Annotated in this window: 52 protein-coding genes and 1 riboswitch (1 of these 53 running past the window's edge); of the genes, 26 read left to right on the top strand and 26 right to left on the bottom strand. The window is 39.6% G+C overall.

The window, feature by feature from the left end:
* Positions 1-122, bottom strand: the beginning of a protein-coding gene (locus tag JWQ54_RS28200) for a carboxylesterase family protein (RefSeq protein ID WP_299591287.1). The gene continues 1,465 nt to the left of window position 1, outside the view; 122 of the gene's 1,587 nt are visible here — the first part of the coding sequence; its start codon is at positions 120-122; the stop codon falls past the left edge of the window.
* A gap of 127 nt (positions 123-249) precedes the next feature.
* On the opposite strand from JWQ54_RS28200, the gene JWQ54_RS28195 reads away from it, so the two are divergent.
* Positions 250-993 (top strand): NUDIX domain-containing protein, encoded by a 744-nt coding sequence (locus JWQ54_RS28195; protein ID WP_299591285.1) that lies wholly within the window; start codon positions 250-252, stop codon positions 991-993.
* A 62-nt stretch (positions 994-1,055) separates the two neighbouring features.
* On the opposite strand, the gene JWQ54_RS28190 is transcribed toward JWQ54_RS28195, so the two are convergent.
* The 3 genes from JWQ54_RS28190 to JWQ54_RS28180 are packed head-to-tail and all read right to left on the bottom strand — an operon-like array spanning position 1,056 to position 4,327.
* Positions 1,056-2,243, bottom strand: coding sequence for an Ig domain-containing protein (locus tag JWQ54_RS28190; RefSeq protein WP_299591283.1), 1,188 nt, complete (start codon positions 2,241-2,243; stop codon positions 1,056-1,058).
* A gap of 12 nt (positions 2,244-2,255) precedes the next feature.
* Entirely contained in the window at positions 2,256-3,290 is a 1,035-nt protein-coding gene (locus JWQ54_RS28185) for a right-handed parallel beta-helix repeat-containing protein (RefSeq protein WP_299591281.1), read from the bottom strand.
* A gap of 5 nt (positions 3,291-3,295) precedes the next feature.
* Positions 3,296-4,327, bottom strand: coding sequence for a right-handed parallel beta-helix repeat-containing protein (locus JWQ54_RS28180; RefSeq protein ID WP_299591279.1), 1,032 nt, complete (start codon positions 4,325-4,327; stop codon positions 3,296-3,298).
* A 133-nt stretch (positions 4,328-4,460) separates the two neighbouring features.
* Here JWQ54_RS28180 and JWQ54_RS28175 point away from each other — a divergent pair, with 133 nt between their 5' ends.
* The gene (locus JWQ54_RS28175) at positions 4,461-5,270 is read left to right on the top strand and encodes a hypothetical protein (RefSeq protein WP_299591277.1); all 810 of its coding nucleotides are present in this window, start codon (positions 4,461-4,463) and stop codon (positions 5,268-5,270) included.
* Complete coding sequence (locus JWQ54_RS28170) at positions 5,267-5,716, top strand: hypothetical protein (RefSeq protein WP_299591275.1); 450 nt, start codon at positions 5,267-5,269, stop codon at positions 5,714-5,716. The genes JWQ54_RS28175 and JWQ54_RS28170 overlap by 4 nt, the downstream gene beginning before the upstream one ends.
* 206 nt (positions 5,717-5,922) lie before the next feature.
* On the opposite strand, the gene JWQ54_RS28165 is transcribed toward JWQ54_RS28170, so the two are convergent.
* Positions 5,923-6,837 carry a c-type cytochrome gene (locus tag JWQ54_RS28165; RefSeq protein WP_299591273.1) on the bottom strand — a complete coding sequence of 305 codons (915 nt, stop codon included), beginning with the start codon at positions 6,835-6,837 and terminating at the stop codon, positions 5,923-5,925.
* Between the two features lie 118 nt (positions 6,838-6,955).
* On the opposite strand from JWQ54_RS28165, the gene JWQ54_RS28160 reads away from it, so the two are divergent.
* The 6 genes from JWQ54_RS28160 to rplT all read left to right on the top strand — a co-directional run bounded on the left by JWQ54_RS28160 (position 6,956) and on the right by rplT (position 12,447).
* Positions 6,956-8,275, top strand: a complete 1,320-nt coding sequence (locus tag JWQ54_RS28160) for an MFS transporter (protein WP_299591271.1) — start codon at positions 6,956-6,958, stop codon at positions 8,273-8,275.
* An 11-nt stretch (positions 8,276-8,286) separates the two neighbouring features.
* Positions 8,287-9,015 (top strand): (Fe-S)-binding protein, encoded by a 729-nt coding sequence (locus tag JWQ54_RS28155; protein WP_299591269.1) that lies wholly within the window; start codon positions 8,287-8,289, stop codon positions 9,013-9,015.
* A 212-nt stretch (positions 9,016-9,227) separates the two neighbouring features.
* Positions 9,228-11,153: a threonine--tRNA ligase gene (thrS, locus tag JWQ54_RS28150; RefSeq protein ID WP_299591267.1), complete on the top strand. Its 1,926-nt coding sequence runs from the start codon at positions 9,228-9,230 to the stop codon at positions 11,151-11,153.
* Between the two features lies 1 nt (position 11,154).
* Positions 11,155-11,721: a translation initiation factor IF-3 gene (gene infC, locus JWQ54_RS28145; RefSeq protein ID WP_299591265.1), complete on the top strand. Its 567-nt coding sequence runs from the start codon at positions 11,155-11,157 to the stop codon at positions 11,719-11,721.
* Positions 11,722-11,828: 107 nt separating this feature from the next.
* Positions 11,829-12,029: a 50S ribosomal protein L35 gene (gene rpmI / locus JWQ54_RS28140; protein ID WP_094570984.1), complete on the top strand. Its 201-nt coding sequence runs from the start codon at positions 11,829-11,831 to the stop codon at positions 12,027-12,029.
* 73 nt (positions 12,030-12,102) lie between these two features.
* Complete coding sequence (gene rplT / locus JWQ54_RS28135) at positions 12,103-12,447, top strand: 50S ribosomal protein L20 (protein WP_073400153.1); 345 nt, start codon at positions 12,103-12,105, stop codon at positions 12,445-12,447.
* A gap of 245 nt (positions 12,448-12,692) precedes the next feature.
* On the opposite strand, the gene JWQ54_RS28130 is transcribed toward rplT, so the two are convergent.
* Both JWQ54_RS28130 and JWQ54_RS28125 read right to left on the bottom strand, forming a co-directional pair.
* A complete protein-coding gene (locus tag JWQ54_RS28130; RefSeq protein WP_299591263.1) occupies positions 12,693-13,403 on the bottom strand; it encodes an SRPBCC family protein in 711 nt (236 codons plus the stop codon).
* Positions 13,404-13,614: 211 nt separating this feature from the next.
* Complete coding sequence (locus tag JWQ54_RS28125) at positions 13,615-14,859, bottom strand: serine hydrolase (protein WP_299591262.1); 1,245 nt, start codon at positions 14,857-14,859, stop codon at positions 13,615-13,617.
* Between the two features lie 46 nt (positions 14,860-14,905).
* Positions 14,906-15,109: riboswitch (cobalamin riboswitch) on the top strand.
* Between the two features lie 96 nt (positions 15,110-15,205).
* On the opposite strand from JWQ54_RS28125, the gene JWQ54_RS28120 reads away from it, so the two are divergent.
* From JWQ54_RS28120 to JWQ54_RS28090, 7 genes are all read left to right on the top strand, one after another.
* A complete protein-coding gene (locus JWQ54_RS28120) occupies positions 15,206-17,233 on the top strand; it encodes a TonB-dependent receptor (protein WP_299591261.1) in 2,028 nt (675 codons plus the stop codon).
* A gap of 6 nt (positions 17,234-17,239) precedes the next feature.
* Positions 17,240-18,301, top strand: coding sequence for a YncE family protein (locus JWQ54_RS28115; protein WP_299591260.1), 1,062 nt, complete (start codon positions 17,240-17,242; stop codon positions 18,299-18,301).
* Positions 18,302-18,363: 62 nt separating this feature from the next.
* Positions 18,364-18,936, top strand: a complete 573-nt coding sequence (locus tag JWQ54_RS28110; protein WP_299591259.1) for a DUF6580 family putative transport protein — start codon at positions 18,364-18,366, stop codon at positions 18,934-18,936.
* 185 nt (positions 18,937-19,121) lie between these two features.
* The gene (locus tag JWQ54_RS28105; protein WP_299591257.1) at positions 19,122-19,805 is read left to right on the top strand and encodes an NAD-dependent deacylase; all 684 of its coding nucleotides are present in this window, start codon (positions 19,122-19,124) and stop codon (positions 19,803-19,805) included.
* Positions 19,806-20,414: 609 nt separating this feature from the next.
* Positions 20,415-23,648, top strand: coding sequence for a SusC/RagA family TonB-linked outer membrane protein (locus JWQ54_RS28100; RefSeq protein WP_299591255.1), 3,234 nt, complete (start codon positions 20,415-20,417; stop codon positions 23,646-23,648).
* 21 nt (positions 23,649-23,669) lie between these two features.
* Entirely contained in the window at positions 23,670-25,307 is a 1,638-nt protein-coding gene (locus JWQ54_RS28095) for a RagB/SusD family nutrient uptake outer membrane protein (protein ID WP_299591253.1), read from the top strand.
* 157 nt (positions 25,308-25,464) lie between these two features.
* Entirely contained in the window at positions 25,465-26,181 is a 717-nt protein-coding gene (locus JWQ54_RS28090; RefSeq protein WP_299591251.1) for a diphthine--ammonia ligase, read from the top strand.
* A 231-nt stretch (positions 26,182-26,412) separates the two neighbouring features.
* Here the strand turns inward: JWQ54_RS28090 and JWQ54_RS28085 are convergent, their stop codons facing one another.
* Positions 26,413-26,661: a hypothetical protein gene (locus JWQ54_RS28085; protein WP_299591250.1), complete on the bottom strand. Its 249-nt coding sequence runs from the start codon at positions 26,659-26,661 to the stop codon at positions 26,413-26,415.
* A gap of 120 nt (positions 26,662-26,781) precedes the next feature.
* On the opposite strand from JWQ54_RS28085, the gene JWQ54_RS28080 reads away from it, so the two are divergent.
* The 5 genes from JWQ54_RS28080 to JWQ54_RS28060 all read left to right on the top strand — a co-directional run bounded on the left by JWQ54_RS28080 (position 26,782) and on the right by JWQ54_RS28060 (position 30,893).
* The gene (locus JWQ54_RS28080; RefSeq protein ID WP_299591249.1) at positions 26,782-27,261 is read left to right on the top strand and encodes a GAF domain-containing protein; all 480 of its coding nucleotides are present in this window, start codon (positions 26,782-26,784) and stop codon (positions 27,259-27,261) included.
* Entirely contained in the window at positions 27,258-27,905 is a 648-nt protein-coding gene (locus JWQ54_RS28075; protein WP_299591248.1) for an alpha/beta hydrolase, read from the top strand. The genes JWQ54_RS28080 and JWQ54_RS28075 overlap by 4 nt, the downstream gene beginning before the upstream one ends.
* A complete protein-coding gene (locus JWQ54_RS28070) occupies positions 27,902-28,504 on the top strand; it encodes a DNA-3-methyladenine glycosylase (protein WP_299591247.1) in 603 nt (200 codons plus the stop codon). Before JWQ54_RS28075 ends, JWQ54_RS28070 begins: the two co-directional genes overlap by 4 nt.
* Before the next feature lie 87 nt (positions 28,505-28,591).
* Entirely contained in the window at positions 28,592-29,869 is a 1,278-nt protein-coding gene (kynU, locus tag JWQ54_RS28065) for a kynureninase (RefSeq protein WP_299591246.1), read from the top strand.
* Positions 29,870-29,984: 115 nt separating this feature from the next.
* Positions 29,985-30,893 carry a histone deacetylase gene (locus tag JWQ54_RS28060; RefSeq protein WP_299591244.1) on the top strand — a complete coding sequence of 303 codons (909 nt, stop codon included), beginning with the start codon at positions 29,985-29,987 and terminating at the stop codon, positions 30,891-30,893.
* A 117-nt stretch (positions 30,894-31,010) separates the two neighbouring features.
* Here JWQ54_RS28060 and JWQ54_RS28055 read toward each other — a convergent pair whose 3' ends face one another.
* The 3 genes from JWQ54_RS28055 to JWQ54_RS28045 all read right to left on the bottom strand — a co-directional run bounded on the left by JWQ54_RS28055 (position 31,011) and on the right by JWQ54_RS28045 (position 33,614).
* Positions 31,011-32,387, bottom strand: coding sequence for an MATE family efflux transporter (locus JWQ54_RS28055; protein WP_299591242.1), 1,377 nt, complete (start codon positions 32,385-32,387; stop codon positions 31,011-31,013).
* 130 nt (positions 32,388-32,517) lie between these two features.
* The gene (locus tag JWQ54_RS28050; protein ID WP_299591240.1) at positions 32,518-33,141 is read right to left on the bottom strand and encodes an RNA-binding domain-containing protein; all 624 of its coding nucleotides are present in this window, start codon (positions 33,139-33,141) and stop codon (positions 32,518-32,520) included.
* The gene (locus JWQ54_RS28045; protein WP_299591238.1) at positions 33,138-33,614 is read right to left on the bottom strand and encodes a GNAT family N-acetyltransferase; all 477 of its coding nucleotides are present in this window, start codon (positions 33,612-33,614) and stop codon (positions 33,138-33,140) included. Before JWQ54_RS28045 ends, JWQ54_RS28050 begins: the two co-directional genes overlap by 4 nt.
* 270 nt (positions 33,615-33,884) lie before the next feature.
* Here JWQ54_RS28045 and JWQ54_RS28040 point away from each other — a divergent pair, with 270 nt between their 5' ends.
* On the top strand, positions 33,885-34,082 hold the full coding sequence (locus tag JWQ54_RS28040) for a hypothetical protein (RefSeq protein ID WP_299591236.1): 198 nt from the start codon (positions 33,885-33,887) through the stop codon (positions 34,080-34,082).
* A gap of 58 nt (positions 34,083-34,140) precedes the next feature.
* On the opposite strand, the gene JWQ54_RS28035 is transcribed toward JWQ54_RS28040, so the two are convergent.
* From JWQ54_RS28035 to JWQ54_RS27995, 9 genes are all read right to left on the bottom strand, one after another.
* Positions 34,141-34,935, bottom strand: coding sequence for an SDR family NAD(P)-dependent oxidoreductase (locus JWQ54_RS28035; RefSeq protein ID WP_299591234.1), 795 nt, complete (start codon positions 34,933-34,935; stop codon positions 34,141-34,143).
* A 197-nt stretch (positions 34,936-35,132) separates the two neighbouring features.
* Positions 35,133-36,446: a lipopolysaccharide assembly protein LapB gene (locus JWQ54_RS28030; protein ID WP_299591232.1), complete on the bottom strand. Its 1,314-nt coding sequence runs from the start codon at positions 36,444-36,446 to the stop codon at positions 35,133-35,135.
* Positions 36,447-36,450: 4 nt separating this feature from the next.
* A complete protein-coding gene (locus tag JWQ54_RS28025) occupies positions 36,451-37,569 on the bottom strand; it encodes a hypothetical protein (RefSeq protein ID WP_299591230.1) in 1,119 nt (372 codons plus the stop codon).
* A gap of 3 nt (positions 37,570-37,572) precedes the next feature.
* Positions 37,573-40,116: a DNA gyrase subunit A gene (gene gyrA / locus JWQ54_RS28020; protein WP_299591228.1), complete on the bottom strand. Its 2,544-nt coding sequence runs from the start codon at positions 40,114-40,116 to the stop codon at positions 37,573-37,575.
* A 171-nt stretch (positions 40,117-40,287) separates the two neighbouring features.
* Positions 40,288-40,698 (bottom strand): hypothetical protein, encoded by a 411-nt coding sequence (locus tag JWQ54_RS28015; protein ID WP_299591226.1) that lies wholly within the window; start codon positions 40,696-40,698, stop codon positions 40,288-40,290.
* 51 nt (positions 40,699-40,749) lie between these two features.
* Positions 40,750-41,664, bottom strand: coding sequence for an oxygen-dependent coproporphyrinogen oxidase (gene hemF, locus JWQ54_RS28010; RefSeq protein ID WP_299591224.1), 915 nt, complete (start codon positions 41,662-41,664; stop codon positions 40,750-40,752).
* Between the two features lie 98 nt (positions 41,665-41,762).
* Complete coding sequence (locus JWQ54_RS28005) at positions 41,763-42,995, bottom strand: MFS transporter (RefSeq protein WP_299591222.1); 1,233 nt, start codon at positions 42,993-42,995, stop codon at positions 41,763-41,765.
* 110 nt (positions 42,996-43,105) lie between these two features.
* Positions 43,106-43,303: a cold-shock protein gene (locus tag JWQ54_RS28000; protein WP_091142652.1), complete on the bottom strand. Its 198-nt coding sequence runs from the start codon at positions 43,301-43,303 to the stop codon at positions 43,106-43,108.
* A gap of 143 nt (positions 43,304-43,446) precedes the next feature.
* Entirely contained in the window at positions 43,447-44,082 is a 636-nt protein-coding gene (locus tag JWQ54_RS27995; RefSeq protein WP_299591220.1) for a peroxiredoxin, read from the bottom strand.
* 296 nt (positions 44,083-44,378) lie between these two features.
* Here JWQ54_RS27995 and JWQ54_RS27990 point away from each other — a divergent pair, with 296 nt between their 5' ends.
* Complete coding sequence (locus tag JWQ54_RS27990; RefSeq protein WP_299591219.1) at positions 44,379-46,163, top strand: glycoside hydrolase family 15 protein; 1,785 nt, start codon at positions 44,379-44,381, stop codon at positions 46,161-46,163.
* Between the two features lie 56 nt (positions 46,164-46,219).
* On the opposite strand, the gene JWQ54_RS27985 is transcribed toward JWQ54_RS27990, so the two are convergent.
* From JWQ54_RS27985 to JWQ54_RS27975, 3 genes are all read right to left on the bottom strand, one after another.
* Positions 46,220-48,412: a bifunctional alpha,alpha-trehalose-phosphate synthase (UDP-forming)/trehalose-phosphatase gene (locus JWQ54_RS27985; protein WP_299591217.1), complete on the bottom strand. Its 2,193-nt coding sequence runs from the start codon at positions 48,410-48,412 to the stop codon at positions 46,220-46,222.
* Between the two features lie 375 nt (positions 48,413-48,787).
* Positions 48,788-49,264 (bottom strand): hypothetical protein, encoded by a 477-nt coding sequence (locus tag JWQ54_RS27980; RefSeq protein ID WP_299591215.1) that lies wholly within the window; start codon positions 49,262-49,264, stop codon positions 48,788-48,790.
* A gap of 349 nt (positions 49,265-49,613) precedes the next feature.
* On the bottom strand, positions 49,614-50,423 hold the full coding sequence (locus JWQ54_RS27975) for an SDR family oxidoreductase (RefSeq protein ID WP_299591213.1): 810 nt from the start codon (positions 50,421-50,423) through the stop codon (positions 49,614-49,616).
* Positions 50,424-50,549: 126 nt separating this feature from the next.
* On the opposite strand from JWQ54_RS27975, the gene JWQ54_RS27970 reads away from it, so the two are divergent.
* A complete protein-coding gene (locus JWQ54_RS27970; protein ID WP_299591211.1) occupies positions 50,550-51,683 on the top strand; it encodes a glycosyltransferase family 2 protein in 1,134 nt (377 codons plus the stop codon).
* A 12-nt stretch (positions 51,684-51,695) separates the two neighbouring features.
* Here the strand turns inward: JWQ54_RS27970 and JWQ54_RS27965 are convergent, their stop codons facing one another.
* From JWQ54_RS27965 to mqnE, 3 genes are all read right to left on the bottom strand, one after another.
* Positions 51,696-52,442, bottom strand: a complete 747-nt coding sequence (locus JWQ54_RS27965) for a menaquinone biosynthetic enzyme MqnA/MqnD family protein (RefSeq protein WP_299591209.1) — start codon at positions 52,440-52,442, stop codon at positions 51,696-51,698.
* 7 nt (positions 52,443-52,449) lie between these two features.
* Positions 52,450-53,067, bottom strand: coding sequence for a histidine phosphatase family protein (locus JWQ54_RS27960; RefSeq protein ID WP_299591207.1), 618 nt, complete (start codon positions 53,065-53,067; stop codon positions 52,450-52,452).
* A 128-nt stretch (positions 53,068-53,195) separates the two neighbouring features.
* Positions 53,196-54,389, bottom strand: a complete 1,194-nt coding sequence (mqnE, locus tag JWQ54_RS27955; protein WP_299591205.1) for an aminofutalosine synthase MqnE — start codon at positions 54,387-54,389, stop codon at positions 53,196-53,198.
* A gap of 120 nt (positions 54,390-54,509) precedes the next feature.
* Here mqnE and JWQ54_RS27950 point away from each other — a divergent pair, with 120 nt between their 5' ends.
* Together JWQ54_RS27950 and JWQ54_RS27945 are read left to right on the top strand one after the other, a co-directional pair.
* Positions 54,510-55,979, top strand: a complete 1,470-nt coding sequence (locus tag JWQ54_RS27950; protein ID WP_299591203.1) for a S41 family peptidase — start codon at positions 54,510-54,512, stop codon at positions 55,977-55,979.
* A gap of 287 nt (positions 55,980-56,266) precedes the next feature.
* Positions 56,267-57,379, top strand: coding sequence for an aminotransferase class V-fold PLP-dependent enzyme (locus JWQ54_RS27945; RefSeq protein ID WP_299591201.1), 1,113 nt, complete (start codon positions 56,267-56,269; stop codon positions 57,377-57,379).
* Positions 57,380-57,671: the final 292 nt, after the last annotated feature.

Raw genomic sequence — 57,671 nt, 5'->3', positions numbered from 1 at the left:
GTTGTCTGGTTAAAGGTGCCTTCGAGCGTACCATTGCTTATTTTAAGCTGGTTAACAACAGGCTGTGAAAAAGCTGATGTGAAAAATAACAGCGCACAGAACAGTGAAAAAGGAGTTTTCATAGTAAATGGATTAATTTAATTTAGGAATTGAAAAATAAATTTTCTATTGTATCATTATGTTACAATAATAATTGCTTATTTTGAGATTATCAATACATTTTTATTTTTTAGATAAATTCTTTTGTAAATGACCAAACTTCATTCAGCCGGGGAGACCAATGAAAAAGGGGAGGGCTTTTTAAAAAGCATCGCTATTGATGCGGTAATATTTGGTTTTCATGATGATCAGCTAAAAGTTTTGCTGATTGAGTATAAAGGAACCGGGCTGTTTGCCCTGCCCGGAGGGTTTATTAGAACCGAAGAAGACTTAAATAGTGCTGCCTTAAGAGTTGTTAGCGAGCGGATTGGGCTGGAAGACATTTTCCTTGACCAATTTTATGTATTTGGTGACTATTCCCGGTATAACCCAACGCAATTTAAAATCATCATGGGCGCTAACGGGAGTGTGCCTACCGATGATCACTGGCTGTTAAAAAGATTTATTTCGATAGGTTATTATGCCCTGGTTGATTTTACCAAAGCGAACCCTGCACCTGCGGCAATATTTGACAGCTGCAATTGGTACGACCTTACCGCTATGCCCCAACTAATCCAGGATCATACCCGGATAGTTGAAAAGGCGCTGGATACGCTGCGCTCAAACTTAGACCATAAACTTATTGGCTTTAACCTGCTGCCACAGGATTTTACGATGGGCGATCTGCAAAAGCTTTATGAAACCATATTAGGTAAAAAGCTGTTGCGCCCTGCTTTTCAACGTAAAGTACTTGCTTTGGGCATCCTGGAAAGGGTAGCAAAAAAATGGACAGGCGGTGCACATAAAGCGCCTTATTTATACCGGTTTAGATCAGGTAAGCCTGTTTCAGAATAAAACGCAGATTAGATTTGACAACTTTTTAAAAGTTGTCAAATCTTTACGGGCAAATCAATTGTTTATATCACCTTCAGTAAAAATTTATTAGTAATACCTGCTTTAGCTGCATCGGTTGCTGTAATACTTATTTCATAGTTTCCGGCAGTGAGTTTACCAGTTATTGTTTTAGCTGGGGCATCAAACTTTAACCCCGCAGGTAATTGGTCGGCCGAAAAGGTTAACGTATTATTGCCGTCATCATCAAAAAAAGTATCACCAGGGATTTGAAACGAAAAAGTGCTGCCTGCCTTCGCAACCTGATCCTTGACCGGATTTTTAACGTACGGTTCAAAATTGGTATGCTTCAATTTTTCAAACAGGGTATCAAATCTCACCCAAAAAATAAAACAATCTTTTTCGCTGTGGCCATGGGTATAAAACAGGTATTTGCCATCGGGACTGACATATTCGCCCCAGCGGTGGGCCAGGCCGTTATTGATGAGCGGCCCAAGGCTTTTGGGGTTTGTCCAGGTGTCATCCGGTTTATGATAGCTAATGTGCAGTTCGCATTCAAAATCAGGGTGTTCTTTTGCGCTGATGATCATGTACGATTCATCTTTTGCTACAAAGAAATCACCATTAAAGCCTGGCGAGTTTAATGGCACCCCCAGGCTTTTAATGGCAGTGTCGCCTTTTGAAGCATCAATTCGCGAAAATTTACAGTTTTGCCAATCCCTGGTACCCCAGTTGCCATTGCTGCCTGCATAAATATTACCGCTTATGGTCGGCATAAAATCGTAAAGCCTGTAAGGTTTATGCATGTACTCAATCGGTGCTGTCCAGCCGGTATCTGTTCTGTGTGCCTGCCAAACAAACTCTTTCCCCGGTATTTTATTAGGTCCGCCAATAAAATACATTGTTTTTCCATCCGGCGAAAAGGTAGGGGCATAGTATTTTTCAGTTAGCACATATGGGCCGTTCCATTTGCCATTGGCGTATTTAAAATATTTTACCTTCAGATTTTTGCCATCAAACCATGTAGTATTGTGGCTGTAGTAAAATTCCTTCCCATCGTCCGAGAAAGCAACCCTGTCGCCTGCCCATGCGCCTTTTTCGGCCAGCATGCCCGGAGCGAATACCTTCGGCGTATCAGATGGGGGAGTTTGTCCCAAATATGCATCGGGGTTACCCCAAAGTTTAGCGGGTTCCTGTTTGCAGGCGCAAAACACTGATAATATGATAAGCAGTATAAAAGTTAATTTATTCATGATCGTAAAAGTTTATTTATTTTTGAAGATGCCGGCATTCAATTCACTGCCGGCTGATCCGGGCGAAAGATTTAAATAGTTGTGAGGAGTACCTTTGGCAGTGACCTCATTTAACATCACCTGCCCGGTTTTATGGATGTTTAACTCGACCGGTGTGTTCTTTACATCCGGACCTTCAACCTCCATCCCATTAAGGCCCATGTAATATTTATTATTGGTTATAAGGGAGTTGCTGAAGGTATAATGATGGGGGTGGTTTTTTTCGCTGACCCAGAAATAGTTACCATTCGCAATTATGTTATTACTGAAGGTAAACGGCGCATTTGAACTTTCGCCATAACCGTACCATATGGCGGCTTCATAAGCGTTATAAATAATGGAATAGGTAAGCGAAAAGTTCTTTAAGCCGAGGAAAACTAAAACCGCATTTTTACAGCCATAAAATATGCAATGGTCTATATTTATATCAGCACCCTGCCCGAAAAGGGCGCCCTGGATAGCTGCTGAATTTCTTTCGCCTATAAAATAACATTGAGAAATTTCGAGGCCTTTTAATTTTTCATTTTGACGCTCGATACAATAATAATATTCAACGCTAGGATTTGGATTACCTAAAAATTTCAGCCCTTTAACACTCACATTATTCCTGGCGATTTGAATACCTACACAATACCTGAACTTTTTACCGCTGTTGGTATCCGCTACAGATTGGATCACCGGCATTTTATCCGGCTGCCAGGCTGCATCATCGGGCATTATGGTTGCTTCAATTGTGAATTTTGAAGTGTCTGCCATTCCGTTAGACGATTCAATGCGTAATTTATTACTAAGCCGGTACAAACCCGGCGAAAGCTTTATAATAACGGGCTGATTGCCTGTAAATCCGTTTGCAATGTTTATCGCTTTTTGCAGGCTCGCCAGCGGACCTGCAATGGTTCCCCTGCTATCATCATGACCCTTAATCACATCAACATACAGGGTTTGAGCCTTTAACTGCAGGTTTAATATCACCAGTAAAACAAGCGGTAGGTATTTAATCAACTTCATTTTTGTTATTTCTTTTCTTTTTTAAAGACTCCTGCATGAAGATCATTTCCGGCTGATCCAGATGCAAGGTTCAGATAATTATGCGGTTGTGATCTTTCGGTTTTTATTTCAACCAGGATCACTTTGCCCGTTTTGCTGATGTTATTTTCAGTGAGGTTGCTTTTTGAGGCCGGGATAAGGTCGTTAGCTATGTATCCCATATAATTACCGTTTTCGGTGATGAGTGAATTGCTGAAAGTATAAGCCGGCTGGATGTTATTTGGCCTAACCCAAAAGAAATTGCAATGGGTTACTATGTTATTTTTAAACACAAATGGCACAGTGGAGTCTCCAAACCATATGGCTGATTCATAAGCGCCATAAATAATAGAATTGGTAATAGAGAGGTCTTTTATCCCTTTGATCAACACCATAGCATTCCTGCAATTGTAAAATATACAATGATCAACATGAATTCCGGCGCCGTGTGTCCAGAGCCCGCTTTGCAGGCGGTTTGAATTCTTTTCACCAATAAAATAACATTGGGAAACCTCCAGTCCGTTTAAATTTTCATTTTCACGGGTTATAGGGTAATAGTAAGGCACATCGGGGTGGGCATTGCCAACAAATTTTAGCCCCTTAAAGCTCACATTGTTTTTAGCCACCAAAAAGCTTACGCAATGTGTAAATTGTACCTTTGAATTGTTGGGAGAAACGGATTGGATCACCGGCATTTTTTCCGGCTGCCAACCGGTATCATCCGGCATATGAATGGCCTCAATGGTGAATTTTGATGCATCATTTCCCTGTTTTGCGGTTTTTACTACCATTTCATGCCCAATTACATATAAGCCGGGCGCCAGTTTAATGGTAACCGGTTCGTTGCCGCTATAGGTGTTGGCTATGATAACGGCCTTTTCAATACTTAATAATGGATCGGTCTGGCTTCCTTTTGCAACGTCTTTGCCTTTTAAAGCGTCAACGTACAGGGTTTGGGCATTAAGGTGCAGGCATGCCGCCAGCAGGATGATTATCGATAAAAATTTTAGCTTGTTCATTTCTTTAGTTTTAAATTGCCGTAATTAATCGTGTGCGATTTTTTGCTTTGTGATATAAACTTACATGAGCTGATTATCTATACCAATTCATTTAAAGTTCAAGTTTTTTCAAGTTTTTTCATTTTGATATTCAATGACTTCTGATATTCAAAAACTCATTTCAATTATTGGGCAGCAGCTTGACTGGGGAAATTCATCCGCCTGGCAAAGCCGGGATTTTGAAATTTTGAGCCAGCTGATCTACGATAAGACCAAAGTTTCATTAAGCGAGAGCACGCTCAGGCGAATCTGGGGGAGGGTTGAATATAAACACCTGCCAAGCGCTACCACATTAGATACCTTAGCGCAGTTTGCCGGTTTTGAAAGCTGGCGTACATTTATTAAGCAAAACACTAAGCAAATAACCGAAATAAATGCACCAACAACGCACGTTGAGCCGAGTGAAAAAGCGGGCATCAGCCTAACGTATATCTTATTGATCATTATCCTGGTAGCACTGGGAGCAGTATCTTTTTTTATTATAAAAAAAGCTAATCCGGGTATTAATGTTGCGGATTATAAGTTTAGCAGCCAGCGGCTTACCAATGCTATCCCTAACTCTGTAATATTTAACTACGATGCTATAAGTGCGCCGATTGATTCTGTTTATGTTCAGCAATCATGGGATCCGCATACAAAAACGCTGGTGGATAAGAAAAAGCACCAGCATACTTCTGTTTATTATGAGCCGGGCTTTTACCAGGCAAAATTGCTTATCGGCAAAAAAGTTGTAAAAGAGCATAAGCTGATGATCCCAACCGAGGGCTGGCTGGGCCTTATTGAGGACAACCCAGTGCCGGTGTATCTTAATCCGCAGGATTTTATACAAAAAGACATGCTAAACCTGCCGGTTGCTGTAATACAGCAAAAAAATATGAGTATGCAGCCAGGCCAACACTTGTGAAATATTTTAATGTTGGCAATTTTAAGCCTGTGCCGGTAAATGATTTTAACTACAGCGCCGAAATAAAAAACGGGTATAAGGAGGGAGAGGCGGCCTGCCAGTTTGCCGCTGTATCGCTCATTACTGATAGCGGCCCTATCATTATTCCGCTTTCTATAAAAGGCTGCGTATCTGAGCTTACCTTATTTAGTGTTGATTGGATCATATCGGGCAAAATAGCTAATTTATCCGGCTTTGGCATTGATCTATCCAATTGGGTTAAGATTTCCTGTAAAAGCACAGCTAAAACCATCAGGTATTATGTTGATGATAAACAGGTATTTGAGTTTCAGTTGCCGGCAGCAAATGTAAAAATCGTGGGTGTCTGGTTTAGCTTCCAGGGAACAGGGGCAGTGAGGAATATTGAACTGAAGGGGCATGATAAAACGGTGTTTAAGGCGTTTTGAACAGATCTGGACAGTTTTAACCGCGGAGTTCACGAAGAGGAGCACGGAGTAGCACAGAGATTATAGTATTTGGAATGATTTATTCAGGTAGATTATGTATGAGACGCGATGCTTCGCGTCTAACTGCGGTTAGATCGCCAATATGGAGATACTTGGGCGGAGATATGCAAAAAGGGAGACGCGAAGCATCGCGTTTTACAATATTATTACAAATGTTTCACCACATGGTATCTGGCAGGCACTGTCATTAAATAGGCATAAATAGCATCCACTTCTTTATCGCTTAAATATTCAAATTTTTCCATTGGCGGTTTAAGTTTCCGGGTTGGGCTTTGGCCATCTTTAACGGCTTTACGGAAATCCTCTTTGGTATAATTACCTATCCCGCTATTTTTATCGGGGGTGATGTTTGATGCAGCTATTTCCACACCTTCTGCGCCTTTAAATGTTGCGCCACCGGCAAGGTATCCTTTTGTTTGTTCAGGGTTGATGGAGTTTAACGATTTAAGGCTTTTTGAGTGGCAATGATAACAGCCCACATTATCAACCAGATAACTGCCCAATGCTACCGGATCGTTTTCTGACGGCCTTTTTATCCCGTCTTTATAGGGAGCAGGATCAGCTTTAAAACCCAGGTAGGTTTTACCGATCAGGCTATAATGCGTAAGTCCGACAGTAGTATCAGCAGCGCTAACAGCCGGATCATCCGATCTCAGGTAAACTATAATATCATTTAGATCCTCATCAGCCATGTTTGGGCGCAGCATATATGCCATAAAGCGGCCATCCTTTGAAATGCCTGTTTTAAGCAAATATTTTAGCTGAGCATCGGTGTATTTAGGAGCTATTCCGTTTGTTTTTGAATGCGTAAGATTTGCTGAATATACTTTACCTGCAATGCCTGGCACATCATGAATGGGATTACCGATAAACTTTTTAACATCCCGGTTATAATGGCAGCCTGCGCAAATGCTGAATACAAGGTTTTTACCGTGCTCAAAATTTGCGGCGGATGCAACTGCTTTATAATCGCTTTTGGTGGTTTCAAAATGGGTTTTACAGCTGATGATAATTATAATAGCAAGTATTAAACTTGTTACTGTGAGGCCTTTGTATTTCATAGCAATACAGTTATACTTATTACTACATAATTGCAGGGACAATGTTTTCAATCGGTTTAGATTGGGCAAATTTAAAAAGTTAATAAATCTTTATAATTTTCCATACTTTTAGCACACCATGCAACCTAAAAACAATAAAAAAACCATTCGGGCCTGGGCCTTTTTTGATTGGGCTAATTCGGCTTATAACCTGGTTATTACTTCAACTATTTTCCCGGCCTATTACGTGGCTATAACAGCAGATCCCAAAAATGGTGACGTTGTTACCTTTTTTGGTCACCGGTTTATAAATACGGCGTTATCCAATTATGCATTGGCGGTTGCTTACCTTATTATGGTTTTGCTGTTGCCTATATTATCCTCAATTGCTGATTACAGGGGGAATAAGCGAATATTTATGAAGTTTTTTACCTGGCTTGGCGCGCTTGCCTGCTGTGCATTGTTTATTTTCACTAAAGGCAACCTGGAATTTGGCATAATTTGTTTTGCGCTGGCAGCAATTGGTTACAGCGGCGGCTTTGTTTTTTATAACTCATACCTGCCCGAAATTGCCACGCTTGATATGCAGGATAATGTAAGTGCCAAAGGGTTTACTTATGGATACATTGGCAGTGTTATTTTGCAGGTGATATGTTTGGCATTTGTGCTGTCACCTAAAACATTTCATTTAACCTCAAGCGGTGCAGCACAACTTTCATTTTTACTGGTCGGTTTATGGTGGATAGGTTTTGCCCAGATCCCTTTCAGTGTACTGCCAAAGGGCAGCCCAAATGCCGAGCCCCGTCATAATAATATTATAAAAGGCGGCTTTATTGAATTAGGGCATGTTTGGAACAAGATAAAAGTCATGCCATTACTGAAACGTTTTTTGCCCGCATTTTTCTTTTACTCTATGGGGGTGCAAACCATTATGCTGGTAGCTGCAGGGTTTGGGGCCAAAGTACTGCACATGGAAACCAGCGGACTGATAGAGATAATTTTGATTATCCAACTGGTAGCCATTGGCGGAGCAACGTTGATGTCGCGGCTATCGGGCATTTATGGTAACATAAGGGTTTTAGCCGGTGTGGTAGTAATATGGATAGGGGCGTGCATTGCTGCTTATTTTACCACCACTGTAACACAATTTTATGGGCTGGCCGTTGTTGTGGGCTTAATTATGGGAGGGATTCAATCGCTTTCACGGTCTACTTATTCAAAATACCTGCCGCAGGATATTCCGGATACGGCATCATTCTTTAGTTTTTATGACGTTACCGAAAAACTGGCAATAGTAGGAGGGATGGCCAGCTTTGCATTTATTGAGGAATTTACCGGGAGCATGCGCAATTCGGCACTGGCATTATGCGTTTTCTTTTTAATTGGATTATTTTTATTGCTTTCTTTGCTAATGGCCGAAAAAAAATTCAGGAAAAGTCCGGAATTTAGCGGCGTTTAATTTTTGTGCAGATGAAGGTTGAGTTATTTATTCCTTGTTTTATCGATCAGTTATTTCCCGAAACCGCTTTTAACACCATTAAGGTGCTTGAAAAAGCGGGATGCGCAGTTAGTTATAACCCGGCACAAACCTGTTGCGGTCAGCCAGCTTTTAACGCTGGTTTTTGGGATGATGCCAAAACAGTAGGCAGCAAGTTTTTAAACGATTTTTCTGCAGATAGTGTAATTGTATCTCCATCGGCATCCTGTACCGGAATGGTGAAAAATTACTATAATGATCTTTTTACCAATACAACATCGCACAATAAATGCCGTAATATCCAAGCCAATATTTATGAGCTGTCGGATTTCCTGGTAAATATCCTGCAATTTGATTACTTCGGCGCTGAACTGGAGGGTCGTGCTGTATATCACGACAGCTGTAGCGGACTGCGCGAGTGTAAAATTAAGGCTGAACCCCGTCAGCTGTTATCAAAAGTGCTGGGCCTCGACCTGGTAGAACTTGTAGACGGTGAAACCTGCTGTGGTTTCGGCGGTACTTTTGCGGTTAAATTTGATGCCATATCTACGGCTATGGCCCAGCAAAAGGTTGACCATGCCTTGGCTGCCGAAGCGGAATACATCATATCAACCGATGCTTCGTGCCTGATGCACCTGCAAAGCTATATCGACAAAAATAATCTGCCTTTAAAAACCTATCACATAGCTGATGTTCTGGCAATGGGGTGGGGGAATGTGTGATAGATTTCGGAATTCGGATTTTCGATTTCGGATTTTCGACCACTGATTTCGAGCGCCAGCGTTAAATTGACCGGCAAAAAAATCAGTATAATCATTCCCTTCAATCGGTGAAATCCTCATAAATAATTTTAAATTTGCAGCAACTAACAGATCACTTTGTAGGTGATTTACTAAAATACATTTTTTTATAAACTTTTAAATCATAGTTGTAGATGATTGACATTACTCTCCCTGACGGGTCCGTTCGTCAGTATGACAAGGGAACTTCGTCCATGCAGATCGCACAGTCGATCTCCGAAGGATTAGCACGAAACGTATTAGCAGCAGAAGTTGACGGCCAGGTTTGGGACGCAAGTCGCCCGATTGAACAGGATGCGCATGTTAAGCTGTTAACCTGGAATGATGCCCAGGCAAAAGCCACTTTTTGGCACTCTTCGGCCCACTTAATGGCCGAAGCTTTAGAAGCACTTTACCCGGGCACCAAGTTCGGAATAGGCCCTGCAATCGAGACTGGCTTTTATTACGATGTTGATTTTGGCGACCGCGAGTTTTCATCCGATGAGTTTAAGCTGATAGAGGATAAAATAATCGAGCTGGCTAAAACCAAGGAAGAATATATCCGTAAACCCATTAGCAAGGCAGATGCTATTGAATATTTTACTGAAAAAGGAGACGAGTACAAGCTTGACCTGTTAAAGGATCTCTCTGATGGTTCTATCACTTTTTATACACAAGGTAACTTTACCGACCTGTGCCGCGGGCCGCATATTCCTAATACAGGTTTTATAAAGGCTGTAAAGCTGATGAGCGTTGCCGGTGCATACTGGCGCGGCGATGAAAGCCGAAAGCAGCTAACCCGGATTTACGGGGTAACTTTTCCTAAAGCAAGTGAGCTCACTGACTATCTGCATCTATTGGAAGAAGCCAAAAAACGCGATCACCGCAAGCTGGGTAAAGAAATGGAGCTGTTTGCTTTTTCTGAAAAGGTGGGTATGGGTTTACCATTATGGTTACCTAAAGGCGCTGCTTTACGCGAACGTTTAACTAATTTTTTACAAAAAGCACAGGTAAAGGCAGGTTACGAGCAGGTGATCACACCGCATATAGGCCATAAAAACCTGTATGTAACATCGGGCCATTATGAGAAATATGGAGCCGATTCATTTCAGCCAATAAAAACACCACAGGAAGGGGAGGAGTTCTTTTTAAAACCGATGAATTGTCCGCACCATTGCGAGATCTATAAAACAAAACCCCGTTCATATAAGGACCTCCCGGTGCGTTATGCAGAATTTGGCACTGTTTACCGTTATGAGCAAAGCGGCGAGCTGCACGGCTTAACCAGGGTACGCGGCTTTACACAGGATGACGCGCATTTATTTTGCCGCCCCGACCAGGTAAAGGACGAATTTAAAAAGGTTATCGACCTGGTATTATACGTATTTGGCGCATTAGGTTTTGAAGATTATACTGCACAGGTATCCCTTCGCGATCCTAATAACAAAGCTAAATATATTGGTAGTGATGAAAATTGGGCTTTAGCTGAATCGGCAATTATTGAGGCTGCTGCTGAGAAAGGACTGCGCACAATTGTTGAGTTGGGCGAGGCTGCCTTTTATGGTCCCAAGCTTGATTTTATGGTGAAAGATGCCCTGGGCAGAAAGTGGCAGCTTGGAACAATTCAGGTTGACTATAATTTGCCGGAGCGTTTTGAGCTGGAATACACCGGCAGTGACAATCAGAAACACCGGCCGGTAATGATCCATAGGGCGCCTTTTGGCTCACTGGAAAGGTTTGTGGCTGTGTTAATTGAGCATTGTGCGGGCAATTTTCCGTTATGGCTTTCGCCGGAGCAATTTATTATATTGCCGATTTCTGAAAAATATGAAGATTATGCAAAAAAACTTTCAGAATCGTTAAAAGATTCCGATATTTGCGGGCTTATTGATTTCAGGGATGAGAAGATCGGGCGTAAAATCCGTGATGCTGAAGTCAAAAAAATCCCTTATATGCTGATTGTGGGAGAAAAAGAAACTGCCGAAGGCTTGGTTTCTGTTCGTAAACATGGTCAGGGAGATTTAGGAAGCATGAGCATAGAAGAATTTAAACAACAAATAATTAAAGAAATAACAGTATAACTTGGCATTAAACAAACCTTTCAACAGAGGACCCAGGCTACCATTTAAGAAAAAGGAAGCCGAACACAACATTAATCAATTTATCAGGGCCACTGAGGTCCGTCTTGTAGGCGACAACATCGAACAGGGTATATATTCCCTTCGCGACGCGCTTGCATTAGCTGAAGAGCAGGAGTTGGATCTTGTTGAAATTTCTCCAAACGCAGTACCTCCCGTTTGTAAAATTACAGACTATAATAAGTTTATTTACGAGCAGAAGAAAAAGCTTAAAGAGATAAAGAGCAATGCCAAGCAAACCGTTATTAAAGAAATAAGGTTTGGACCGAATACTGATGACCATGACTTTGAGTTTAAACTAAAGCATGCCATTAAGTTTTTAGAGTCGGGCGAAAAGGTTAGGGCTTACGTACACTTTAAAGGCCGTGCGATTGTTTACAAGGAACAGGGTGAAATTTTGCTTCTACGCTTTGCACAGGCATTAGAAGAAGTAGGTAAGGTTGAACAATTGCCAAAGCTGGAAGGAAAACGGATGTTTTTAACCGTTACACCGAAGGCAGCTAAAAAATAGATTCAAGATTGTTAGAATCAAGAGTCAAGAAATCTTGATTCCTGACTCTTGACTTCTTGCTTCTTTTACAACGTAATTAATTAATAAATATATATACACAGACGGTTATGCCAAAAATGAAAACCAATTCCAGTGCCAAAAAGCGCTTTAAGCTTACTGGAACAGGTAAAATCACCAGGAAGAACGCCTACAAAAGCCACATCTTAACCAAGATGTCGACAAAACGTAAGCGTAACCTTACCCACACCAGTTTAGTATCTGATGCGGATATGGGTAACGTAAAACGTATGCTTTGCATAGGTAAGTAATTAACAAATTTTTAACTAGGTATTAGAGTCTTTAAGTTCATTAAATTGACACTCACTACCAAAAAACAACAACATGCCACGTTCAGTTAACGCAGTAGCGTCGAGAAGACGCCGGAAAAGAATCATGAACCTTGCAAAAGGTTATTGGGGTTCACGCAGCAAGGTTTATACCGTTGCAAAAAATACAGTAGAAAAAGGCTTACAGTACGCTTATCGTGACCGTAAGACCAAAAAAAGAGAATTCAGAGCTTTATGGATCCAGCGTATTAACGCAGGTGCCCGTCAGCACGGAATTTCTTACTCACAATTAATGGGTAAATTAACAGCAAGTGAAATTGGTTTAAACCGTAAGGTATTAGCTGATCTAGCTATGAATCACCCTGATGCTTTTAAAGCAGTTATTGATGCAGTAAAATAAACTAAGATTTTTAGGATTTAAAGATTCTTAGGATAAATATTAAAAACCCGCTTAACGCGGGTTTTTTTGTGGGGTTACCTATCGTCTTTGCGAGGAACGAAGCAATCTATTCAAAGGACAATCAGAGACCTAAATATTCATGATGACCAAAGAACTCGCCTGCTGTTATGTTACCATTTAGCCTATGGGTAGCGAGTGCAAGGTTTGCTTCGTTCCTCGCAGCAATGACGCAATAGATAAGAGGGTTACAATGTTATAATGCCTTCTTCTTCAGGGATATCCATGTATTGTTTAAAGTTCTGCACATCATCGTCAACCAGCTTTTTAAATACTGGGTTTAAAACATGAGCAACGCTTGCGCCAAATCCGCCAGCAGGGGGTTGATAGCTTATAACAACATCAATTTGGGTGCCGCCATTTTCCGAATCGCGGAAACGAATCTTACCCGCATTATCAATAATTGAATCGGGGAGAGAGCTCCAGCCGATCATATAACCCGGATCATCATGAACAATTTCAGCATCCCAGCTTACATTAGCTACTCCTGTAGGTAGTTTTAAAACCCAATGTGAGCGCTTTTCATTAATTACATTCACACTTTCCAGGTGTTTCATAAACAAAGGAAGGTTATCCAGCTTTCGCCAAAAATCATAAACCTCGGTTCGGGATCTGTTAACAGTCAAAGAAGACCTGATATTAATATTTACCGGGGAAGTGTTGATTTTACCGGCCTGCGAGTAAAGTTCACAATGCCCGCTGATGCCCCGGTTTACCAGGTAGCCACCGGCACCAAGCTTTAGAATACTGGTGAAAGGACTTTTAAATATATTCCTGATGCCCGAAAAGCTCAGCTTTACACCTGCAGCTATTGATATATAACGTTCGGGCCAATTCAAATTTATGTTCGCAGAGCCGTTATTATCATCCGGAATCCGCTGTAATAATGCAGTTGACATATAGTATTGTTTAAATAGATACTCCAATTCAACAAACCATACCCCTGATTAGTTTTGATTATTATGATTTCACCGATTAGAAGATGATTACACCGATTTTGGACCGCTGGTTCTAGGCTGATTTGGTGATTGCGCTAATTTAGTAAACCTATTTCAGTACAAGACAATCTTCAACTTAATCAACCTAATCCAACTTAGTCATCTCAATCAACTAATAGCTAAACTTAAACGCGGACAAATCAGGCAAATGTTTTTTGGGTCTATTTAATTCATATTGATAGATCACCTGGCCCAGATTTTTCATGAAAGGGAGGCATACAGTGGTATACTCATATTTGTTATCATTATAGATCTCATCTTCGTTTGATTGCACTACGGCGGTTAAAATGAATTCCACATTGTGCTTGAAATCAACTATGTAGGCATTGTCAATATTATAGCCGTATGAGTCGCCTACCTTGTTAAAGATCCTGATATCCGGGTTAATAACTGCTGTACTATCGCCGCCATAAAAAAGAAATTTACAATAGGCAGGGTAATAGTCGGGACGATTATAGGTTGGCTTTACACTTTCGCCGGGAAACATGCTCATGTAATGGTAGATGAATTTGTATTCCTCCGGTTTCAAATTGAATTGTTGTTCTTTTGGAAAGGAATCGGGGAATAGTAACCGTTTTAATACCGATTGCATATCAGCAATGGTATAAACATTCTTTTCGCTGAAATCAAAAGGCTTCATTATCAGTTTATCATTTTTGTCGAGGTAGCCTTTGCCTTGTACCATGTTATCCAGGTGCATTGGGTAGTCTTTTATGTCATATTGTGCAGGCTGGTGATAGATGAGCTTATCATCATTATAAAAATCGATGGCATTGGTATGTTTAGCGTTTTCGCCGCCATCATAAACAGACAAACGGCCAATAATGCGGGTGTTATTTAAGCCATACTTTTTTAATTTGTTGTTGATCTCCGCCCGGCCAACAAATTCATATAGCCTGTTATAGGCATAGTTATCACTTACTAAAAGGATATTCTTTATATAATTCTCAATACTTGGCAAGCCATCGGCTGATGAGGTATCTTCAGCCATTTTTGTTTCACCGTCAAATGAGCTGTCAGTTTTCATAACCGATCTCATGGTTAAACCAGGAATATTCAATTCATGCAATTTTTCCAGTGCAAATATGGCCGTAGGTAGTTTAACCGTGCTTGCCGGGTAAAAATAATGATTGGCATTAAGCTGGTAACTGTAAGAGGTAAAGTGAGGCACATTGTTTTTATCCCTATTAATCTGCGTATAGAGGATCTGCACCTCATTATGTGTGGGATGATTCATAACACCGCTAAATAGTTCCGGGTGCACTTTCAATATGGTTTTCAGAAAAATAGTATCCGGTTGTTGGGCTGAAGCAGTTAATAGCATGAATGATAGCAGGAATGTGTAATAAAGTTTCATCAGCATAAATATACAAATGAAAGTTGTTGTTTATAAATTCTTATCATACTTTTACACCGCTTTAGGTTTTCTTAAGGGTAATGCCATAAGAAATTAAAAGGGAATACGGTGTAATTCCGTAACTGTCCCGCAGCTGTAAGCTCCATAACCGTTGTTCAATCAATTGGTCACTGTCCAGGTAAAATATGGACGGGAAGACCGGGCAATAGGGGAGTAAGTCAGAAGACCTGCCAAGGCATAAATATTATTCACGGCTTTCGGGGATTGAAGCTTGAATGTGAAACTCTTCTTCTGTGGTTTCTATTTCAAATTTGTATTCTGTAGCCGTGGGTTTAACCCGCAATACATGCAAGGAATTGAGCACTACTTAAAAAGTATTTTATCTTTTTTACCAGGATTATTCCTATGCTTTGTTTTGCCTTTTTCTGTAAATGCTCAGACCGATACTGCTAAAAAGTTAAATGAGGTTAAGATAAAGACCGCGCCAATACCCCAGGTACAAAGTATGACGCCGATGCAACAAATTTCAGCAAATGCTTTTGAGCAATACAGCGCTTTTGATGTTGCCGGTGCTATAAGAAATTTTTCAGGTGTAAATATTAAAGATTATGGCGGGATAGGCGGTTTAAAAACGGTATCAGTAAGGGGTTTGGGAGCTAACCACACAGCAGTTTTATATGATGGAGTATTGCTGAATGATGCCGAAAACGGGCAGGTTGATTTAAGTAAGCTTAATTTAAATAATGTCCAGGATATTACTTTGTTTAATGGCCAGCCTGCAACCATTTGTATGCCGGCAAGATCCTTCACAGCAGCGAGTATCCTTTCCATCAGAACTATTAAACCAGCGCTTACAGCAAATAAACCTTACCAGGTTACTGCCGGAATAAAAGCAGGATCATTTGGGTTGATAGAACCGTATTTACAATGGCAGCAGCGGATTAATGACAATTGGTCATTTATTGTAAATAGCTATTTTGAAAATGCAAACGGGCGATATAAATATCAAAACAGCGGAAATGGATCGGATTCTACACGTAATCGTCTCAATTCCGACATTTCTGCCAAGCAGGTTGATGGTGCTTTGTACTGGACAAAAAATGATAGTAATAAATTTAATCTGCATATAAACTACTATGACTCCGACAGGGGTTTGCCCGGCGCTGTAATACTTTATAATGCAAATCCTTCAAAAGAGCGCTTATGGAACCGGGACTTTTTTATGCAGACCGGTTATGAACGGATCTGGGCCAGCGGGGTTCATTTATTTTTGAATACCAAGTTATCCCAGAATTATCATCGCTACCTTAATCCAGATTTTTTAAATGAAGAACATAAGTTAGATCAACGCTTTACACAACGTGAGATTTATCAATCTGCTGCTTTAGCTTATCATTTCGCAACTAACTGGGAAGTTTCCTATTCTGCAGATGTAGCTGTTAATGATCTGAACGTTCTGTTCAATTATCCTTATCCATTATTTCCTCATCCAACTAGGTTAACAATATTAAATGTATTGGCATCAAACTTAACCCTTGGGAAATTTCAATTAGAAGGGAGCTTATTGAATACAAATATTACCGAAACGGTTAAAGCTGGCCGGGCAGCCCCGGCACGGCATAATTTTTCGCCGACTTTATCAGCTGCTTTTAAGCCATTTGAAAATTCAGGGTTTCAGTTAAGGGCCTTTTATAAATACATATTCCGGAATCCAACATTTGATGATTTGTATTATGGCGGAATAGGCAATCCTAACTTAAAACCGGAATTTACAAACCAATTTGATTTGGGCGCTACCTACAGCAAAGCCCTAAATGGTTTTATTGATTATATAGCATTAACCGCTGATGCCTATTATAATCATGTAACCAATAAAATTGTATTTATCCCTAAAGATGCTTACAATGGTTCTATCCAGAACTTTGGTAAGGTTGATATAAAGGGGATTGACGTTAGTTTAAAAACACAAACTAAAAGTATCAGCGGATATAAGGGATCACTGTCATTAAATTATAGCTACCTGCAGGCACTTAATATTACTGATCCAACATCAACTATATATCTTAATCAATTACCATATACCCCAAAAAATACAATAGCTTTTAACACAGGTATTGATCATGGCCATATCGGGTTATATTTTAACCAGATTATTTCGTCATCAAGATATTACACCAATAATAATCTCCCGGATGATTATATCCCCGGATACGCTATAAGTGAGGCCTCTTTTGTTTATCACACTGTATTAAAGAATAAACCTTTGCGTGCGTCAATTGAGGTGAATAACCTTTTTGATAAAAACTATTTTGTTGTACAAAGCTATCCGATGCCAGGTCGCTCATTCAGACTTTCAATTCAAATAATTATATAAATAATCATGAAACAAATTAAACTTAGCCATTTACTTATTGCCATAACGTTCGTAATGGTATTGGCATCGTGTCATAAAGACAAAATTATCCCTAAAACTGATAATCCTACTGCAACCAGGGCTGGTTTGTATGTGTTAAACCAGGGCGGTTTTGGAAGTAATAACAGTACACTTACTTATTACGACTATACAACCAAACAGCTTACCGCCGATCTTCTCAGCAGTGCTAATGGCGGCAGTAAAATAGGTGACACGGGCAATGATATTGAAATTTACGGATCTAAGATGTACATCATCGTTAACAACTCAAATAGGGTAGATGTTGTCAACGCCAAAACGGGTAAACTTATTAAGCAGGATAGTGTGCACCAATGCCGAAGTGTAGCTTTTTATAAAGGAAATGCATTCATTACTTCGTACGATGGTAACGTAGCAGTAATGGATACTACAACCTTAGCCATAAGTAAATATATTACAGTTGGTCGTAATCCTGAGCAATTAGTGGTTTCGAACGATAAATTGTACGTGGCCAATTCTGGCGGTTTAAGCTTTGGCAATCCGGATAAAACAGTGTCGGTGATTGACTTAACTTCGTTAAGTGAAACAAAAAAAATAACAGTAACAGCCGATCCTGTATCTCTTGCAGCTGATACATATGGAAATGTATACGTTATATCATTAGGCGATTTTGCAAGCGTAAAAGCAGGCATCACTATAATTGATAATAAGACTGATGCTGTAAAATCACAGATGGCGCCCTCCCTTGGTTATAATATACCAATTGTTGCGCAGGGTGATTTTGTTTACTATGTTACCGCTGATAATAAGATTGCTGTATATAATGCAAAAACACAAACCGCTGCACAAGCTAATTTTATAACTGATGGAACGGCTATCACTACGCCTTATGCGTTAGCTGCCGATGCATTAAGTGGCGAAATATTTGTTACCGATGCAAAAGATTATGCATCAAATGGCACTTTATATGCTTTTGATAAAACAGGTAAACTGGAGTATTCAATTGCCGTTGGTATAAATCCCGGTAAAATTGCTTTCGTAAATAAATAAGAAGAATAAAATATGATTTTATTTATGCAGATTATGTGTAATTTTACTTCACAATTTCAACTATGTCAACACAAAAATTAAATACCCGCACAGCAGTTCTGATACTGATAATATTAATAGCTTCAGTTTTCAGGCTTATAAGCTATGAGTTCCCTTCGTTAAGTAATTTTACGCCAATGGGCGCAATTGCTTTATTCGGAGGCGCTTATTTTTCTGACAAATGGAAAGCTTATTTAACGGTGTTATTAGCTTTGTTTGTAAGCGATATATTTATCAACTACCTGTATACATCTAAATGGGTATTATATTACAGTGGCTCAATTTGGGTATACCTGCCGTTTTTAATTATGGTTCTTATAGGTACTTTTATTAAAAAGCCAACTATTGCCAACGTTGGATTATCATCAATAGCCGCTGTTTGTGTGCATTGGCTGGTGAGTGACTTGCCATGGTTTTATGGAACCAGGTACCCACACTCGTTAACAGGCTATGGCATGTCTTTAACAGCTGCAATACCATTTGAACTTAATATGCTGATGGCTGATGTGCTATTTTGTGCTGTATTATTCGGTGGTTTTGAGTTGGCTAAGAGAAAATACACCGTTTTACGCAGTCAAAGAGAACTCGCTGTTTAACATAAGATAACTCATAAAAAAAGCGGTTCTGTAAAAGTGACCGCTTTTTTTATGAAATAATAATTTATTGATTATCCGGGTACTTTACGTTTTCTCTATAACCCCACGGTTATTTTTACAGCGGAGTTCATAAAGAATACACAGAGCACGGTAGTTTTTAAGAATTTAGAGAAGATATAACAAAAATGAAAAAGATAGTAGTACTAACCGGAGCCGGAATTAGCGCCGAAAGCGGTTTGAAAACCTTTAGGGACAGCGACGGACTATGGGAGGGATATAATATTGAAGATGTGGCAACTCCCGGGGCCTGGCACCGAAACCCGGAGATGGTGCAACAGTTTTATAATGAGCGCCGTAAATCAGTGATTGAGGCACAACCCAATGCTGCCCATTATGCGCTTGCTAAACTGGAAGAAAAATATGAGGTAACCATCATCACCCAAAACATCGATGATCTGCATGAGCGGGGAGGTTCAACCAATGTGTTGCACCTGCATGGCATTATTACCCGCTCGCAATCCAGCAAAAAACCAAATCTTACTTACCCAATTGATGGCTGGGAACTAAAGATGGGCGAAAAGTGTGAGTTTGGCTCACAATTAAGAGCACATGTTGTTTGGTTTGGTGAAGCGGTGCCTATGATAGAAAAGGCGGCGAAAATTTGTACAGCAGCGGATGTTTTTATTCTTGTTGGCTCATCACTTGCGGTTTATCCCGCAGCCGGACTTATTGATTATGTGCCGAACAATGTGCCTAAATACATTGTTGATCCTAACATTCCTTTAACCGGCCAGCAGAGTTCTTTTATTATAGTAGAGGAAAAGGCTACGATTGGAGTGAAAATGCTTGCAGATAAACTATTAAGATAACTTCATAATAAATCCTCCCTTATAATTATCTCTAAAAAATATAATGGAATACCTTAGTGTATAATTATAGTAGCTTAATTTAATAATTACTCACGTTTATTCAATTTAAAATAATTTAAATTTTCGATAATTTACAATTACTAGCTCTATTTTTGTTTTAATTATAATTTAATTAAAACAATTATCACAAATTTCAGTGTTTAGTGTTGTTTATTCTACTATAAATTTATTTATTTTACTAAAAAAACTTACACTAAGCTATAATAACTAGATATCGATTATTTTATTTGATGATAACTATATTTTGAATGTAACATAGCCTAATTAACTTACAATATTTTTATTGTTTTAACTTTTTTAGCGATTCTGTTAATATTTTTTTAACTAAAAATCATTTTTAGTTAAAAAATAAAGGTCGTACTGACATTAATTATTGTAATCGTAACAAAAAATACATACAGATTATATAAAATCAATAATTTCACCTTATTAATCACTTGGTTTTTTAAAAGTAAAGTAAAAATTCGCCATTTGTTTGTAATCTAATTGTTACAAGATAAATTGTGACCGTATTACTTATTAACTATTAACTAACTAAATGATTTAAGAATGAAGAAAAATTTACTTCTCAGTATTTTCTTTCTTTTGCTTTTTGTAGCCGGCAATTATGCCTATGCGCAAACCCGTACCGTAAGCGGAACGGTTACTGCAAAAGATGATGGCTTACCAATGCCCGGGGTGAGCGTAGTAGCAAAAGGTTACAAAACCGGAACACAAACCTCTGTTCAGGGCAAATTCACTTTAAGTGTTTCTTTAGAAGCAACTACATTAACATTTACTTTTATTGGTTACCAAAAGGTAGATGTACCTATCCCGGCAAGTGGAGTTGTTAATGTTGTGCTGAATAACGATTTTAAGCAACTCAGTGAGGTAGTTGTGACAGGTTCAGGCGTGGCTACCAGTAAAGCTAAACTTGGGATTGCTGTTGAATCGGTTTCTGGTAAAGCCCTAACATCATCACCACAAGCATCTATTGATCAGGGTTTGGTGGGTCAAATTCCCGGTGCCCAGATTTCTTCTGTTGACGGTACCCCGGGTGCAAAAACTAATATTATTTTGAGAGGTATTAATACTGTTCAGGGCATTACCTCACCAATGATACTAGTGGATGGGATTGAATCCCGCACAACTGATCTAAGCCAGCTTGATCCGGCTACTGTTGATCACGTTGAAATTGTGCAGGGAGCTGCTGCTTCAACAATTTATGGTGCACAGGGTGCAAACGGTGTTATACAGGTATTTACCAAAAAAGGAAAATTAGGTAAAGCCCATATAGACATTTCATCAAGTTATTCTGGTAGCAATTATATAAATCAGGGGGATGTTCACCAGGCAAAATTGAGCAGCTTTGCAGTAGATGCCAACGGAATTTTTATTGATGCCAGTGGTAATCCGATCGTGCGAGACCGGGACGGCAGGTACCTGGGGATCCAGTGGGCTTATGGAGGAGATCCGGCAAATGGTCATCCCACGGCTATGTCAAATCCTTTAAACGTTGCACATCAGCAATATGGAACAAACTTAAAGTATTATGACCACCTTGCACAGCTATTTAAAACAGCTTACACAAGTAACAATAGTGTAGCCTTTTCTGGTGCAAACGAAAAATCTGATTATAACTTAACGCTTTCTAATAACCACCAGCAAAGTAATATAAAGAACAATGGTTATAATGACAGGACAAATCTAACCGCTAATATAGGGGCTGAACTATTTAAAGGCTTTACAATCCGCTCTGTAACACAGCTCATCTATACTAAAAACACATTGAACCCCAACTATGGCATAGGTAACTCAGGTGGAATATTTGATGTACTAAATGCATCTCCTTTCTATGATTTTAATCAGAAAAATCCTGATGGAAATTATCCTTTATCATTAAACTCCGGTACGGTGAGCGTAAACGGATCAAATCCTAACTATTATACGCAATGGGCAAACCGGGTATCTAATCGTGAAGACCTGTTGCAAAGCCTGCAGGCAGACTATAAGATAAATAAATTTATAACGTTGAATGCCAAATATGGCCTTAACTATCAGCATACAGAGCAAAATACTATTTTCAAAAATCAGGCTGCTACGCTTACCGCGATAGATCTTAACTCATATTATGGCGTTTATGCCGCTATCCCTAAAGGTGAACTTGATAAAAACACCAGTAGTACCGTATTCCAAAACTTTAACGGTTCGGCAATTATTAAAACCGATTTTGAAAAGGATTTTCACATTAACTTACCTATAACTACAAGTACCTTATTAGGTTATGATTACAGGAAAAATGTAGATAAGCAATTTAATAGCTATGGGTTAGAACTACCGGTTTATGCTATCTATAACTTTAATCAAACAGCTACACAAGCCGTATCATATGATTATACTACTCCTTTTATTACTTACGGGTTCATTTTAAACCAGAAAATTGATTTTGGTGATTATGGCGGTGTAGCAGGTGGGTTCAGAAGTGATTATTCTTCAGCTTTTGGCGGTGGTTCAAAACCCTTTACTTTCCCTGACGTAAATGGTTATATCAGGCCCTCATCTTTTGATTTTTGGAAAAACTCAGGTATTGGAGTTATAATCCCTGAATTTAAGATCAGGGGTGGTTTTGGAGAAGCCGGTACGCAGCCGATGCCATTTGACAGGTATCCAACAATAAACCCCGCAAATTTGGGTACATCGTTAACATTCAATTTGCCAACTTCGCTGTCTAACCCCAATCTGATGGTTGAAGTTTCAAAAGAATATGAAATTGGCACCGATTTTTCTATAAAAGGCGCCTCAGGTAACTGGTTTAGTGAAATTAACATCAGCGGCACCTATTGGAGCCGCAAAGCGAGCAACGTTATTTATAGCATAAATACCACCCCCTCAACAGGTGGTAATAAAATACTGACCAATGCTATCGGCCTTTCTTCACATGGTTTCCAGGCATCGTTAAACGTTGGTATATTAAGATCAAGGGATTTTAACTGGAATTTCACCACTAATTTCAGTAACCAATCCACTACCATAACCAGTACAAACGGGCCGCCAATTATACTCGCTACAGCTGCCGGAAGTACCCAATTAACCTTAGCTGCAGGGCAAAAAATTGGCCAGATCTTTGGTAATAAAGCATTAACGAGTCTTAACGAAACAAACACTGCAGGTGTGCCATATATCCTTCCCGCTGATTACAGTAAGTACACAATTGTTGATGGCCGGGTTGTTAATATAGCTACAAAAGGGATTCAATTTGCAAATGAGGCTACTTCATTTGGCGATCCAAACCCTAAATTCAACGCGTCTTTTATAAATAATTTTACTTATAAGTCGCTTTCATTCGGTTTCCAGTTTGACTGGGTTTATGGCAGCCACCTTTATAACCAGACAAAAGAATGGCAGTACAGGGATGGTATTAGCGGTGATTACGATAAAGCGGTCAATATTGGTGGCACATCAGGAGCCTATACAGCCTACTACAGAAGTGCCTATGCAGACATTATCGGCGGAGTAAACGGTGCGAGGAATGGCACTAAAGATTATTTTTATGAAGGGTCTTCTTTCTTAAGATTAAGGAATATTTACCTTGGTTATGATTTCTCCAAATACCTTAACAGCAAGATATTCAGAAGAGCGGTTTTAACATTTACCGGTCGTAACCTCTTAACCTTTACTAAGTACACAGGTTTTGATCCCGAAATCAGTTCTGGCGCATCTAACTCACCATTTGACAGGGGAGTGGACCATGATTCAATGCCTAACAGTAAATCATACCAGATCGGTTTAAATCTTGGATTTTAATTGACTTTAATCAGAAAAAAAATGAAAAAATATAAATATATTATAATGTCGGTGATCATGGCTGGTATAGTTGTGACATCCGCGTGCAAAAAGCAATTGGATGTAAAAAATCCGAACTCGCCTACACTCGAGCAGGCAAAAACAGAATCCGGCCTAACCTCACTTGCAGCAGGAAGCGTATACATTAATGGCTTTGTAAATGGTGACGGATGGTTAGGAGATAGCTTTTTCTCCTTGTGTTATGGTTATCATGAATTGCTTGCCGATGATGTATCAGCACAGGCTTCAAACCAGAATGTTAACCTTGTTAATGTGCCTGATTACGCAATACTGGATGACGGTTCAAAGGTAATAAACACCCAGCCGCAAATAGCAAATTTAAGACTCAATAACTCCCGCGATAAACAGGGTACTAACATGTTCTACTACGAATGGCAGAGCATGTATGGCTTAAATAACGCTTGTAACCAAATTCTGGCTCTGGCAAATACTGTAACCCTGTCTGGTGATGCAGCGACTAAACAGGCTACCTATAAAGCCTGGGCTTATTGGTGGAAAGGCTATGCTTACGCAAGGTTGGGCTCAGTTTATTATGCAGGTATTATTAATAACGAAATAAGCGCTACAAATGCCACTTATGTTAACAGTGCCGCTTTAATAGCCGAATCAAATAAAAACCTGGCGCAGGCAGTTTCTATTTTAAATGGTATAACCGGCACAGATGTCTATACTGCTTTAATGAAGAAATTGATCCCTTCATTTTTCCAGGTAGGTAATGGCCAGGCGCCAACACCGGCAATGTTTGTGCATAGCATAAATACATTAATGGCGCGCAATCTGCTGGTTAACACCAGGACATCTGCTATGACAGCTGCCAACTGGCAAACTATCCTTACTTTAACCGCTACAGGTATTCAGTCTACTGATAACATATTTGCTGGGTTCTCAACAGCAAACAATTATGTGTTTTCACCCGGTGGAGGGTCGGTAGCTTTAAACACCTGTGGTGACGAAACTGTGAGTAGCTTTACAATAAGCGAAAGGTTGGTACAGGATATTAAGCCGGGCGATAAACGCTTAGCCGAAAACTTTTTACAGGTTAAACCATTCTTTAACCAGGTTGGCGGGTTTACTTTCAGTACAAGATGGAAATTGTATAATGCGAAAACTGACACTGTACCTAACAATGGCGCTATTCAGCTCGCTGATAAAACCCCGGGTAAACAGGAAGTTTATATAGGCGGAACCTATGAAGAAAACGAGCTGATGAAAGCCGAAGCGCTGATCAATACAGGTCAAATTGATCTTGGTTTGGCAAGTGTTGATAATGTACGGGCTTACCAGGGCGCAAAGCTTACAAAAGTTTCCGGCACAGGTTTAAATTTAGCCCAGGCACTTGAAGAGTTACGCAAAGAAAGACGCCTTGCCTTATTGTTTAGAGGAACAGCGTTTTATGATGCCAGGAGATGGGGGGTGATCTATGATGTTTCAGAAGGTGGCGGCAGAACCAATGCCGTTGTATTGTCACCTAATGGTGTATTAAGCACCCATGCAACTATCAACTATAATTTCCTTGATTATTGGGATGTCCCTGCTGATGAAGTGGTATTAAATCCACCGGGAGCAGGAAGTGCACCTGTTAAAAATCCGAAAAAATAAAACCCCGTTCTTATTATTATCAGTTAATGTTTATTATGGTGGCTGTGTATGAAAATTGCACGGTCACTTTTATTTATAACAGATTCTGGAAGCGATATGGTTTTTTAAATAAGTTTGTATTGGGATAAAATTTCTCCTCTATAAAAGTTATAACTAAATGCTAAAATGTGTTTTCAATTGGAGTAGTGGCAAAGACAGCTCATTAGCTTTATATCATTGTTTGCAAAACCCCGGGCTTGATATTAAATATTTAGTAACAACTATTAATGATGATGTCGACCGGATCTCGATGCATGGTGTACGTGTCGAGCTGTTAATTCAACAGGCTGAAAATATTGGTCTTCCCCTGTACCAGATCCGCCTGCCCGAAATGCCTGATATGGAAACCTATGATAACACCATGCGTAAACACCTGGAGTATTTTAAAGAGGAGGGAATAACCCATTCTATTTTCGGCGATATATTTTTGGAGGATCTGAAAAAGTACCGTGATGAACGCCTGGCCGAAGTGGGGATGACCGGCATTTATCCGTTATGGAAACGAGATACAAAGGAGCTGATTAATGAATTTTTGGACTTGGGTTTTGGAACCGTAATAGCCTGCACTCAGGAACATTTGGAGCGAATAGTGGGGAAGGAAATAACACCGGAACTGATAAAATCTCTACCATGGGATGTTGACGTTTGCGGTGAGAATGGCGAGTTTCACACCTTTGTATTTAAAGGGCCGATTTTCAAAAATGAGATCAAATATAAATTGGGAGAGAAGGTTTTTAAAGCATACAAAACGCCTGAAAGTACTGGTGATGACTCCGTTCATGATGAAGCCAAAAGACTCGCCGGTTTTTGGTATTGCGACCTAATTCCGGCCTGACCTCCCATATATTTGGCGCTTTTAGGCCACAGGATATTATTTGGCTATGCTTTTTTAATTGATATAAAGAACTATTATTCAGATGTTTATATATGTAATTTTGAAAATGTTATTAAAGTTGACGACGGCTATAGATGTTAAAATAGCCTAATTTTGCGAAATAAAATTTTGAGTCGAAAGTAATTAGTTATTAACTATCTATTTTTCAACCTCTTATATAGGTTTAATAAACTAATAGTTGTAGCGATCGTACGAATTCTTAAAATCCTTCCGCATTTCAGTAAAGCGGGTTGAAACGGTTTTTAAAAACTCTTCGTCAAGTAATTCAAATACGCTGTTCACGCCTTCCATCAGGTCTGCTTCAGCAACTTTGTAGGTTTGTTCCAGGTTACCCTGTTCTATCTTCACAATAAACTTTCGGTTCATATTCAGGATGGAGATCTTGAATTCGGGGTGGGGTAATTCGGCGATAATTCTCATGCGTAATCAATTTAAAACTTATAAGGACAATTTAATAATGCTTTGCTATTTTGCTAAATAAAAGATTAAATATGAGATTGGCCTTATTTACTTTTAAAACAGCATCCCTATTTTTGCAGTATGGCAGAGGATTTAAACATAACAACATCAACCAATAAAGCGGAGCAATATCAATCATTGATACCGCAGATAGAAGCCCTGTTAACGGGTGAGCCCGACCTTGTGGCTAACATGGCAAATGTTTGCGCTGCTCTAAAAGAACAATTCAAATGGTTTTGGGTTGGGTTTTATTTGGTTAAAGATGATGAACTGGTGCTGGGGCCATTCCAGGGGCCTGTAGCCTGTACGCGCATTGGCTTAGGCAGGGGAGTTTGCGGCGCAGCATGGCAACAGGAAAAAGTTTTGATAGTTCCGGATGTTGATGCGTTTCCGGGGCATATTGCCTGTAGCTCTGCGTCCCGGTCTGAAATTGTGGTACCCATATTTAATGATGGCAAAGTTGTTGCAGTGTTGGATGTTGATAGTGACGAGTTGGATCAGTTTGATGAAACGGACGCGCAGTATCTTCAACAGATTGTAGAACTGGTAAACTTTAAATGAGCAAAGTATTTCTGATTGCCGGGATGGGTGCAGATACCCGGGTCTACAACAATATCGACCTGAACGAGGATGAAGTTATTAGCGTGGATTGGATAGAACCACATAAAACTGATACTTTAAAGTCTTATGCACAAAAGCTTATTTATCAATACAATATAACACCAAATTCAATCGTTATCGGCAATTCATTGGGTGGCATGATAGCTGTTGAAATTGCAAGAATTCTTCCGCTCAAAAAAATTATCCTCATATCAAGTATCAAAACAATCGACGAAGCTCCCTGGTACTTTTCAATGTTTCACAAACTGCCGGTTTACAAGCTTATTCCCGGGAGAGTATTGACCTCAATGGGCTTTTTAATAAAGTTTGTGTTTGGAAAAATGAGCGATGCCGATAGCTGGCTATTTAATGATATGCTGAAAAACTCATCGCCAACTTTTGTAAAATGGGCAATGAAAGCTGTATTAGCCTGGGATAATAAAGATGTTCCTCCAAATACTTATATCATCACCGGCGACAAGGATCATATTTTTGATTACAGACGCGTAAAAGATGCGATTATTGTAAAAGGAGGTACCCACATTATGGTATTTGACAAAGCTAAAGAGATAAATAAAATATTGAAAAAAATCCTGAAAAAATGAAATTACTGGAGTCGTATTACAACAGCCAGGATGTCATTGCGCTCAGCAAAGACCTGTTGGGCAAGTATTTATTTACCTTCATTGATGGTGTAACTACTGGTGGTTATATTGTTGAAACAGAAGCTTATAACGGTGTTGTCGACAGAGCATCCCACGCTTTTGGGAACAGGCTTACCCCGCGCACAAAAACCATGTTCATGCCGGGAGGTATTGCTTACGTGTACCTTTGCTATGGGATCCACGAAATGTTCAATATTGTAACTTCAGGTGAAGGACAACCACATGCAATCCTGGTAAGGGCCATTAATCCTGCCGAGGGAATAGAAGCCATGCAAAGCCGCCGGAATATGCCCGTATTAAAACCAACAATTACCATGGGACCCGGATCTGTCGCAAAAGCTTTAGGTATTTCAAGAGCCATCAATGCATTCAGCTTGCGGGGCGATACTATCTGGATAGAAGACAGAGGATTAACCTTTGCTGATGAAAGCATTGCCGCAGTGCCCAGGGTGGGTGTTGATTATGCCGGCGAAGATGCGTTGCTGCCATATCGGTTCTATGTAAAGGGAAATCCGTACGTAAGCAAACCAAATAAATAATTAATTTTATCCCCGTAGAGACACAATACTTTGTGTCTCTTTTGTGTCTCTTTCTATTTTTGCTTTTTATCGATTTAGAATTACCCAATGACCTACCAAAATACTTTAGCCTTCGCCACGCAGCTTGATGAGCAGGATCCTTTAAAAGGTTTTCAGTCCAAATTTCTTGTACCAAAACATAAAGGCAAGGATGCGATCTATTTTTGTGGGAACTCCCTTGGGCTGCAGCCTGCCACTGCTCAACAATATGTATCCGGGATCTTTAACAATTGGAAGGAGCTGGCCATCGAAGGTTTTTTTGCCGGTGATGTTCCATGGCTGGGCTACCACAAAAAACTAACCCGTACGCTTTCTGGCATAGTTGGTGCTAAAAGTGAAGAGATCACGATCATGAATTCACTTACAGTAAACCTTCACTTACTGATGGTAAGTTTCTATAAGCCAACACAAAAATGTTTTAAAATAATAATGGAAGGCGGTGCTTTTCCGTCTGATCGATACGCTTTGAAAAGCCAGGCAAGGTTTCATGGACATGACCCGGAAAAAGCCATAATTGAAATATTTCCGCGTGATGGTGAATTTACTTTAAGAACAGAAGACATCGTTGAAACTATAAATAAGCATGCGGATGACTTGGCTTTAGTGCTTTTTGGCGGGATAAATTATTATACAGGTCAGTTCTTTGATTTGGAGGCAATAACCAAAGCAGCCCACAAAGCCGGGGCTTATGCCGGGTTTGACCTGGCTCATGCGGCCGGGAATGTCGTCCTAAACCTGCACGACTGGGATGTTGATTTTGCCTGCTGGTGCTCGTACAAATACATGAACTCCGGTCCAGGTGGCATCAGCGGAATATTCGTAAATGAGAAACATTTCAGTGATAAAACATTAAGCCGTTTTGAAGGTTGGTGGGGTTATCGGGAAGACGAACGCTTTTTAATGCCCCCTGATTTTAAGCCCGAGCAGGGTGCTGCCGGCTGGCAGTTAAGTACCAGCCCAATCATGCTCCTGGCTTTACATAAGGCCGCTCTTGATATTTTTGAGCTAGCGGGCGGCATAATCCCGCTGAGAGCAAAAAGTGAGCAGCTGACAGCTTATCTGGAGTTTTTGATCAATGAGATCAACGAGAAAAAAAATGATGAGCTATTTAAGATCATCACACCGAAAAATAAACAGGACCGAGGCAGTCAGCTATCCATTGTCTGCAAACAAAACGCCAAAGCGATCTTTAATTATTTAACTGATAATGGCGTTATCGGCGATTGGCGCGAACCAAACGTTATCAGGTTGGCGCCTGTGCCGCTTTATAATAGTTTTAAGCAGGTTTTCGAGGTTGGGCGGATACTTAGAGCTTCCGTGGATTAAAATTGATTGTATTGGTTGTAAATATTGTAGAGTTGAAAAGGTTGTGAAAGCAGATGCTTCCTTTTTGATTCCCATTCATACAAACGTTCCACAATGACTAATGACTCAATGACCAATGACTAACCTCAAAATAGCTTACAATCCGATATATGCTCATCCACTGCCGGAAGACCATCGTTTCCCGATGCTGAAGTATGAATTGATCCCGGCACAATTATTACATGAAGGGCTGATCACTGAGGATAATTTATTCTCGCCCGGTATGCTGGAAGAAGAAGTGATCTTATTGACTCATGACAAAATATACTGGGAGCAATTGCGTGATCTAACCTTGCCGCCACGCGAACAAAGACGCACAGGCTTTCCGTTATCTGCAAAATTAATTGAGCGCGAGATCCGGATTGCTAAAGGAACAGTTGACGGTTGTAATTATGCAAAGGAATTCGGCGTTGCCTTTAATGTTGCCGGTGGTACACATCATGCCGGAACAAATTGGGGCGAAGGTTTTTGTTTGTTGAATGACCAGGCTATTGCAGCTAATTATTTGTTAAATAATAGATTAGCATCATCTATCTTAATGATAGATTTAGATGTGCACCAGGGGAACGGCACCGCGCAGATCTTTGAAAACAACCCAAGTGTGTTTACATTCTCCATGCATGGCGCTAACAATTTCCCATTCCGGAAAGAAATATCAGACTTAGATCTGCCGTTACCTGATGGTACAGGTGATGAAGAATACCTTGGTCTGCTTAAGGAAACTTTGCCCCGGCTTATAGAGCAGCAACAGCCGGACTTTATATTTTACTTGTCCGGTGTCGATGTGTTGGCATCAGACAAACTGGGTAAAATGACATTGAGCAAATCGGCATGTAAAGAACGCGACCGGTTTGTCTTAGAGCAATGTGTCAATAATAAGACCCCGGTACAGGTAAGCATGGGAGGGGGATACTCGCCCAATATTAAAGATATTGTTGAAACGCATTGCAACACTTACCGGGTGGCAAATGAATTGTATTTTTGAATACCCTTCTAATAATACTCTGTGTCTCTCAGCGTTATTTCATAGTGAACTCTGTGTTAAAAATGAACCACAGAGTTCGCAAAGTAGCCATAAAGATCATAGAGGCAGCAAAATGTTTTAGTCCTGCGCTACAATAATAACTGTTTTATCCCGGTGCTTTTTGCTGATGAACTGGAAGCGGAAAAACAAAAGAATAGCCGAAGTCATTAAACCCAGGGTTAAGCCGTACCAAATCCCTTTAACACCTAAATGTAGTGGGATTCCTAGCAAATAACCCAAAGGCAAACCCACAACCCAATAGGCCAAAAATGTAATTATGGTCGGGATGTTCACATCACCCATACCGCGCAATATACCCAAGCCCACAACCTGTGTTCCGTCAAACAACTGGAACAATGCTGCTATTATAAGTAATTGTGCTGCAATGCCTATAACTATACCATCTGAAGTATACATCCATGGCAACAGATTGTTTCCAATTGTAAAAAGGCATGCGGTTACAAACATGAATATCAAAACTATGTGATAACTCGAGATGGCAGACTGCCTTAGGTTATGGTGATCTTTGGCACCAAAATAGTTCCCGGATTTTATTGCTGCGGCTGCAGACAGTCCGCTTGACATCATATAAGTTATTGATGCCAGGTTGATGGCCACCTGGTGTGCTGCCTGTTCGTGGTACCCGATAGTTCCTATTAAAATAGCAGCCCCGCTAAAAGCACTGATCTCAAAAGTATATTGCAAAGCTACCGGTGCGCCAATCTTTAAAATTTGCAAGCTGCGTGACCAATTGATCCTTGTTAGTATAAAACTCTTTAAATACTTTTTAAAACGTTCTGATCTGAAAACATAAACGCCCATTACAATAGCCATTACACAACGGTCAATTAAAGTACTGTATCCAACTCCTTTAATCCCCATGGGGGCAATACCAAAAAGACCCTTTACAAAAATTATCCCTATGATAATATTTAACAGGTTTCCCCATATAGAAATCAGCATAGCCTGTTTGGTAAAACCCAGGCCTTCAGCAAACTGTTTAAAAGTATTGAATATTAACATGGGGATGATCGACAACCCCAATAACGTTAAAAACGGCCTTGCCTGACGAACAACTTCTGCTGTTTGATCGAGATGGTCTAAAAGTAACGTTGATGCTAAAGCTATAAGTGCAAAAAGTATGATGCCTGTCAGCACGTTTAAAAACAAGCTATTTGAAAGCAGCTTGCCGCATTCTTCAAAATCCTTTTTTCCGTTAAGCTGCGCGATCAATGGTGTGGATCCGTATGAGATCCCGATCCCGATAACAAGCACAATAACAAAAATGCTATTGGCTAATGAAACTGCAGCCAAACTAACTGTGCCTGCAAAATGCCCTACAATAATACTATCCGAAGTTTGAACCAATGTATGGCCAACCTGCGATATTACAACCGGGATAGCCAGGTGCAGGTTATCGCGATAATGATTTTTATATTTTTGGTAAATGGTCATGTAGAGGTTAGTGAATTGGAGATTAGAGATTAAGGAGTCCGAAAGTCAGTAAAGTCCGAAAGTCGGGAAGAGAAAAAAAAAAAACGGAAAAGAATCCCCCTAATCTCTAACCTCTGGTCTCTAATCTCTACTACGCCGCCGTGTAAAACTCTTCCTTTTCCGTAGTATTTATCCTGATAATACCTGAAAGGATCAGATCTACCAGTAATTTTTGTGCTTTTTTCCGGCCAATTTTCAGCAGGTCGCAGCATTCTTTTATAGTGATCCTATCGGTTTTTTCTAAATATTCAAGCAGTGCCTTTTCATTGTTTGAATATTCAATTAAAACCCCTTCATCGCCTGACGATCGCTTCAGTACATCAACAACAATTTTGCTGGCTAGCACACTCTTATCTTTCACCCTTACATAAACCCACCATTTTCCATCCTCTGCAAGCGCATAATGCGGTTTTGTAACGCTTTCTTCGATGTCAACTACCAGCACTAATTTATCGTCAATATAAACCTCTTCAAAAATGGGCTCAAGCGCCGGGCGGGCATAAAAATGAGCGGCTTTTGTTATCATGTAACGTTCCTCGTCTTCCGATTTTACCCCCTTAATAGTACCATCATCAGCCACGCCTATTAATAGCTTGCCGCCTTTATTATTAGCGTACGAAACCATGGTACGGGCTATCTTCTCGCAACTGGTAATTGTTTTTTTAAAGTCGAGTTTAACACCTTCACCCTCAAAAATCAGCCTTTTCAAATTCATTTTTCTTCCTTCTCTTTTTTTAGCGATTGATAAGGTGTAAATATTTCCATCCATCTTTCAGGCCTGGTAATCTGCTTAAAGCCAAATTGGCTATATAAGCCTTGCGCATCTGTCGTTGCCAGCGACCAACGCCTTAAACCTTGCAGCTCCGGGTGTTTAACAATGGTTTGCATCAGCCATTTTGATAACCCTAAACGCCGGTGATCTGCCAGTACAAATACATCGCAAAGGTAAGCAAATGTAGCTTTATCGGTTATTACCCGTGCAAATCCGACCTGTTTATTTTGATAGTAAACGCCAAAGCAAAGAGAGCCGGCAATAGCCTTTTTAAGGGTTTCAACAGGGATACCCTGCGCCCAGTACGATTCTTTATCCAGGTAATTAAATATCATTCCAAAATCAAGCAAGCTTTGATCGGTTGAAATATGAAAACCATTTTTAAGGAAAACATCCTCATTCATTATTATATGCATTATTTTGGCTGGGATTTTGATGTAAAGCGGGTAGGGGAGTTGAAAAATAAATAAATGTTGTTTCCCTTGTGGCTAAATATCTGAAAATTCCTTGTAAAAGCAACCAGTGTGATACAATTTTCAATTTCTCTAATCAACAATTTAAGAATTAAACTAACGTTGAAAATAAGTCGACTGATTATATTTAATTATTAAAGAAAATAACGCAAACAATGACGAAAGTTTTGATGTTATGGCTTGTATTGATAAATTATTAAATATATAAAATCTATGAAAAAGCAAATTTTAAACTTTGCGCTGATCGCAGCAATGATCGGCTCAATAGCAGCAGGCTGCGGTTCATCAAAAAGTGCGAGTACCAGTGATACCACAAAGAAAGATACCACAAAAGTGACACCACCACCGCCACCTGCAGCACCGGACACAACGAAAAAGGATACGATGAAAAAGGATACAACACATCACTAGATGTGTTTACAGCAAAACGTCCGGATTAATATCCGGGCGTTTTGTTTAAAGCCTATAATTAAAATGGGCTTTTTACCAGGCCACCGTCGGCTCTGATTGCTGCGCCATTAGTTGCTATAGATAGGTCGCTTGCTATATATGCAACCAGGCTGGCTATTTCATCCGGATCAATAAAGCGCTGAAGAATTGAAGTGGGCCTTGCCGTTTTAAAAAATTCCTTTTCCATTTCTTCAATTGTAAGGCTTTTTTGTGCTGCCAGGTCTTTTACAAAAGTACCGGCACCTTCAGACCATGTGGGGCCGGGCAATACAGCATTTACAGTTACGCCCGTACCTTTTGTAAGCTCTGCAAGTCCTCGCGCTACAGCTATTTGAGCAGTTTTTGTCATTCCGTAATGGATCATTTCTTCAGGGATCTGTAAAGCCGACTCACTTGAAATAAATATAATACGGCCCCAGTTTTTCTCAAGCATCTTATCAAAATAAGCTCTTGATAAACGAACCCCGCTCAAAACATTTACTTCATAAAATTTAAACCAATCTTCATCGGAGATGGCACTAAATTCTTTAGGCTCAAAAATACCCACGTTATTAATCAATATATCAACCTGCGGAAGATCGGCTATCAATTGATCAACTTGTTGTTTGTCTGAAAAATCAGCAGCTATCCCTTTAATATTTGTATTGCCGGTTTCTTTCTTTAAATTTTCTACGGCCAAACTAACCCGTTCATTGGTGCGGCCGTTTACAAATACCCCGGCGCCTTCATTTGCCAACGCTTTTGCAATTGCATATCCAATACCAGCAGTTGAGCCGGTAACCAATGCTATTTTATTTTTTATTTTAAGATCCATGATTTTGATTTGTTGTGTTTTACTAAAACAAGTTTAATGATGTTTTTTTGTTTTAGACGGGTATTCGTTAAAAGATGGAATGAAGCTGACATTGAATGGCTTTAAAAAGAATACTATTTTCTCATAATTAATATTATGTTAAGTAGCAATTGAATAATAAAAGGGAACCAAACTGATCCCCTTTTATTAATACGGTGTTATTTGCCCCCCCCGCTTGTGCCCAGGGCATCTATTTTTTGTTTTAGCTCAGCAGCTTTAGCTTTATTTTCTGCTGCATGTGCCGGGTCAATTTTTGCCCTGTAGTAATTCCTTAAATTTGTTAAAGCATCAACTGATGTCGCTTTAAGATCTACGGCTTTTTGCAAATAAGGTTTCGCCAGATCAAGTTGTGCATTTGATTTTGCAATTGCGGCATCATATTCTTTTTGTTTAGTGGATGGTAATTTATTAGCAGCATTAAAGATATCAAGTGCCGGGCGCATTAATACGTAACCCAAATTCATGTTAGCCTCAAAATAATCCGGATCAATCTCCAGCGCCTTTTTATACGCGTCAGTAGCCTTTGCATAATTATCCAGCGCCGTAGTATGTTCCTTATTTTTTGTTGCATCGTCTTTAGCTTTATCAGCCCTTGCGTTTGCAGCATCACCAACCTGTGAATAAGTTAAGCCAAGGTAATATTCCAGATCCTTATTTTTAGGATCGTTAGTTATCGCACTTTGAATTTTTCCTACAACTTCACTTTGTTTACCGCTCTGTAAAGCCATCTCGATTTCTCTTTTGCGCAGTTCTGAATATGTTGGATATTTAGCAACGCCTTCACCTGCTACTTTTAATGCGTTAGCAGTATCTTTTGCAAGCAGATATATGCTCGTCATATCCAGGTATACCCTTGCATTGCCTGAGTACTTGGTAGTTAACAGCTTGTTATAGTTTGTAATAGCTAATGGATAATATTTAGGGTCTTTCTCTCCGGCATTTGCTGCAGATAGAGCTGTGTAATATATTGCATTAGTATCTTCAGGTAAAGCGGTACGGTAATAATCAAATTCTTTATAAGCGTCTTCGTATTTTTTATTTTGATAATCCTTTACTCCTGCTGTCAATTTATACTGGGCTAAATTAATATTTGCAGCATCTATTAGTTTTTTATTATCACCTTTTGTATCCAGTTCTTTGGCCTTTTTAACGGCTTCATCTGCTGTTGCAAATAATGGGGCCGATGTCGTGGCTACACTGTCATCAACCGCTAATGAAGAATAAATTGCACCTTTTAAGGCATAGGTTAACGGGTTATTAGCCGTTTTTTCATTTGTTGAAGCTTTATCAATGGATGTTTTAGCATTTTGAATGCTGGCAGCAGCTTTGGTTGCAAGTGCTGCTACCTTTTGGCCCCGTAATGATGCATAAGTATCATATTCGCTTTGCGCATTATTTAGTTCTCCTTTTTGTGCAAAGGTAGCTGCAGAAGCTAAGCCTAAAAGGCATGTCATCAAAAGTTTGATTTTCATGGTATTATTGATTGGTTAACTGTTTTAATTTATTATTTATCCTGTTAATTTGATCTTGATTTCCTGCTTGTGTATAAGCTAGCTGTAACACGTGCAGGCAATCAGCATTATTTGGTGATATTTCGTTTGCCTTTTCAAGCCATTGTGCTGCACGGGTATTATCCGGATTATTGCCCTTCTCCTGCTTTGTAACACTTTCTTTTAAATATAATAACCCAAGGTTAAAGATAGGATCATATAATGAACTGTTTAAATCTATCGATCTTAAATAAAGTGATTCCGCTTTATCATGCTGATTCAAATGGTCGTAACATACAGCTGCCACAAATGCAATATCTGCGTTATTTGAATTAAGGTCAAGTAAGGCTGGCAATAATGGAGCTAATGAACGGTAATCTTTCCGGTTGCTGTAAATGTTTGCCTCATCAAGCAATAGTGTTTTATCATTAGGTAATAGCTTACGGCCTTTCTTTATAACATTAAGTGCACTTGCTGTATCGCCCAATAATTTGTAATTATTTGATGCGGCCTGCACATATTCAGCTTTGGTGCTATCGGCATTAACTAAATCTGTATAGTATTTTGCAGCAATTTGCATATTACCCAGCTTGTTATTTGAGTAAGCAATATAGGCATTAAGCTGCTTAAACGAAGGGGCATATTTTTGTGCGCTTTGAAATAGCTGTAAAGCATTGCCAAAATCAGACTTATTTACATACAAAAAAGCTTTGCGTATATAAACATTTGCCAGGCATCTTTTTGAATAATCTATTTCTGCCTGGTATTTGTATGCTTTTCTTTTTGATGACAGATTATTAACCATGTCTGTAGTTTGTGCAAAAAAATTAGCAGGCTGGTTAAGCTTGTTCAGCGAATCGATATATAATATGCTTGAATAAACAACAATACGGTAAACAGTTTTTTCCGCGTCCACTGAATCGGCCCGTGTTATGATTAGGCTATCTACAGATTTTTTAGCATTTGCTAAATATTTCAGGTCCTTTTTTTGTTTATAAAAGGCCAGGCTGTTCACAACACCTTTAAGTACTTCTGTTTGGCAAAAAGCAACAGAAGTACTAAAGGATAAAATTAAAAGCGGTAATATAATTTTACGGCAAATCATTTATTATTCATTTATATCATCGGCAGCCGGCTCGGTGCCGGTGTCTTCAGCATTTTCATCTATTTCTTTTTCTTCATCCTCATCATGCTCAATTTTTGCTACTGATGCTATTTCATCATTCCCTTTGAGGGTTATTAACCTTACGCCCTGGGTAGCTCTTCCCATAGTTCTTAGCTCACTTATAGCTATCCTTATTATAACGCCAGATTTATTGATGATCATCAGGTCCTCATTATCTGTAACACCTTTTATGGCAACAAGTTTTCCGGTTTTATCAGTAATATTTAAAGTTTTTACACCTTTACCGCCACGGTTAGTTACCCTGTAATCATCAATATCGGTACGTTTTCCATAACCTTTTTCTGATACTACCAATACAGTTGTTTCCGGGTTATCAATACTGATCATACCTACAACTTCATCATCGGCGTTTTCAAGTGTAATACCACGAACACCGGTTGCGGTGCGACCCATTGGCCTTACTGTTGACTCATTGAACCTGATTGCGCGGCCAGATTTTAATGCCATTACAATTTCGCTTGTGCCGCTGGTTAAGCTTGCCTCTAATAATGAATCGCCTTCATTAATATTTATTGCATTTATACCATTTGCACGCGGACGTGAATAAGCTTCGAGTGATGTCTTTTTAATGGTACCCTTTTTGGTACACATAATTATAAAGTTGTTTTCCAGGTATTCCTTATCCTTCAAACTAATCAGCTTAATATAAGCCTTAATATTTTCTTCTTTCGGGATATTAATAATATTCTGGATAGCCCTGCCTTTTGATGTGCGGGTTCCTTCCGGAATTTCAAATACCCTAAGCCAGAAACATTGACCAGATTCGGTAAAGAAGAGCATGTAATTGTGGTTTGATGCAATCAGCAGATGCTCAATAAAATCAGCATCGCGGCTATTACTGCCTATTGCGCCTTTGCCACCCCTGCCCTGCCTGCGGTATTCGGTTAAAGGTGTGCGCTTGATGTATCCCTCACGTGATATGGTAATTACAACATCCTCATCCTCAATAAAATCCTCCGTATTCATCTCGGCCGATGAGTGTACCATTTCGGTTTTACGTTCATCGCCATATTTATCACGGATCTCAATAAGCTCATCTTTAATTATCTGCATCCTTAAGCCTTCATCGTCCAAAATTGATTTCAAATAATCAATTAATTTCATCAGGCTTTCGTATTCGTCTTTAATCTTATCGCGCTCAAGTCCGGTTAACCTTCTTAAGGTCATATCCAGGATGGCACGTGCCTGTAAGTCACTTAATCCAAACTGGGTAATTAAACCTTCCCTCGCGTCATCCGGCGTATTTGAAGCCCTTATCAGTTTTATTACTTCATCCAGGTGATCTAAAGCTATCAGCAAGCCTTCCAGGATATGTGCGCGTTTTTCAGCTTCTGAAAGCTCGAATTTGGCGCGGCGGATTACCACCTCATGCCTGTGCTCAACAAAGTGATGGATCAGGTCTTTCAGGTTAAGCAGCATTGGCCTGCCGTGTACCAGCGCAATATTGTTTATACTGAATGATGTTTGAAGCGCGGTTTGTTTGTATAGGTTATTTAGTACGATAGCCGCGTTGGCGTCGCGTTTTATTTCATAAACAACGCGGATCCCTTCGCGGTTAGATTCATCCCGGATGGCAGAAATACCTTCAATCTTTTTATCATTAACCAACTCGGCAGTACGCTCAATCATCAGCGCCTTATTTATCTGGTAAGGAATTTCGGATACGATGATACGCTCGCGGTCGCTGTTATAAATTTCAATTTCAGCCCTTGAGCGGATAACTATTCTGCCGCGGCCGGTTTCAAAAGCCTGGCGTGCACCCTCAAATCCATATATAATTGCCCCCGTTGGAAAATCAGGACCTTTAATATGCACCATCAACTCATCGATTGTAATTTGGCGGTTATCAATCAGCGCCAGGGTGGCGTTAACCACCTCGGTAAGGTTGTGCGGTGCCATATTTGTGGCCATACCTACCGCGATACCTGATGCTCCGTTAACCAGCAAATTAGGAAACTTGGCCGGTAAAACCGTTGGTTCCTGTAACGAGTCGTCAAAGTTTAATTGGAAATCAATAGTGTCTTTGTTAATATCAGCAAGCATTTCCTCTGCTATCTTTTCAAGCCTTGCTTCTGTATAACGCATCGCCGCGGGCTGGTCACCATCAATTGAACCGTAGTTACCCTGCCCCTCAACAAAGGGGTAGCGCAAGCTCCAGTCCTGCGCCATACGTACCATAGCATCATAAACTGATGTATCGCCATGCGGGTGATACTTACCCAGCACCTCGCCCACTATACGGGCTGATTTTTTATAGGGCTTGTTATTGCTTAAACCCAGGTCAAGCATGCCATATAATACGCGCCTGTGAACGGGTTTTAAACCATCGCGTACATCAGGCAATGCCCTTGATACGATAACCGACATTGAATAATCAATGTAGGCTGCCCGCATTTCTTCATCAATATTTATCGAAATTATTCTGTCTTCTGGTGGTGTGTTTCCGTTTCCTGTTTCTTCGGCCATTTTTATTTTTCTGTAGGATCTTCTCTATAATTGTGTGTTTAAAAAAGTGTTTTTAAACCACCCGCGAAGTTAAGAAAATTAATGGTTAACCATGCCATTTTTGGTAACAAATATGTGTGGCATTGATGAGTAGTTATTCACCAAAAAATTTTCTGATTTCTTATATTCAAACTACTTCGTCTTCTTCCAAAACTCTTTTACAATATTACCGTTTGGCAAGGTCCCGCTGAGTGTAAGGGTATCATTCCGGATTGAATAAAGGTAATGGATGTTTACCCCTACCAGCTTTGATTCCTGGGCACTAAAGGTTTGTGTTTCAATACAGGTATCGGCATTTATAGTATAATCTCCCGCTTCATACTTTTGAGGTTTTTCACCTTTTTCAAGCAAAAACGATTCATAGGTTTTTGAAGAATATTTTCTTTGTAAAGTGTACTCCGTTGGGGCATTTTCAACCTTCCCGTTAAATACATCGCCGCAATATTCCCAAGTGCCTTTAAGTGGATTTGAGTAATTAAATGAGGTAATAACTAAGCTTAAAATCACCAGGCAACTGGTTTTATAAATTATTTCTATACTCATATTTAGATATAACCCAAATTAGGGGTACATATTGCAAATGCCTGATGACTATCAAACCCAATTAATGCCTTTTTTTAACAATGATAAAGTTCTTTCTTCTTCGCTGCCAGGCTCCGGCTGGTAATTGTAAACCCATTTTGCAGTTGGCGGCAGGCTCATCAGTATAGATTCTATCCGGCCATTTGTTTCCAGCCCAAATTTAGTGCCTGCGTCATATACCAGGTTAAATTCGGCGTACCGGCTGCGTCGCTGGTATTGCCAAAGCTGCTGCTGTTCGGTAAACGTGGTATCGCGGTTACGTTTAACCAACTCGGTATATATCGGGATAAATGAACGCCCCAGGGTTTTTGAAAACTCAAAAATAGTTTCCCAGGTAAATTCGTCGCTTGCTGTTAAGCGGTCGTAAAAAATGCCCCCTACTCCACGGGTTTCATTACGGTGTTTGATAAAAAAATAGTCATCGGCCCAGGTTTTAAACCGATGATAAAAATTATGGTTAAACCTATCGCAAACCGATTTTAAATAAGCGTGAAAATATTGTGCATCCCAATCAATAACATAATGAGGTGTAAGGTCTATTCCACCGCCAAACCATCTTACCGGCTCATGATCATCGCCAAAAGACGATGGCATCTCAAAATAACGGATATTCATATGGATGATGGGCACCATAGGATGATTAGGATGGATCACTATTGATACGCCGGTTGCAAAAAAATCGTCCTGGTCAACATTTAGAGCCTTTTTCATGGTATGCGGCAATTGGCCATGCACTGCAGAAAAATTCACTCCACCTTTTTCAAAGATCTTTCCATTTTGAATAATCCGGGTGCGGCCGCCTCCACCTCCTTCCCGCTCCCATTTTTCTTCTTCAAAATGCGCTAATCCGTCACATTGCTCAAGTGCTGCGCAAATTTCATCCTGTATCAGCTGGTATTCAGCAGCTATTTGTTCTTTGCTAATCATCAGGGCAAATTTAATTGTAAAAGTTGGAAAAACTTACCTGGCCTAAACTAAAGGAATAATCTAAATACCCTATAACGATGGTAACCTCTGTAACCTTTTTAATTTATCTCCAAATAATTCAGGTCCTTACCAAACGTTTCCTTTAATTGACTTAGCGCGAATAGGGCAATAATTGTTAATATGCCCATCATAATGTAGCCGCTTTTGAGGATACCGTTATGAGTTACTAATGCATTAAAGCCGAGTGTGATTGGTATTAATGAACCCCGAACAAAATTTGGAACTGTAGTAGTTACTGTTGAGCGGATATTAGTGCCAAACTGCTCTGAGGCGATAGTAACAAACGTAGCCCAATAGCCCACAGAACATCCCATAAAGAATGCAAGCCATTTAAATTGCTCTGAAGTAATTCCTGTGGCACTTAAGTAAAATGTTACACTAATTACTGATAAAATCAGGAAAACCATCATGGTAAATTTCCTGGATTTAGTGACTTGTGCAAGTAATCCGGCAAAAATATCACCTATTGCAATACCTATGTAGCTATAAAACACCCCATCTGCCGGACTTAACAGTGCCTTAGCGCCCAATGCTTTACCAAATTGGTCACAAAAGCCAATAAAAACTCCAACTACATACCATAAAGGGGCGCCTATAAGTATGCAAAACAAATATTTTTTAAACCGTTCCCAATTGTTAAAAAGTATAAAAAAATTACCTTTTGATATCTTGGTTTGCTCGATGTTTTTATACATACCGGATTCAAAGGTGCCTATTCTTAATAAAAGTAAAACTATGCCTAGTCCCCCACCTATAAAATATGCATTGCGCCAGCCAAATTTTGCGGCAAAAAAAGCGGCCGTGGTTCCTAATAAACCAATTACAGCAACTATCATCGTGCCATACCCTCTGTTTTCCTTGCTCAAAGTTTCGCTAACCAGGGTAATTCCGGCGCCCAACTCGCCGGCAAGGCCTAATCCGGCTATAAAGCGAATAATTGCATAAGTGTTTACATCATGAACAAAACCATTGGCAAAGTTTGCTACTGAGTATAATAAAATAGAACCAAAAAGAACTTTAATCCGGCCTAATTTATCACCTATAATGCCCCATACTATACCGCCTAGTAATAAGCCGGCCATTTGCACATTAATTATCAATTGCCCTTTGGCAAGCATGTCCTTGTCATTTATCCCGATATCTTTAAGACTTTTAAGTCTTACTATTAAAAAAACAAGCAGATCATAAATGTCAACAAAGTAACCCAGGGAGGCTACAAGCACTAAAAAAATAATATTTCTTTTGGCTTTTGCAGAAGTGGTATCGGTCATAGTTTGCGATAAATTGGTGGCTAAAGTAGCAGAATTATTAATAATTTCTTAAAAATTAAGCAAAAAAAAACCCCTGTGGAGCAGAGGCTTTTGAAACATGTGTTCCGTAATTATGCTTTTTTTACATTTACTGCCTGTAATCCTTTTCTACCTTCTTCCACTTCGTAAGTAACGCTATCGTTATCTTTAATGGCGTTTACGCCGCCTTGTACATCCTTAAAGTGTACAAAAAGATCTTTACCATCGTCGGTAACAATAAAACCATAACCTTTTTGTGTGTTAAACCATTTTACTTTTCCAGTTTTCATAAATAATTATAATTGTTGTATTAAAAAATTGTGTTAGAGATTAAAAAACCAGACCCAAACTGAATAAAATGGTATTTATTATCAGAAGGATACAGAAAAACCAATCTGTTCAAATATATAAAATTATTAATAACCAAATAAAATTATTTATTTGGTTGCGGAGTTAACCTTAAATAGGGTTTAACCTGTGTAAAACCTTTCGGAAATTTTGCCGGAATGTCTTCTGTTTTAATTGCAGGCACTACCACAACATCTTCACCATCCTTCCAGTCGGCAGGGGTTGCCACGCCGTAATTTGCTGTCAATTGCAGTGAATCTATCACCCTTAAAATTTCCTGAAAGTTTCTGCCCGTAGATGCAGGATAAGTAATAATAAGTTTTATTGTTTTATCAGGGGCAATAACGAATAATGATCGCACAGTAGCTGTTAATGAGGCATTTGGGTGGATCATGTCATAAGCCAGCGCAATTTCGCGGTTCTCATCCCCTATTATCGGGAAATTTACCTCAACACCCTGTGTTTCATTGATATCATTTATCCAGCCTTTGTGCGATTCAACCGAATCAACACTTAATGCTACTACTTTAACATTACGTTTATCAAATTCACTTTTTAGTGAAGCCGTTTTGCCTAATTCGGTAGTACATACAGGTGTATAATCTGCCGGGTGCGAAAAAAGCACTCCCCAGCTGTCGCCAAGATATTCATAAAAATCAATTTCACCCTGCGACGTGTTTGCCTTAAAGTTTGGAGCTAAATCTCCCAGTTGTAAACTCATAGTATTAAATGTTTATTTATCAAAAAATATTTATCAAAAAATAATATACTAAGGTAGGTGATTGTTTGATTAATCAATAATAGTTTGAAAAAATATTCTATCAATTACGTAGACATTATTAGTTGATTGGTTAATTAAATTGGTGAAAGGTCCGAAAGGTCGATAGATTTCAAAGAACTGGCTATCATTTACAAACTTTGCAACAATTTAAACTCAATCAGACCTAATAAACCCAATCAACTTAAACTTATTATATAAAAAACTGTTGTAGCTAAAGCTCAATAAACTATTGATAAATGGAAAGACACACCTATGATACCGGAATAATTGGTAACTGCGCTTACCTGGCGCATGTAAATAAAAATACGAATATCGACTGGCTATGCTGGCCCCGCTTTGACAGCACTTTTATTTTTGGCGGATTGCTTGATAAAAAAAAGGGCGGCACATTTTCAATTTTACCTACCGACGAATACACATCGCACCAATATTACCTGGAGAATACCAATGTACTTATAACCGAAATGACTACGGTTAAAGGTGCAAAATACCGGGTAACCGATTTTGCCCCCCGCTTTTATGAACACCAGCGATATTATAAAGCGCTGATGCTGATCCGTAAAATTGAAGCACTGGAGGGATCCCCGCAAGTGGTTGTAAAATGCGAGCCGGTATCTGATTATGGGCGAACGAAGCTGCATGTTAACCGGGGCAGTAATCATATCCAATTTTTGGGTGGCGATGAGAATATGCGGCTAACAACAAACATACCTATAAGCTATGTTTTTGACGAGCAGCCATTTGTGATAAATGAGCCTAAATACCTGGTGCTTACCTATGGCGAACCGCTGGAAGCCGCTTTGATAAGCATTGCCGAACGTTTTTTACGCGAAACTATCGAGTACTGGCGAAGATGGATAAAACACTCATCCATAGCTACTTATTTTCAGCCATTTGTTATCAGATCGGCATTAGCCTTAAAGATCCACCAGTATGAAGATACCGGGGCAATAATTGCGGCAAGTACCACCAGTCTGCCCGAATCACCGGGCAGCGGACGTAATTGGGATTACCGTTATTGCTGGCTGCGGGATACGTATTATGTATTAACCTCACTTAACCACATTGGTCATTTTGAAGAAATGGAGAAATATTTTAACTATGTTACCGATATCTCATTTAATGAGAATGATCGTTACCAGCCACTATATGGTATTACGTGTAAAAAGGATTTAATTGAAGTTGTATTAGATGACCTTGAAGGTTATATGGGAAATCAACCGGTGCGTATTGGTAACCAGGCTTATGAACATATTCAAAATGATATTTATGGGCAGGTAATGATATCAATGCTGCCATTATATACAGATCATCGTTTTATTTTTTCTGAAAGGAAAGACTCTATCAGATGGATAGAGTTTTTATTGAGTAAAATTGAACGTACTATTGATGAAAAGGATGCCGGGATCTGGGAGTTTCGTAATACGGCTAACATTCATTGCTACAGTAATTTGTTTCAATGGGCCGGCGCTTCTGCGGCCGAAAAGATGGCAAGGACGATAGACAATAAGGAACTTGTTGACAAAGCTCTAAAACTAAAAAAACGTGCTGCAGAACATATTGAAAGCTGTTATGACCCAGTTAGAAAGGTTTACACCAATTCGGCAGGCAGCTCAAACCTTGACGCAAGTACGCTACAACTAATAATGATGAATTACCTGGATCCCGCGTCTGACCGTGCAAAAGATCATCTAATTGCATTAGAGAAAGAGCTAAAAGCTACTAATGGATTATTTTACAGGTATTTATACAAAGATGATTTTGGGAAGCCAAAAACTACTTTCCTTATCTGCGCATTTTGGTATGTTGAAGCGCTTGCCAGTGTTGGCCGGATTGAAGATGCAATGCGCGAGTTTGAAAACCTGCTGAAATATTCAAATCACCTGTTGCTGTTCAGTGAAGATGTTGACGAAAATGATGGCAGCCAATGGGGTAATTTCCCGCAGGCTTATAGCCATGTAGGCCTCATGAATGCTGCATACCGTATTGCAATGAAACTGGACAGGCCAATATTTTTGTAGAAATGGTGAAGGCGAAAGGTGAAATATCTATTCAATTTTCACCTTTCACCTCCTCCTCAATGTACCGGCACTTCTTCCGTAAAGCTAATAAGTAATTTCCTTACCTCTGCCGGGTTACGCAGGTAAAATTTCGCAGCCGAAAGGTTTCCCCCTACCTTAATGGTCAATGCTGAATCAGGTAACGCTTTAAAAATATCCTCATCTGTATAATCATCGCCAAAGGCAATGATAAAATCATATTGGTTTTTTTCAATAAGCATTAAGGCGGCTTTCCCCTTATTTATTTCTATGTTTTTTACTTCCAGCACTTTATCGCCGGGTAAAAGCTGCAGTCCTTTGTCACTAGCCAGGTACTTTAAATTATTCATCAGCTCATTGGCACGCAGTTCGCCGAGCCCTTTTTGCGCATTACGGTAATGCCAAACCAATGAATATGTTTTTTCCTCTATAAATGATCCTGGCGTACGGTCGACGTAGGTTTCCAAAACCGGGTAAATATCATGCTTCCAGCTGTCAGACAAGCCGGATATTTTGTGCCAGGAAGTGTTTTGTTGTTTAAACCATGAACCATGCTCGGCAATAAGGTATACATTTTTATCTCCAAACCATTCGCCCAAATTTTCGTGCTTACGGCCACTTATCAGTACAAGCATATTGGCAGGGTCTTCTGCCAGTCTATCAATTATCGAATAAAGTTCCTTATCTGGTGATGCATGGTGAATATTTGATTTAAAATCAACCAGTGTACCATCATAATCTAAAAATATGATCCGTTTTTTAGTTTTATGGTAGCGGTTTATTATTGACTGCTCGGTAGCAAAACTTACATGCCGGGTTTGCATAGAACGCTGCATCTGTTTAACTTCTTTTAGCCTGTCAGTAAATATTTTTACCCAATGTGTTATGTTGAATTTGGCAACCAGCTGCCTCATTTGCTGCATCCGCCTTTTTTGTTCGCTCAGAGGCATATTTATTGCGGTAATAATTGCGTTGCACACCTCATTTGTATTATTAGGGTTTACTATCAGGGCATCAATTAATTCTTTAGAGGCACCCGCCATTTCACTTAATATCAGTACGCCATCATCATTTATGCGGCTGGCCACATACTCTTTGCTAACCAGGTTCATGCCATCCCTCATAGGGCTAACCAAACAAACATCTGCCGAATAATACAAAGCCGATAATGTTTCAATTGGGAATGAACGATAATAGTAGTGAATCGGCGTCCACTCCATATTCCTGTACATAGCATTAATGTTCCCTACCTTTTTGTCAATTTCATCGCGCAGGTGTGCATATTGAGGCACAGTATCGCGCGATGGTACAACTATCATGTGCATGGTTATCTTTTCACAATATTCCGGATACATCTGCAGCAATTGCTCAAATGCTTGCAAACGCTGCAGAATGCCTTTGCTATAATCAAGCCTGTCTATAGATAGTATAAGCTTGGTGTTTTTAAAAGTTTCCTTTATTAAATTGATCTGTTCAATTACTGCTTTTTCAAGTGGTAACGAAGCGTATTTTTTTTCATCTATGCCCATCGGGAATGATTCAACCACTATCGATCTGTCGCCGCTTGTAATTACGTTGGCAGAGGAGCTTACAGGCAATATACGAGTAGCTGTACCTAAAAAATGCCGCACATCATCAAATGTGTGAAAGCCGATCAGATCGGCCCCTAACATTCCTTCAAGCAGCTCATACCGCCATGGTATAAGTCTGAACATTTCGTGTGAAGGGAACGGGATATGAAGGAAAAAACCAATGGAAACATCGGGCAACTCCTTCCTTACTAACTGGGGTAATAATAATAATTGGTAATCGTGGATCCATATAACATCGCCGGGTTCTGCAATTGCTAAAATGGCATCTTTAAATTTTTGATTTACAGCATTATAATAGTCCCAGTTTGATTCCTTATAAACGGCATAGGTTGAAGTATAGTAATGAAATATGGGCCACAAAACTTCGTTACTGAAACCCTCATAATATTGATTGATCTCTTCCTGGTCTAAAAATACGGGTACTAAACTTAAGTCGGCCAGTTGATTAGTTATAATATGCTGATCTTCCTGTTCGGTAATTTCAACCCCGGGCCACCCTATCCATTTATTATTTCCTTTTTTATAGATCGATCCTAAACCTGTAGCTAATCCGCCTTCACTTGGAGATGATATGTATTCCTCACCTGTTTTTGAAATTTTAACGGGCAACCTGTTTGAAACTATTATTGTTTTTGACATAGAAACTTATTAATTAAAAAGACACCAATGCATGAATTTGCACAGATTGATTTGTGACCTTCATGTAATTAGAGAATAGTTCGTCTAATTAGTGCCTATCTAATAAGGTTTATAGCCACAAGTTGTTTTAAAAATATTGCATTTTTGTACCTTTTAAAGCATTTTTTTAAATAAAAAGGTCATTTGCAACAGGATAAAATATTTAATCCAGGCAGAAGAACTGGTGCAGCTAAGGCTCTATGAGCCGGGATAATTTATCAATAGTGTTCATTAGATTGATGAACAAGATCATGAAATTCAAAAAAATGGGTGCCTAAAAAATAAAAAAGCCACCTGCAAATTGCAGATGGCTTTACAGCAATTTTTATTTGGTATTTATTTTACCTGTTTAAAAAACTCAACGTTTCCTGAGTTTGCAACCCTTACCAATATTTCGTGGTCGGCGCTTTTTAAATCAACAAAGTATGAAGTTGCTTCAATATCGTTGTTCAAAGCTTCGTTTGCCTGGTAAACTATAACCTCACCAGCTGTATAACCTTTATAGTTATCAGCAATCATTTTTTGTGATTTAGCAGGGATAGCTTTATAAATGGTAGTTTGAGTAGTACCTAAAAAATCACCGGCTAAATTGTAGAATGCAGTTTTCTTAACGCCATCGATAAGGAAATCAGCTTTTTGGCAGTTTTTAGTTACAGTCCATACAGTACTGGTTGCATTTGCAAAATCTGCAGTAAATGCCTGTTGTACAGAATAAGAAACTGTAGCACCTTCAATTTTTTTACCGCCATCAGCAGCAAATACGCTAACGCTGAACAAAGCAGCAGTTGCAATAGTTAAAAATATTTTTTTCATGTTATGTTAAATTTTAAATCCGCAACAAAAATAACAAAATGTTGCCATTTGTAACTATTAAATTTAATTTTTATGAATATTTTATAATTATAGACCTTTTTTGATAATAAATTTAAATTTTCATAACCTACTTAGTGTATTTTTTACAATATGTAAATCAAAAAAAGCACGAAAAAAGCCCTCCACGATTAAGTAACGGCTTTTTTACACAAAGTTAACGTGGATTTTGGTTGAATTGGTTGATTAGATTGGATTGAGTTGATCAGGTTGGAATACTTTGAAGAAAAGATCCTGTTTAAATAATCAACAAGTAACACCACATGTTAACTTAATCAACCACTCACTAACCTCACCCATTGTCAGCAAAGCCCGGATACAAGGTCATACCGCCATCCATAAATATAGTGGTGCCAGTAATGTAGTCGGCATCGTCTGATGCCAGCCAGGTGGCTAGCTTGCCAATGTCTTCAGGTTTGCCTATGCGGTTGTAGGGGATCAGCATTAATAATTTCTCCAAAGCTTCCGGCGTATCCCAGGCTGCTTTATTAATAGGTGTTTGAATAGCACCCGGACCTATCCCGACAACCCGTATTTTATGCGGTGCTAGTTCCTGGGCTATGCTTTTCATAAACATGCTGATGCCACCTTTGCTGGCAGCATAATTTACATGCCCTGCCCATGGGATAACCTCGTGTACGCTGCTCATGCAGATTATTTTACCGGCTGCCCTGCTCCTGTCTTCAACCACTCCCCTACGGATAAATTCTTTAGCAGCTTCCCTTGAGCACAAGAACTGCCCGGTAAGGTTTATGCCGATGACAGTATTCCACTGATCAAGCGTCATATCAACAAACTTTGAGTCCTTTTGAAGACCTGCATTATTTACCAATATATCAATAGTGCCATATTGCTTAAACATTTCTGCAAACATGGCCTGCACTTCAGCTTCATGACTAACATCTGCCTGGTAAGCAAATGCTTCGCCCCTTGTAGCCTTAATTTCATCTACCGTTTCTACGGCGGCATCATGGTTATGAGCATAATTTATTACAACCCTTGCCCCGGCCTGTGCCAGTGCTAAAGCTACACCTTTACCTATTCCGCTATCAGCACCGGTAACTAATGCTGATTGGCCTTTTAATGATGGGGATGAATTCATAGTTGTAAATTAAGAGTTTTAATATAAAGCAAATATAATTTGTGGAAGATTGTTTTGTGAATTGATCCCCGGAATTAAGATAATAACTAAATCATATTTTTTAGCTTTACCCAAAATCTAATCACAATGGTATTTTTTTATTGCAGCCTGGCAATATGCACGATAACAGTATTTCTAAATTTTTATTTACTTATAGGTTTCAAGAAAATAAGGCAGTTAAGTAAACAACCTGTTATTGAAAAACAGCCATCCCTTGCAATAATAATTGCAGTCCGTAACGAAGAAGAAGACCTGGCAAAGGCTTTGCAAAGCCTTTGTAATATTAACTATCAAAATTGCCGGATCATTGTGGTAAATGACAGGTCGACAGATCGTACCCCCGAAATATTAGAAGATTTTAAACGAAGCCATCCGCAACTTAATGTAGTAACAATAAATGTATTACCTGGCGGATGGCTGGGCAAAAATAATGCTTTGTACCAGGGCTACTTAAACAGCACAGAAGAATGGCTGCTTTTTACAGATGCCGATATCGTATTTCATCCTGATGCTATTAGCCGGGCATTAGGCTATGTGGTAAATAACCAATTGGATCATATTACCATTTTACCGGAAATGGTATCAAGGTCTGTTCTTTTAAACAGTGTATTTGCCACATTTTGTATAATGTTAATGATGCACATGAAACCCTGGGACGCTAAAAATCCAAAATCAAAATCATTTGCAGGTGTTGGCGCGTTCAACTTAATAAGGCGTGATGCCTATGAAAAGATCGGTACGCATACTAAAATTAAATTAAGACCTGATGATGACCTTCAGCTTGGAATGAAGGTTAAATTGACAAACTTAAGGCAGGATGTATTAGCTGGTAAGGGATATATTTGTTTGGAATGGTATAAAAACCTCCGGCAGTTTGGAAATGGGTTATTAAAAAATTCGTTTGCAGCAGCTAATTATAAACTTACTACAGCCATTGCAAACGTATTATTTATATTAGTAGCTATTGCTTTACCGATGCCTGTGATGTTTATTTTCGGTACAGTAACAATCCGTTTAATGGCGACCATTATGTTATTATTCCATATAACCTATATGATCATAGTTCCGCCTAATAAATGGTGGCATGCCTTTATGATTCCTTTTGCCGGTTTCTTTGTAGCTTATGTATTTTTAAGAGCAGCATTAATAACAGTTAAACAAGGTGGCATATACTGGCGCGACAACTTTTATTCGCTTAAAATGCTTAGAGATAAAAATTAGGTGATGTCAACTCTACAATGCCTTTATATAATCATGAAACAAATGCAAAGCTTTCTTCTTATCCTCTGTCAAATCAAAATCAAGCTTGTGCATTAAATAATCATCCAGGTCAAAGTCTGCTCTTTGGGGCAGTTCCTTTAGTAGTTCCGTACGATGATCAAGCCCTGATTTCAGCGCCTTGTTAAACCCATCCATAAAATCGGCCGGGATAGGTTTGTTGGCAACCCAGGCTGCAAAAACAAATGGCAGACCGGTAAATTTTTGCCATTCTTCAGCAAGGTCATACACGTACTTATAGTGCTGTTTTTTACCAAAGGTGCGATCGCCTATTTGTACAAAGGCGGTATATGGATCATTTGAAGATGCATAATCAGGTGCGTTCTTAATCATCTGATGATCTGCTCTCCAATAATTCTTCAGCAACACCATTGCTAAATTATTAGATGAGCGCGACTCAGGGTCAAGCTGCAATGTTTTGATATCTTTTACCTCGCAATTGCTAAAAATAAATACAGAATTTACAGGTCCTGACGCTCCTATGCAGTAATCGGAAACAATTTCCCATTGTGGCAGGCTCAATATAGCGGCAACCGGGATCAGGCCGATATCAACCTTATCATCTATCAATTTTTGGGCACAGTCTGATGGCATATCAAGGCTCAGGTCTATCCTATTGATAATGTCGCTGTGCTGGATGCCATATAAAAAGGGTTTGGTATTGGTATAGCTAACTGCGGATATTCTTATTTTAGTATTCAAGGTAGTTCTAGCTGTTTTTTAGATGTTCGGCGTTGTTAAAATCAACTATTTCGTATTTATCGCCATCATAAGTAACTTTATATAAAACCAGGTTCTGGTGTGGAAAGGTGTCCATTTCAGTAAGCGGCCTTTCGGTTAGCAGGCACAAAAGTAAACGCATTGCCCGGCCATGCATGCAAATAAGCACAGTTTCTTCTTCGGGATGGCTCATAATAACTTTTAGGGCTTCAATCTGCCTTGCCTTTACTTCATTAGGGCTTTCGCCGCCTTCAAACTTGCAATCTAATTTGCCATCCAGCCAGTCGCGCATTATCTGCAGGAACGCAGCTTTATTTTCAGTTGTCGCAGGCTGCCCTTCGTGAATTCCCCAGGCAAGCTCATCCAGTCCCGGTAACTTTTCGAATGGGATGCCCTGGTCGATAAATTGCTGGATACTTTGCTGTGTACGCTTAAGCTCCGAAATATAAATTTTATCAAACGGAACCTGTTTATAAGCGGCAAAAAACTGGCCGGCTTGTTTACGGCCCTCATCATTCAGGTCGGTATTCATTCCCCGGCCCTGTACAATACCCCGTTTATTCAGATCAGTTTGTCCATGACGGACGATATATAGTGTTTTAGTCATTGTCATTGGTCATTTCGCTGCGCTGTCATTAGTTCATTGGTCATTTCGCTGCGCTGTCATTGGTCATTAGTTTTTGGATGATTATTCATTCCAAAGCTCCCAATGACTAATGACACAATGACCAATGACTAATTTATTACCGGTAGCTTATAAAATTGCGGCTTTGCTTCCTGCGGAAATTCAAAGTTTGTATAGTCAGTAACCACATTGTACAGGGTATCCCTTTCAATAGGTTCCCTGCCTACGTTCTTTATCAGCTCAACCAATTGCTTGGTGCTCATGCCGGGGTGTTGCTCTTCTGCGCCCGCCATCGAGTAGATTTTAGTGGTGTCGTCAAGCGTGCCGTCAATATCATCCACACCAAAGTTTAAAGATAATTGTGCGGTGGTTCGGCTTATCATTGCCCAGTAAGCTTTTATGTGATCAAAGTTATCCAGGTAGATGCGTGCTATTGCATAATTTCGCAGATCCTCAACAACGGTTGATTCTGGCACATGCGACATCTGGTTATCCTGGTTCCGGAACTTAAGCGGGATAAATGTTTGGAACCCCCCTGTTCTGTCCTGTAGCTCGCGAAGGCGTTCCATATGGTCAACACGGTGCCAGTATTTTTCAATATGGCCATATAACATGGTAGCGTTTGAACGAGCACCCAGCTTATGCCATTCCTCGTGGATCGCCAGCCATTGGTCGCCGGTACATTTATCTTTGGCGATCTGCTCTCTTATTTCGGGGTGGAAGATCTCGGCGCCGCCGCCGGGGATTGATTCAAGCCCGGCCTCAAGCATCAGGCGCATACCTGTGGCATAGTCAATCTTAGCCTTCTTGAAAATATAATGGTATTCAACGGGGGTTAAGGCTTTAACATGCAATCCAGGCCTGTGAGCTTTTATTTTGCTGAACAGTTCACTGTAAAAGGCAACATCATATTGCGGCAGTACACCGCCAACAATGTGCACTTCTGTAACCGGCTCATTATCGTATTTTTTTACGATGTCCATCATTTCGTCCATGGTGTACTCCCACCCTTCTGATTTTTGTTTGATCAAACGGGAGTATGAACAAAATTTACAGTCGTAAACACAAAGGTTAGTTGGCTCGATATGGAAATTACGGTTGAAATAGGTTTTATTGCCGTGCCGCTTTTCGCGGATATAATTGGCCAAAACCCCAAGATATCCTAATTCACCCTCTTCATACAACAAAACACCTTCATCAAAAGAAACCCGCTCACCACTAAGCACTTTTTCGGCAATTTGTTTCAAACCGGCAGATAAGTTCGGATTCTGCAATAATATAAGCAGGTTACTTTCAGCTTCCATTCAAAAATTACTTTTGGCAAAAATAGGAAATGTTCGTGTAATCGTGGTGCAACATTAATCAGTATAATGTTTCTTTTTATTGTTCAATATGTAGATACCTTTAAAACTCAATGTTTCCTTATGAAAAAACTGTTAATTGCCTGCTGTTCAATTATACTATACTCAAATGTATCCGCCCAAATAAAAAATCCCGGATTTGAATTAAAGAGTGATTCGTTAAACTCACTACCTGCAAACTGGATAATTAAACATGCCGATGAATTTACGACCTCACTTGATGAAAATATAAAGTTTGCCGGTACAAGCTCGTTTAGTATAAAAAGCGGACAAAATATTAATCCTGCTACCTATAGTATATTCTCACAAACATTTGACACAAGTGTTGACCAGCTAAAGATCATCACATTTTCAGTATATGTTAAAACCGAAAATATTAAGGGAACGGCCGCTTTGTATTGCCAGGTAAAGGACAAGGATAACCGTATTATTGGTACACAAAGTATAGATTCAAAGACTGTAACACCACAAAATAATGACTGGAATAAATATACCATATCAATAGCCGTAAATAGTAATGCTAAGAAAATATTGGTTGGTGGCTATTTGATTGGTGAAGGTGCTGTTTGGTATGATGAATTTAGTATGGGGGATCTCCCATTCCAAACTGCGCCACCATCAAATGATGTTAAGCAGTATATAGAAGAGTTTGCCGGCATCGTAAAAAAATATTCAATATACACTGAAAAATTAAACTGGGCGAGTATTGAGGCAAATATTGACAAGCTGGCAGGTGGGATAAAAACAATTGATGATGCACAACTCTTAACGGCGTATATCATTAGCGAATTGAGGGTTACCGGCGATAACCATTCGTTTATTCAATCAAAAGTAAGTGCAGTTAGCTATGCAAAACAAAATGCCGATACACGGCAGCCCTATACAAAGTTACTACCAGGTAATATTGGTTATATATGGGTGCCGGGCTTTGCATCAACAAGCGATACAGCATCTGCAGCTTTTGCCGGAAAGATTCAAAAAATGATCAGCGAACTTGATACTAAAAATGATATTTCGGGATGGATTGTTGATCTGCGACATGATAACGGTGGCAATATGCATCCCATGATTGCCGGACTTGGCCCAATAATTGGCAATGGTACATTGGGGTATTTTGTTTCGCCGGAAACCAATAAAAGTACACCATGGATGTATAAAGATGGGAAAGTAACGAATGGAGCTGCAACTACAGCAAAGGTTTCAGATGCATATGCTGTTAAAAATCCTGGTTCTAAAATAGCTGTTTTAACCGGGCCGGAAACTGCAAGCAGCGGAGAAATGACTACCATTTGCTTTATCGGCAAAACGAACGTGAAGCTTTTTGGACAGCCAACCGGTGGTTACACTAGCGCTAACCGTGGGTTTAAACTGTCAACAGGGGCCTATCTTTATTTAGCCAGCAGTTATGCCGCCGATAGAAATAAAAAGGAGTATTTGGGTAAAATAGAGCCTGATGTGGTTATAAAAGAAGCCAAAGAAAATGGTGACGATGCCACTATAAAGGCAGCTACAGACTGGATCCAAAGTAAATAATATTAGGAAACGGAATCTTTGCTTAAGTCGTTGGCTTCTTCCCTGTATTTACCCGTTCACCGATATAAATATTTGCATAGTATAAACCAAAAACTAACATGGCCCCTATCAGTGCGCCGTCAAAATAAGACTTCCAATACGCGTAAAAATAGAATTGTAAATGATAATGGTGCGAGTGGTCAAACATTGAAACGCAAATAATAGATTCAACGATTTATTTTCTTTCCGAAAAAAGGTCGATTCATAAAAATTGATAAGAAGTTTTAAGTTTGTGCAAAATTATTTCTATGAAAATCGAAACCATCGCCATCCACGCCGGCAACCATGTTGATGAAACATCCAAAGCGGTAATACAACCCATTATACTATCTACTACGTTTGAGCGGGCTGTTGATGGCACATTTCCGGGGGGGCATATTTACAGCCGGTCGAGCAATCCTAACCGGGCTTTGCTTGAAAATGTGCTGGCTAAGCTGGAAGGTGGTGCTGATGCCGCTTCATTCTCATCAGGTAATGCTGCCGGGATGTCGGTTTTTCAGTCACTGGCGCCGGGTACACACATTATTGGGCCCGATGATATGTACCACGGTTTGCGCAACCAGCTTAAAAACCTTTTTGCGGGGATATTAACTTTTGATTTTATAGATGTAAATAACCCGGAAGATTTACAAAGCCACATAAAGCCCGAAACAGGTTTGATTTGGATTGAAACGCCGTCAAACCCGCTGCTTAAAATAACAGACATTAAAAAGGTGGTTGCCATAGCTAAAGCAAAAGGCATAAAAGTAGCCTGTGATAATACATTTGCAACGCCAGTTTGCCAGCAACCGCTTGCTTTAGGTGCTGATTTGGTGATGCACTCTGCCACCAAATATTTTGGTGGACATAGCGACCTGATGGGCGGCGCGCTGATTACCAAAGAAAAAAACGATTGGTGGTTAAAGATCCGCCAGGTGCAGGAAATGGGCGGCGCTATCCCCTCCCCAATGGATTGCTACATGCTTACACGAAGTATAAAAACACTGCCTTACCGCATGCGTGGCCACGTGCATAACGCACAATTACTGGCTGAATTTTTGGAAAAACATCCCAAAGTAGAGGAGGTAATGTACCCGGGTTTACCATCCCATCCGCAGCATGTTATAGCCAAAGAGCAGATGTCGGCTTTTGGCGGTATGCTTTCATTTACCTTAAAAGGCGGTGAAGCAGAGGCTCGCAGGGTAATAAACGGACTGAAAATATTTACCAAAGCCACCAGCTTAGGCGGTGTCGAAAGCTTAATAGAGCATCGCGCCACAGTTGAAGGGCCGGATACCAAAACACCTTTTAATTTATTAAGGGTATCTGTCGGACTGGAGCATATTGACGATTTAATTGCTGATTTGGAGCGAGCGCTATAGGTCCTAAAAGCGGAAAGCCGAAAGCAAAAAGCCTTAAATTAACGTGAGTTCGATAAGGTTGGCAGCATAGTTATTGATTATCAGCTATTTACATTTATTTAATCCTTAATGAAAGGCAAAGTTTCTGATAATCAGCACGTTCCACTTTGTACCAGGTGTTCCGTTTGACTTTCCCTAAAATAGGTTGACAAATAAACAGTGGAAAGATGAATCATAATATAAACAAGTCAGCCATCGTTTCAGAGTATTTAAAAGGTGGAGTATCTTACCGGGATTTGCAGGCCAAATATGG

The sequence above is a fragment of the Mucilaginibacter sp. genome (assembly GCF_028288225.1).
Lineage (GTDB): Bacteria > Bacteroidota > Bacteroidia > Sphingobacteriales > Sphingobacteriaceae > Mucilaginibacter.
This window is presented reverse-complemented; position numbering and strand designations above follow the sequence as displayed.

Excerpts from the sequence above, each read along its gene's own strand:
- JWQ54_RS27995 (WP_299591220.1), bottom strand. The coding sequence starts at position 44,082 with ATGAGTTTACAACTGGGAGATTTAGCTCCAAACTTTAAGGCAAACACG.
- JWQ54_RS28090 (WP_299591251.1), top strand. The coding sequence starts at position 25,465 with ATGCTAAAATGTGTTTTCAATTGGAGTAGTGGCAAAGACAGCTCATTA.
- JWQ54_RS28025 (WP_299591230.1), bottom strand. The coding sequence starts at position 37,569 with ATGATTTGCCGTAAAATTATATTACCGCTTTTAATTTTATCCTTTAGT.
- JWQ54_RS27950 (WP_299591203.1), top strand. The coding sequence starts at position 54,510 with ATGAAAAAACTGTTAATTGCCTGCTGTTCAATTATACTATACTCAAAT.
- JWQ54_RS28130 (WP_299591263.1), bottom strand. The coding sequence starts at position 13,403 with ATGTCAACTGCATTATTACAGCGGATTCCGGATGATAATAACGGCTCT.
- JWQ54_RS28190 (WP_299591283.1), bottom strand. The coding sequence starts at position 2,243 with ATGAATAAATTAACTTTTATACTGCTTATCATATTATCAGTGTTTTGC.
- JWQ54_RS28055 (WP_299591242.1), bottom strand. The coding sequence starts at position 32,387 with ATGACCATTTACCAAAAATATAAAAATCATTATCGCGATAACCTGCAC.
- JWQ54_RS28075 (WP_299591248.1), top strand. The coding sequence starts at position 27,258 with ATGAGCAAAGTATTTCTGATTGCCGGGATGGGTGCAGATACCCGGGTC.
- rplT (WP_073400153.1), top strand. The coding sequence starts at position 12,103 with ATGCCACGTTCAGTTAACGCAGTAGCGTCGAGAAGACGCCGGAAAAGA.
- JWQ54_RS28005 (WP_299591222.1), bottom strand. The coding sequence starts at position 42,995 with ATGACCGATACCACTTCTGCAAAAGCCAAAAGAAATATTATTTTTTTA.
- JWQ54_RS28185 (WP_299591281.1), bottom strand. The coding sequence starts at position 3,290 with ATGAAGTTGATTAAATACCTACCGCTTGTTTTACTGGTGATATTAAAC.
- JWQ54_RS28030 (WP_299591232.1), bottom strand. The coding sequence starts at position 36,446 with ATGAAAATCAAACTTTTGATGACATGCCTTTTAGGCTTAGCTTCTGCA.
- mqnE (WP_299591205.1), bottom strand. The coding sequence starts at position 54,389 with ATGGAAGCTGAAAGTAACCTGCTTATATTATTGCAGAATCCGAACTTA.
- JWQ54_RS28080 (WP_299591249.1), top strand. The coding sequence starts at position 26,782 with ATGGCAGAGGATTTAAACATAACAACATCAACCAATAAAGCGGAGCAA.
- JWQ54_RS28035 (WP_299591234.1), bottom strand. The coding sequence starts at position 34,935 with ATGGATCTTAAAATAAAAAATAAAATAGCATTGGTTACCGGCTCAACT.
- JWQ54_RS27945 (WP_299591201.1), top strand. The coding sequence starts at position 56,267 with ATGAAAATCGAAACCATCGCCATCCACGCCGGCAACCATGTTGATGAA.
- JWQ54_RS28160 (WP_299591271.1), top strand. The coding sequence starts at position 6,956 with ATGCAACCTAAAAACAATAAAAAAACCATTCGGGCCTGGGCCTTTTTT.
- thrS (WP_299591267.1), top strand. The coding sequence starts at position 9,228 with ATGATTGACATTACTCTCCCTGACGGGTCCGTTCGTCAGTATGACAAG.
- JWQ54_RS27970 (WP_299591211.1), top strand. The coding sequence starts at position 50,550 with ATGGTATTTTTTTATTGCAGCCTGGCAATATGCACGATAACAGTATTT.
- JWQ54_RS28100 (WP_299591255.1), top strand. The coding sequence starts at position 20,415 with ATGAAGAAAAATTTACTTCTCAGTATTTTCTTTCTTTTGCTTTTTGTA.
- JWQ54_RS28195 (WP_299591285.1), top strand. The coding sequence starts at position 250 with ATGACCAAACTTCATTCAGCCGGGGAGACCAATGAAAAAGGGGAGGGC.
- JWQ54_RS28175 (WP_299591277.1), top strand. The coding sequence starts at position 4,461 with ATGACTTCTGATATTCAAAAACTCATTTCAATTATTGGGCAGCAGCTT.
- JWQ54_RS28155 (WP_299591269.1), top strand. The coding sequence starts at position 8,287 with ATGAAGGTTGAGTTATTTATTCCTTGTTTTATCGATCAGTTATTTCCC.
- hemF (WP_299591224.1), bottom strand. The coding sequence starts at position 41,664 with ATGATTAGCAAAGAACAAATAGCTGCTGAATACCAGCTGATACAGGAT.
- JWQ54_RS28165 (WP_299591273.1), bottom strand. The coding sequence starts at position 6,837 with ATGAAATACAAAGGCCTCACAGTAACAAGTTTAATACTTGCTATTATA.
- gyrA (WP_299591228.1), bottom strand. The coding sequence starts at position 40,116 with ATGGCCGAAGAAACAGGAAACGGAAACACACCACCAGAAGACAGAATA.
- JWQ54_RS28105 (WP_299591257.1), top strand. The coding sequence starts at position 19,122 with ATGAAAAAGATAGTAGTACTAACCGGAGCCGGAATTAGCGCCGAAAGC.
- JWQ54_RS28000 (WP_091142652.1), bottom strand. The coding sequence starts at position 43,303 with ATGAAAACTGGAAAAGTAAAATGGTTTAACACACAAAAAGGTTATGGT.
- JWQ54_RS28060 (WP_299591244.1), top strand. The coding sequence starts at position 29,985 with ATGACTAACCTCAAAATAGCTTACAATCCGATATATGCTCATCCACTG.
- JWQ54_RS28125 (WP_299591262.1), bottom strand. The coding sequence starts at position 14,859 with ATGAAACTTTATTACACATTCCTGCTATCATTCATGCTATTAACTGCT.
- JWQ54_RS28180 (WP_299591279.1), bottom strand. The coding sequence starts at position 4,327 with ATGAACAAGCTAAAATTTTTATCGATAATCATCCTGCTGGCGGCATGC.
- JWQ54_RS28115 (WP_299591260.1), top strand. The coding sequence starts at position 17,240 with ATGAAACAAATTAAACTTAGCCATTTACTTATTGCCATAACGTTCGTA.
- JWQ54_RS28110 (WP_299591259.1), top strand. The coding sequence starts at position 18,364 with ATGTCAACACAAAAATTAAATACCCGCACAGCAGTTCTGATACTGATA.
- JWQ54_RS27960 (WP_299591207.1), bottom strand. The coding sequence starts at position 53,067 with ATGACTAAAACACTATATATCGTCCGTCATGGACAAACTGATCTGAAT.
- JWQ54_RS28040 (WP_299591236.1), top strand. The coding sequence starts at position 33,885 with ATGAAAAAGCAAATTTTAAACTTTGCGCTGATCGCAGCAATGATCGGC.
- JWQ54_RS28085 (WP_299591250.1), bottom strand. The coding sequence starts at position 26,661 with ATGAGAATTATCGCCGAATTACCCCACCCCGAATTCAAGATCTCCATC.
- JWQ54_RS27985 (WP_299591217.1), bottom strand. The coding sequence starts at position 48,412 with ATGTCAAAAACAATAATAGTTTCAAACAGGTTGCCCGTTAAAATTTCA.
- JWQ54_RS27990 (WP_299591219.1), top strand. The coding sequence starts at position 44,379 with ATGGAAAGACACACCTATGATACCGGAATAATTGGTAACTGCGCTTAC.
- JWQ54_RS28070 (WP_299591247.1), top strand. The coding sequence starts at position 27,902 with ATGAAATTACTGGAGTCGTATTACAACAGCCAGGATGTCATTGCGCTC.
- rpmI (WP_094570984.1), top strand. The coding sequence starts at position 11,829 with ATGCCAAAAATGAAAACCAATTCCAGTGCCAAAAAGCGCTTTAAGCTT.
- JWQ54_RS28045 (WP_299591238.1), bottom strand. The coding sequence starts at position 33,614 with ATGCATATAATAATGAATGAGGATGTTTTCCTTAAAAATGGTTTTCAT.
- kynU (WP_299591246.1), top strand. The coding sequence starts at position 28,592 with ATGACCTACCAAAATACTTTAGCCTTCGCCACGCAGCTTGATGAGCAG.
- JWQ54_RS28120 (WP_299591261.1), top strand. The coding sequence starts at position 15,206 with ATGCAAGGAATTGAGCACTACTTAAAAAGTATTTTATCTTTTTTACCA.
- JWQ54_RS27975 (WP_299591213.1), bottom strand. The coding sequence starts at position 50,423 with ATGAATTCATCCCCATCATTAAAAGGCCAATCAGCATTAGTTACCGGT.
- JWQ54_RS27980 (WP_299591215.1), bottom strand. The coding sequence starts at position 49,264 with ATGAAAAAAATATTTTTAACTATTGCAACTGCTGCTTTGTTCAGCGTT.
- JWQ54_RS28050 (WP_299591240.1), bottom strand. The coding sequence starts at position 33,141 with ATGAATTTGAAAAGGCTGATTTTTGAGGGTGAAGGTGTTAAACTCGAC.
- JWQ54_RS28015 (WP_299591226.1), bottom strand. The coding sequence starts at position 40,698 with ATGAGTATAGAAATAATTTATAAAACCAGTTGCCTGGTGATTTTAAGC.
- JWQ54_RS28095 (WP_299591253.1), top strand. The coding sequence starts at position 23,670 with ATGAAAAAATATAAATATATTATAATGTCGGTGATCATGGCTGGTATA.